Raw genomic sequence first — 57,671 nt, 5'->3', positions numbered from 1 at the left:
GCTGTTGAAACGCCCGCTGGCGCTCGCGGATGTGAAACACATGCTGCTGGGGCATTGGGGCACAACGCCGGGGCAAAATTTCATTTACGTGCATCTGAACCGGATCATCAAGCAATACGATCTCAACATGATCTACGTCTCCGGCCCCGGACACGGCGGTCCAGCGCTGGTTGGTAACACCTACCTGGAAGGCACTTACAGTGAGATTTACCCCAACATCAGTCAGGATGAGGCCGGTCTACAGAAACTCTTCAAGCAGTTTTCGTTTCCCGGCGGCATTCCCAGCCATGTCTCGCCCGAATGCCCCGGTTCAATTCACGAAGGCGGTGAGTTGGGCTATTCGCTGAGCCATTCCTTCGGTGCGGTATTCGACAATCCCGATCTTGTCGTGGCCTGTGTTATCGGTGATGGCGAGGCGGAAACCGGGTCATTGGCAACCTCGTGGCATTCCAACAAGTTTCTCAATCCCGCCAGCGATGGCGCGGTATTGCCCATCCTGCATTTGAACGGTTACAAGATTGCTAATCCGACAGTGTTCGCCCGCATTGAGCCGGAGGAACTGGATCAGTTTTTCAAAGGCTGTGGCTGGACACCTTATTACGTCGAGGGTGACGATCCCGCGCTGATGCACGAAGCGATGGCCACAACCCTCGATACGGCGATGGCGCAGATCAAGGACATTCAGCACGAGGCTCGCGTCAACGGCAATACCGTGCGTCCGCGCTGGCCGATGATTGTGCTCAAATCCCCCAAAGGCTGGACGGGTCCCGAATGGGTTGATGGTCTGCAAATCGAAGGCACCTTCCGTGCGCATCAGGTGCCGATTGCCGTTGATGCCGAGCATCCCAAGCATCTCAAGTTGCTGGAAGACTGGCTGAAAAGCTACCGTCCCGAAGAACTGTTCGACGAATCGGGTCGTCTCAAACCGGAACTGGCGGAACTCGCCCCCAAGGGCGAGCGTCGCATGGGTGCGAATCCCCACGCCAATGGCGGTTTGCTGCTGCGTAACCTGATCATGCCGGACTTCCGCGAATACGGGGTGAATGTGCCGTCGCCGGGTGCAGTGATGGCATCAGACGCGCATGAACTGGGCGTGTTTCTACGCGATGTCGCCAAACGCAATCAGGCGCAGCGCAATTTCCGCATTTTCGGTGCCGATGTCACACTCTCCGACCGCTTAGGTGCTGTATTCGAGGTCACGAACCGGCAATGGGATGCCCGCATCCAAGACAACGATGAGTTCCTTGCTAAGGACGGTCGTGTCATGGAAATGTTGAGCGAACACCAGTGCGAAGGCTGGCTGGAAGGCTATTTGCTCACCGGGCGGCACGGGCTGTTCACCAGCTACGAAGCATTTATTCACATCGTGGATTCGATGTTCAACCAGCACGCCAAATGGTTGAAGGTCTCGGCGGAATTGCCGTGGCGGCGCAAGATCGCCTCGCTTAACTACCTGCTGGCCTCCCATGTCTGGCAACAGATGCACAACGGTTTGACGCATCAAGACCCCGGTTTTATTGATCTGGTTGTGAACAAGAAAGCCTCCGTGGTGCGCGTCTACCTGCCGCCCGATGCCAACTGCCAGCTCTCGGTCTGGGATCACTGTTTGCGCAGTCGTCACTACGTCAACGTGGTAATCGCGGGCAAATATCAGGCTCCGCAATGGCTGACGATGGATGCTGCTGTGAAGCACTGTGCCGAAGGTGTCGGTATCTGGCAGTGGGCGAGTAACGATCAAACGGATGAAACCGATGTGGTGATGGCCTGCTGTGGCGATGTGCCGACGTTGGAAACCCTCGCGGCTGTTTCCATCCTGCGTGAGCACCTGCCCGACCTGAAAATCCGCGTGGTTAACGTGGTCGACCTGATGAAACTGGAAACGCCCAGCGAACATCCGCATGGCTTGAGTGACGCGGATTTCGACACGATTTTCACCACAGATAAACCGGTGATTTTCGCCTTCCACGGCTACCCGTGGCTGATACACCGCCTGACCTACCGCCGCACCAACCACGAGAACTTCCATGTGCGTGGTTACAAGGAGGAGGGCACGATTACCACGCCCTTCGACATGCGGGTCATGAATGATCTGGACCGTTTTCATCTGGTGATGGACGCCATTGACCGCTTGCCTCAGACCGGAGAGCAGGGTGATTACCTGAAGCAACAGCTCAAAGACAAACTTGTCGAGCACAAGCAGTACATCGACAAGCACGGTCAAGACATGCCCGAAATTCGCAACTGGAAATGGAGTAATCCCGCATGAATACACAAGCACTCATCAATACCGCGCAGGCGCTGGTTGCCGACAACAAAGGCATCTTGGCGATGGATGAAAGCAATCCAACCTGCAACAAACGTTTCGCCAAGCTGGACATTCCGCAGACTGAGGAAGCCCACCGCGCTTACCGCGAAATGATCGTGACGACAGCGGGTCTGGGCGAATGCATCAGCGGCGCAATCCTTTACGACGAAACCATCCGCCAGACCACGAGTGCGGGCATTCCCTTCGTACAAGCTGTCATGGATGCGGGCATTATTCCCGGCATCAAAACCGCAAAGGTGGTAGCCGACGCTACGGTAAGGTGTTTCCTGCGAGCCGTGCCTGCTGCCGTTCCGGGGATCATGTTTCTGTCGGGCGGCCAATCTGCTGAACTGGCTTCGTCCCGTTTGAATGCCATGAATGTGGGCTTCAAGTCTCGTGCACCTTGGGCGTTGTCATTTTCGTATGGCCGTGCCCTTCAGCAACCTGCTATGGAAGCATGGGCGGGTCAGGATGCCAACGTGAAAGCGGCACAACAGGCATTGCTGCAACGTGCCCGCTGCAATCTGGCGGCGCGGCGCGGCGAATACAGCGCGGCGATGGAAGTGTAATGGTCGGCTGTTGCTGCCGTTCAATCCAAGTACCTTAATGGCGTGTCTGAGCTATAATCCTGTGTCAGTTTCAACAGGACAGCCACGCCATGTTACCGAAAGACCTTGTGGGCGAACTCATGCACTTCCGTGCCGAACGCAGTTGGGCGCAGTTCCACACCCCGCGCAATCTCGCTATTTCGCTTTCCTTGAGGGCGAAAGGGGCTGTGAAGAAATACACTGAATTGCAAGCGGAGGGCGATGCATGATCACCGAATTGCGTTTGGAAAACTGGAAGAGCTTCGGCGAAGCGACGCTGTACATTGACCCGCTCTCCATCCTGATCGGCACGAACGCCAGCGGCAAATCCAACGTACTCGATGCACTCCAGTTTTTGCATGGTATTGTACGTGGAAATATTAAAGATTCACTTGATGCTGTACGCGGTAGTAATGATTGGCTCATAAATAAATCTAGCGACTATGCGAAGTTAAGTATTGCCATTGGTACGACTTATAATATGATTTATGAATATACCATTGTTCTTGGCATGTTAGGTGGTGATTTTTTAATAAAAGATCAAACGATAAAAATTAATGGTAATATAAAATATAAATCGAGGCTTAATCAACAGTCTGCAATACTAGAGGCATATAATGATGATCATGATTTGGAACTTTTTGGTGCTTTAGAATTTATGTATTCGACATTGACGAATATATGTCTATTAAATCCAATGCCCCAGCTTATGCGTGGGTTTTCTCCGGTTTATACTCGTTTAAAAGAAGATGCTGGCAATGTTGCTGGAGTATTAGCATCACTTTCTGCCGAACGTCAAAAAGAAATTGAAGATACGCTCACTCAATACGCTAGTCGTTTGCCGGAGCGTGATATTCATCGTGTTTATGCCGAAAAAGTCGGGAAACTGGGTAAAGATGCGATGCTTTATTGCGATGAGAAATGGGGAGAGTCGGGGGAGGTATTTACTGTCGATGCTCGCGCTATGTCTGATGGCACATTACGTTTTCTCGCCATTCTTACCGCTTTACTGACTTTGCCGGAAGGCAGTTTGTTAGCAATCGACGAAGTGGATAATGGTTTTCACCCTTCCCGCGCACACTTATTACTGGAAGCCCTGCAAACCATCGGTAAACAACGTAATATTGATGTATTAGTCACAACGCATAATCCCGCATTATTGGACGCATTGGGAACGGAGTTTGTGCCATTCGTTACCGTTGCCCACCGCGATAGCCTCACAGGCGAGAGCAAGTTGACGTTATTGGAAGACATCGAACAACTCCCGAAACTGTTGGCACAAGGCACTGTTGGCAAACTTTCCACCCAAGGTTTGATTGAAAAGTCGTTGGAGTCGGTACATGGGTAGGCGTGTACTGATTCTGGATACCTCCGTATTGTGTTGCTGGTTGCAAGTGCCGGGTAAAAAAGAGGCGGGAACACACGAAGACCGTTGGACTCATGCCCGTATCGACACCTTGTTGCAGGCAGAGCAGTTGAAACACAGCACTTTTGTGTTGCCCGTTGCCACACTGATTGAAACAGGCAACCATATCGCGCAAGTCGCGGGTGATCGTTTCAGCCTTGCTACCAAACTGGCAGATTACTTGCGTTTGGCTGCGGATGCCTGTTCACCGTGGGCTGCATTCACCGAACAAGCCGACTTGTGGCAGGCTGACAACTTGCGTACTTTATCCGAAAATTGGCCTGCGCAAGCCGCCCAAAAGCTGTCGATAGGCGATGCCACCATCAAAGACGTTGCCGAGTATTACCATAAGGCAGGCTATACTGTGGAAATCCTGACTGGCGATCACGGCTTGAAAGCCTATGAGCCTGCTCGACCTGCGATGATTCCGCGCCGCCGCCACCCTAAACCGTGAAGGCTGAATTGTATGTACATTGAAAAAATCAAAATCGACAAATTCCGCGTGTTGGAAGACATCGATATTCACTTTCAACCACCGGGTGGCGCAACTGCTGATCCAGAAACGGGGAATGTGGTTAATGTTATCGCGGGTATAAATGGCACGGGTAAAACCAGCTTGCTCGAAGCTGTTTTTCAGGCTATATCGAACCCTTCAGTTTTTATACATACTGGTAAGCATGGCACTGTATCAATTTCTGATTTTCCCTCTGTTACAGCAGATAATTGGCTGCCGCTATACAGGGAAGTTGAAAGATTAAACAAAGAAAATCATGATGGCATATTGTTTCATGATGTGCCGAGATTGATATTTTTACCTTCGCAGCAAAGCTTTCAATATGCGGCTATTTCACAACTAGAAAACAAATATTCTTATGCGCAAAAGATAGATATTAATAGTATATTGGGAAAGGCTGAGTTTTATATAAAAGAATACATTCTTAATAAAATTATTGAAAGCAATGTTGCAAGTTCTGAACAGCGGATGAAGGAATCAGTTGACTCCTTCAATGATAATTTCTTGGATGCAAATTTGTTGACAAAACTTACAGGGCTTTCCAAAAGATTATTTAATCGCCCCGTTTTTAGCAATGCATCTAATCAAGAAGTAACGATTGATTTATTAAGTGATGGCGAAAAGCAACTTTATGGTCGCGTCATTTCATTAATGATATTGAATCCAAATAATTCAATTATATTGATTGATGAGCCTGAAATCGCTCTCCATCCTGCATGGCAACAAAAAATCATGCAAATCTACAGCAGGATTGGGGGAAATAACCAGTTCATTGTGGCAACACATTCGCCGCAGATCATCGCCACCGTTCCCTACAAAAACCGTATTTTGTTACGTAAGGAAAATGGAAAAATACAACCTGTTCATATGAATCAACCACCCTCTGGTGTAGATGTAAACTCTATTCTTTCTGAAATCATGGGAGCTGATCCACGTCCGCCAGAATTATTGAAGCTATATGCACAATACCGCAAGTTTGTTGAAGACAGGAAGGAAAGCACGCAAGAAGCATTAGCAGTGAAAGCTCAGTTATCCGAAGAGAGTGATCATTCCCGTTTCATGCAAGAAATGGCTTTTCTTATTGAGCTACGGGATGCCGTCTAATGCGTCATGTAAAAAAAGGTAACAGCCCTGATTTTTTTGAAGCCTGTAAGACCAATCTGCCAGAGAATGCGGAGTGGCATGAATTTTATGAAAACCAAGAGCTTAGTGAATGTAAAAAAGCCTTGCATCATCATCTGATTGCTGAGCAGTCAGAGTTATGTATTTATTGTGAGCGAAAGATATGCAAAGATATTTCTCACGTTGAGCATATTCACCCAAAAGATGTGAGCGGTGAGTTTGCCCATCTTACTTTTGCTTATAAAAACTTGGTTGCTTCGTGTAACGGAGAACTATGTGACACCGACACTAAAAAGGTCTATAAGCCAGAAGATGTACATTCCTGTGGTCATAAAAAATCCAATGATTTCAATGTGAAACAGTTCCTAAATCCTGTTCTGGATGAAAGTATTGGCGAGTTCTTTAAGTACAATAAAGATACTGGGGGGATGTCTGCTGCTAATGAAGATGCGAGAGCTGAGTACACCATAAACTTGCTAAATCTCAATTGCATCCGTTTACAGAATGATCGTATTAACGCTGTACAAGCTGTTTTTGATGTGATGCTTAAAACTAATAATCCTATGTTCCGGCAATTGAGTAAACAAGAAATGGTTCGCATCTTATTGAAGCGTAATCCTCCTTTTCCGTTTATCTCATTTCTACGTTTTTACTTTGCTGCCCCTCAAGCGAGTACACCATGACCCCATTCGTCCACCTCCGTCTCCATACCGAATATTCCTTGGTCGACAGCACCATCCGCATCAAGCCGCTGATGAAAGCGGTCGAAAAGATTGGAATGCCCGCGATTGCCATCACTGACCTCAATAATTTCTTTGGGCTGGTCAAATTTTACAAAGCCGCGATGGGCACGGGTATCAAGCCCATCTTCGGCGTTGACGTATTGCTGACGGATGAGCAAGGCACTGACACCTTGTTCCATACCATCCTGCTATGCCAGAACAATACTGGCTACAGCAATATTACCAAGTTGATTTCCCGTGCTTATCAGCAAGGGCAAGTGCTGGGTGTGCCCCGCGTCTCCCGTGAGTGGATCAAGGAATTCAGTGAAGGCGTGATCATGCTTTCCGGCGGGCGCGAAGGCGACGTAGGCCAAGCGCTGCTATCTGGCAACCAGGATTTGGCTGAAAAACGCCTGCAAGAATGGCTGGCAATGTTCCCTGATCGCTATTATCTGGAGCTGCAACGTACCGGGCGCGATGGCGAGGAAGATTACATCCACGCGGCGATTGATCTGGCGCTGCTTCACGACATTCCGGTGGTCGCCACCAACGATGTGCGCTTTACCGCCGAATCCGACTTTCCGTCCCACGAAGCCCGCGTCTGTATCCGCGACGGCTATGTGCTGGCTGACCCCAAACGCCCCAAACGTTACAGCCCGCAGCAATACTTGCGTACCCCGGGTGAAATGGTGGAACTGTTCGCCGACATTCCCAGCGCCATCAGCAATACCGTTGAAATCGCCAAACGCTGCAATGTTTCACTGACACTGGGTAAAAACTACCTGCCACAATTCCCGATCCCGCCGGGTCTTACCGAAGCCGAATATTTCTGCCAAGTCAGCGAAAAGGGTTTGGAAGAGCGCCTCGATTTTCTCTACGGTGAAAAATTTCCGCGCGGCACGCCGGGATTTGCAGAAAAGCGCAAGCCTTACGATGAACGCCTGAAAATCGAACTCGATGTTATCAACGAAATGGGGTTTCCCGGTTACTTCCTGATCGTTGCCGACTTCATCCAGTGGGCGAAAGACAACGGTATTCCGGTAGGCCCAGGGCGGGGTTCCGGTGCGGGTTCACTGGTGGCGTATGCGTTGAAAATCACCGACCTTGACCCGTTGGCTTACGATTTACTGTTTGAACGTTTCCTCAACCCTGAACGGGTGTCCATGCCTGACTTCGATATCGACTTCTGCATGGATGGGCGTGACAAAGTGATTGATTACGTGGCCAGAACTTACGGGCGTAATCAGGTTTCACAGATCATCACCTACGGTTCGATGGCGGCGAAAGCGGTGGTGCGTGACGTGGGGCGGGTGCTGGGGCATCCGTATGGTTTTGTTGACCGCATTGCCAAGCTGATCCCATTCACCATTGGCATTACCTTGTCAGACGCGCTGGGGCGTACCCCCAAGTCCGAAAAGGATTCCGAACTGGTGTCCCCCGACCTGATCGAGTTGTACAACAGCGATGAAGAGGTGAAATCCCTGCTGGACTTGGCAATCTCGCTGGAAGGTTTGTCGCGCAATACCGGCAAACACGCGGGCGGGGTGTTGATTTCACCCACCGATCTGACCGATTTCACCGCGATTTGCTGCGAAGAAAACGGCGAAGGCGTGGTGTCGCAGTTTGACAAGAACGATGTGGAAGACATCGGGCTGGTTAAATTCGACTTTTTGGGCTTGCGTAACCTCACCATCATTGATTGGGCATTGCAAACCATCAACCGCAAGCAGGCCGCCAAGGGTTTGCCGCCAGTCGACATCAACCGCATTCCGTTGGATGATAAGGCTTCGTTTGACCTGCTCAAGGCGCAAAAAACCACGGCGGTTTTCCAGCTTGAATCACGCGGCATGAAAGACCTGATTCGCCGCCTGCAACCGGACGTGTTCGAGGACGTGGTGGCACTGGTCGCGCTGTTCCGCCCAGGCCCATTGCAGTCGGGGATGGTGGATGATTTCATCAACCGTAAAAAAGGCATTGCCAAGGTCGAATACCCGCATCCTAGTCTGGAGCAAATCCTCAAGCCGACCTACGGGGTAATTGTTTACCAAGAACAGGTCATGCAGATTGCGCAAGTCCTCGCCCAGTACACCTTGGGCGGTGCGGACATGTTGCGCCGGGCAATGGGTAAAAAGAAACCGGAGGAAATGGCCAAGCAGCGTTCCATTTTCATGGAAGGCTCGCGTAACAATAATGTCGACGAGAGCCAGGCGGGTTATATTTTCGATCTGATGGAAAAGTTCGCAGAATATGGATTTAATAAAACAGTGGACAAGGATACAGAAATCCATACACTAACAGGCATTAAAAAAATAAAAGATTGCAAGGTGGGTGATCAGGTCGTCAGCGTGACTGTGGATGGAAGCCATGTCTGTACGGACGTGATTGCTTTGCACGATCATGGGGAAGTACCGCTTTGGGAGATTCAATTCGATGACGGAACTATTGAACGCTGTACCCTCGACCACAAATGGCTCACAGAAAACGGGCAGCAGCCGCTCTGGAAAATTATACGAATGGGTGGCCAAGTGTGGGGCAGTCCAGCGTATCAAGCGCGACATTCATGCACATCAGAAACAATGCCCTATTTGCATGAGCATGATTCATACGGGGCCATCGTCAGGCAAGGAAAGAGTCATGCACTGCGGCATGGTCATCAAAACGCGCAAGGAGGCCAGCGCCCATTTTCAGCGTTGCGAGGCTTGCCAAACCATACGCAAGGAAGTCCAGGTGCGTACTTGCAAAGAACTCCAACATACGCCAGAAATGCGGCGCAAATATTCAGAAACGGCGAAGAAAACATCAGCACGAGCCGATATTCAGCAGGAAAGGGCGCAGCGTTTAAAGGTTTGGAGGGACGAGCATCCAATAGAATTTCAGAATATCCAAGCCAAAGCACATGCCTCTCCCAAATTGTCCAAAATGGAAATATGGTTGGAACCCCATTTAACGGCGTTGGGGTTTGTGCGCAACACACAATTTCGTTGCCAGAAGGGACACAAGCAAATCGACTTTGTACACCGTCAGAAAAAAATGGTGATCGAAGTCGATGGCCCGTGGCATTTTTTTCCGATTCGATCAGAACAACATTTGCAAACGGTGCAGGCACGGGATCGGATGCTGAACCAAGAAATCATGAGGCGATCTTGGCGCTTAATCCGGCTTTCGATGGAATGCTTCAAAAGCAACTCTGGCGAACTTATCTCTCCCGGTCTGAGCCAGTTAATAGCGACCATCGACAATGGCGATTGGGATGGAATACGGTGTTACGGAAGCCTATACGAGCAACGTTCATGGGATGGAGTCAAGGTTATGATCTTGAAGTAGCCCATCCTGAACATAATTTTTTGTTAGCGTCAGGTTTATGCTGCTCAAACTCGCATTCAGCCGCTTACGCCCTCGTTGCCTTCCAGACCGCATGGCTAAAAGCGCACCATCCGGCGGCGTTCATGGCAGCCGTTATGTCGGCGGATATGGATAACACCGAAAAAGTCGTGACCCTGCTGGATGATTGCCGCCAATTAAATTTGCAGGTGTTGCCGCCCGATATTAACCGTTCCGAATACCAGTTCACGGTGGATGACAAGAACCGCATTATCTACGGCCTTGGTGCCGTTAAAGGCGCAGGGGAGGCAGCACTCAGTGTGCTGGTGGAAGAGCGTAACAAGAATGGTGCCTTCCAGTCGCTGGCTGATCTGTGCAAGCGTTCCGGTACGCAAAAGGTGAACCGGCGTGTGCTGGAAACGTTGATCAAGTCCGGCGCTTTCGACAGCTTGGGCGGAACTCGCCGCGCCATGCTCGAATTCCTGCCCGAAGCGATGCGCATGGCGGAACAGTACAACCGCAATCAAGGCACGGGGCAAACCGATCTGTTTGGTGGGCTGTTCGGTAACGGTGTGGCGGAATCGACGCCGGAAACCGCGATGCCCGTCCGCGAGGAATTCCCAGAAAAGGAACGTTTACGTTTAGAAAAGGAAACGTTGGGGTTGTATCTGACCGGGCATCCATTGGATGAGTATAAGGAAGAAATTGCTGGCTTAGGTAGTCGCAAAAAGTTGGCGGATATTGCGGAAGATGAGGGCACGAAATACCGCCGCGAAGCCGTCACGCTTGCGGGATTGGTGAGCAGTGTGCGTACTCAGCACACGGATAAGGGCAAACGCGCCTTCGTGCAGCTTGATGACAACACGGCTTATTACGAAGTCATGATTTTTACCGACACTTTTACCCAGTTCGGTCATTTGTTGGAAAAAGAAGCCTGTGTGGTGTTGGAAGGTACGCTCGATACCGATCAGCGTACCGGTAAGACCCGTTTGAAGGTAGAAAAAGTCCACAATATGCAGTCGGTACGGGAAAATTTCTTGCGTAAGTTGCTACTGAAAGTGGATGTCTCGCAAGTACCGCAAGGGGTGCTGGAGAAGTTGCGTCAATGCCTACAACCTGCAACTGCTGCGGGCGCGTTCCCGATTGCCGTGGAATACCGCAATGCCGAGGCACAATCGGAATTGCGCCTCGCAGGCAGTTGGACATTGTCGCTGGATGATGCCGGTTTGCGTGATTTACGGCAGATGCTGGGCAAGGAAAATGTCAGTCTGGTATTTTAGCCTATCCGCTTAACGCACCTTGGTCATCACCACCCCGATGATATTGGTACGCGATTGTTTCAAGCGTTCAAACGCGGCGTGGAGCGGGCGACGCCGGGTTTCATTGCACGCCACCACCAGCAAGGTCGCATGGACGCGGTTGCCGATCAGCAAGGCATCCGCCATGCCCATGACCGGGGGCGAGTCAATGATGATCAGGTCAAAGTCGCTATGACCTTGTTCTGCATTGCTAATCAATTGAGTTAATGGTTCGCTAGAGAGCAATTCGACCGCGTGGGGCGTAATCGGCCCGGAGGTCATCACGTGTAAGCCAGAAATGAAGGTTGGACGGATCAGGTTGTCGAGCGGATCCATACCCGCCAGATAATTTCCCAGCCCTTTGGTATTATCCATCTCGAAATGTTTGTGCAGGGTAGGGCGGCGCAAGTCAGCGTCGATCAGCAACACCTTACTGCCTGCTTGTGCATACTGTGTGGCTAGGTTGATGCTAGTGCTGCTTTTGCCTTCACTGGCATCGGTGCTGGTAATATTGATGACCTTGGGCTGGCTTTGCTGGGTCACGATCAACAGATTGCTATGCAAGGCGCGAAAGGCTGCGGCGACCGTTGAGTCCGGGTTTTTGGCGCTTTGGAAGGCATAGCTACCGGCTTTTTTGCTGATGACCGGTGCAACTCCCAGCAAGGGCAACGGCAACACCCGTGCTAGCATTTCCCGGTTTTTGATGGCGGCATCAGTACCTTCGCGGACGAAGGCCGCAAGGATGCCCGCGCATAAGCCCAGAATGAAGCTCAGCACAAAGTTACGAGGCAGATTGGGTTGTAGCCCTTCCATCGTAAACAGCACAAACAGAAAAACGCCCAGATAAACGCCCAGCAGGGTTTTCTCCCGCCGTTTGGTGATCATGCGGAATTTTTGCAGTTCTTCACGGAAAGAGGTGCCATCTGTTTCAAAGGTTGGCACGTGGATAAAGCCTTTTTCGGATGACAGCGTTGTCTGCTGTTCGGACAGCAGTTTGTGCGTACTCATGATCGACCGATTCCCCCATTTAGCCCTGAGTCAGTGAATTATACATAAAAAAATATAATTTGCATGGTCATAAAAGGATTCGGATAAACATAATCCCTCCCTTTCTATACAATAGATCAGTCGGTCAGCATTAAGTTTCAATGAAACCGTGCATGGACACTCTGTCAGGCAGGGAGTAAAATGCACCCCTACTGATTTCACGGGATGAGCCATGCCTCATCCCGTTTCGTATGTAGACTTCGGAGGTTCTTTTGAACAAGCAAGCACTGCTGGTGCTGGAAGACGGGAGTGTTTTCCACGGGCGTTCTATCGGCTGTGATGGCCAAACCACGGGTGAAGTGGTGTTTAATACCGCGCTGACAGGCTATCAGGAAATCCTGACCGACCCGTCTTATTCACGTCAAATGGTAACGTTAACCTACCCCCATATTGGTAACGTGGGTGTCAATCAGGAAGATTGCGAATCCACACAAGTCCACGCGGCGGGTCTGATCGTGCGCGATGTACCTGCTGTGTACAGTAGCTGGCGGGCGGAAGAATCGCTGCCAGCCTACCTTGAACGCAACAAGGTGGTGGCGATTGCCGACATTGATACACGTCGTTTAACCCGTATTCTGCGCGAAAAGGGTGCACAACGCGGTTGCATTGTGGCGGGTACAAACCTCAGCGTCGAGCAAGCGTTGGATGCAGCACGTTCTTTCCCCGGCCTCAAAGGCATGGATTTGGCGAAAGAAGTGACGGCTAAAGCCAGCTACCTGTGGACAGAAGGCAGTTGGCAGTTGAACCCAGCAACACCGCGCCCTTCCACCGCCGAAACGGCGGAATTCAACATTGTGGCTTACGATTACGGTATCAAAACCAATATCCTGCGGATGCTGGTGGATCGCGGGTGCCGCGTGACGGTTGTGCCTGCACAAACCCCGGCAGCGGATGTGTTGGCGCTGAACCCGGATGGTGTATTCCTCTCCAACGGCCCCGGCGACCCAGAGCCGTGCGATTACGCGATTAGCGCCATCCGTACCGTATTGGAGAACAAAGTCCCCACTTTCGGCATCTGCCTTGGGCATCAACTGCTCGGCCTTGCCAGCGGTGCGAAAACCATCAAGATGAAATTCGGGCATCATGGCGCGAACCATCCGGTGCAAGATGTAGACAGCAAACGCGTGATGATCAGCAGCCAGAACCACGGTTTTGCGGTGGATGAAGCCAGTTTGCCTGCGAATGTGCGTGCGACTCACCGCTCGCTGTTTGATGGATCCCTACAAGGCATTGAACGTACTGACTGCCCGGCACTGAGTTTTCAGGGACACCCCGAAGCCAGCCCCGGCCCACACGACGTAGCCCCTGTATTCGACCGTTTCATTGAGATGATGAGAGCCGCACATGCCTAAACGCACAGACATTAAAAGTATCCTAATTATTGGTGCAGGCCCGATCATTATCGGTCAGGCGTGCGAATTCGACTATTCCGGTGCGCAAGCGTGTAAGGCGCTACGTGAGGAAGGCTACCGCGTCATTTTGGTCAATTCTAACCCCGCGACCATTATGACCGATCCTGAAATGGCGGATGCGATTTACATCGAACCGATCCGCTGGGAAACGGTTGCCAGAATCATTGAAAAAGAACGCCCTGATGCGCTATTGCCAACCATGGGTGGGCAAACCGCGCTTAACTGCGCCCTCGATCTTTCCCGCCACGGCGTGCTGGAAAAGTTCGGTGTAGACATGATCGGTGCCAACGAAGTGTCCATCGACATGGCCGAAGACCGCCAGAAATTCAAAGTGGCGATGGATGAAATCGGCCTTGAATCTGCGCGTTCCGGCGTAGCGCATTCGATGGACGAAGCCCGCGCAGTGCAAGCCGAACTGGGTTTCCCGGTGGTTATCCGTCCGTCCTTCACGATGGGGGGCAGTGGCGGCGGTATCGCTTATAACAAGCAGGAATTTGAAACCATCGTGGCTCGCGGGCTGGATTTATCCCCGACCACTGAAGTGTTGCTGGAAGAATCCCTGCTCGGTTGGAAAGAGTATGAAATGGAAGTCGTGCGTGACCGCAATGACAACTGCATCATTATCTGTTCCATCGAAAACCTTGACCCGATGGGTATCCATACCGGCGACTCGATTACCGTCGCACCTGCGCAAACCTTGACCGACAAGGAATACCAGTTGCTGCGGAATGCATCACTGGCGGTGCTGCGCAAAATCGGCGTGGACACGGGCGGTTCCAACGTACAGTTCTCGGTCAACCCGGACAACGGGCGCATTATCGTTATCGAAATGAACCCGCGTGTGTCGCGCTCTTCCGCGCTGGCTTCCAAAGCGACTGGCTTCCCGATTGCCAAAGTTGCAGCGAAACTGGCGGTCGGCTACACGCTGGATGAATTGCGTAACGAAATTACCGGCGGCGCAACCCCAGCATCGTTCGAGCCATCCATCGACTACGTCGTCACCAAAATTCCACGCTTTACTTTCGAGAAATTCCCGCAGGCGGATGCGCGTTTGACCACGCAAATGAAGTCGGTCGGCGAAGTCATGGCGATGGGGCGCACCTTCCAAGAATCGTTCCAGAAAGCTTTGCGCGGTCTGGAAACCGGCATTGACGGCCTGAGTGAGCGTGTTGACCCGCAAGACCCTGATGCAAAAGACATCCTGCGTCGCCAAATGACCGAAGCCAGCGCCGAACGTATTTTGTACGTGGCAGATGCTTTCCGTTTTGGCATGACACTCGAAGAAGTGTTTAATCTGACCAGCATCGACATGTGGTTCCTGGTGCAACTCAAGGAACTGGTCGATCTCGAAAACGATTTGAAAGAACGTATTCTCAACGATCTCAGCGCCGATGAAATGCGGGCATTGAAGCGCAAAGGCTTCTCTGACCGTCGTTTGGCGACCCTGACACACGAAACCGAAAAGTCGGTGCGTGCGGCGCGTCATAAGTTGAATGTACGCCCGGTCTACAAACGCGTGGACACTTGTGCGGCGGAATTTTCCACCAATACCGCGTACATGTATTCCACTTACGAGGAAGAGTGCGAATCCAACCCGACCAACAATAAAAAGATCATGGTCTTGGGTGGTGGTCCGAACCGGATCGGTCAGGGTATTGAATTCGACTACTGCTGCGTCCATGCGGCGTTGGCCTTGCGTGACGATGGCTTTGAAACCATCATGGTTAACTGTAACCCGGAAACGGTTTCCACCGACTATGATACCTCCGACCGTCTGTATTTCGAGCCGCTGACGCTTGAAGATGTGATGGAAATCGTTGATCTGGAAAAGCCTTACGGCGTGATCGTGCAATACGGTGGGCAAACCCCGCTGAAACTGGCGCGTGACCTTGAAGCCTTGGGTGCGCCGATCATTGGTACATCGCCCGATTCGATCGACTTGGCGGAAGACCGTGAACGCTTCCAGCAATTGATCAATAAACTCGGCCTCAAGCAGCCGCCTAACCGTACCGCGAGAAGTATTGACGAAGCAGTACGTTTGGCAGACGAAATTGGCTACCCGTTGGTGGTGCGCCCGTCTTACGTATTGGGTGGTCGTGCGATGGAAATCGTTTACCACGAAAACGAATTGCGCCGCTACATGACCACGGCTGTATCCGTTTCCAACGATTCCCCGGTATTGCTCGACCGTTATCTGGATGACGCGATTGAAGTCGACGTGGACGCGATTTGCGACGGCGAAAACGTGCTGATCGGCGGCATTATGCAGCATATCGAACAAGCGGGTATCCACTCCGGTGACTCAGCGTGTTCCTTGCCGCCGTATTCCTTGCGTGCCGACATTCAGGATCAATTGCGTGAGCAAATGGTGCTGATGGGCAAAGCTCTCAACGTTATCGGCCTGATGAACGCGCAATTTGCGATCAAAGGCGATGATGTGTATGTGTTGGAAGTGAACCCGCGTGCTTCACGTACCGTGCCGTTCGTGTCCAAAGCCATTGGTCGTCCGCTGGCGAAAGTCGCGGCACGTTGCATGGCAGGCCAGAGTTTGGCTAGCCAGAATGCCTTGAACGAAATCATTCCGTCCTACTACGCGGTGAAAGAAGCGGTATTCCCGTTCATCAAATTCCCCGGTGTTGACCCGATTCTTAGCCCGGAAATGAAATCCACCGGCGAAGTCATGGGCGTGGGCAGAACCTTTGCCGAAGCTTTCGGTAAGGCACAATACGCGGCTGGCGAACATTACCCAACTTCTGGCGTGGCCTTCATCAGCGTGCGCGAAGCTGACCGTCGCCATTTGCAGGAAGTGGGCAGCATGTTGGCCGGGCAGGGCTTCAAGATTGTGGCTACCCGTGGCACGGCACGCGAATTGCAAAACGTCGGTGTGGCGTGTGAAATCGTCAACAAGATGCGTGAAGGCCGCCCCAATATCGTGGATATGATCAAAAACGAAGAAATCGACCTGATTGTGAACACCACCGAAGGTGAACAATCGACGCGTGACTCGTTCGAGATCCGCCGCGAAGCCTTGCAGCACAAGATTACCTACACCACTACGATTGAAGGTGCGCGGGCATTGTGCAAGGCGATGGCCTACACTGACAGTGAGCAAGTCTACTGCTTACAGGATTTACATCAGGAAATAACACAACAAGGGGTTTGAAGCGATGACTAGACCACCGCTGACATTGAAAGGTTCGGAACGTTTGAAAGCTGAATTACAGCGCCTGAAAACTGAAGACCGTCCGCAAATTATTCAGGCAATTGCCACGGCTCGTGAGCACGGCGACCTGAAAGAAAATGCTGAATACCATGCGGCTCGTGAGCAGCAAAGTTTCTGCGAAGGCCGTATCAAGGAACTGGAGAGCACCCTGTCGATGGCGCAAGTTATTGACGTGGTGGCGGTTGGTGCTGCTAACCCCGGCAAGGTAGTGTTCGGTGCAACGGTCGAGCTGGAAGCTATCGAGTCTGGTGAAACCATCACTTACCAGATCGTCGGTGACATCGAGGCTGACATCAAGCACAACCGCGTGGCGGTATCGTCACCGATTGCGCGGGCAATGATTGGCAAGGAAGAAGGCGATGTTGCCGTGGTGCAAGCCCCCAGCGGTGTGCGTGAATACGAAATTGTCGCGGTCAGTTATCAGTAGTGGCGAATAACTTTACCCACATCGGCCTGTTGCAGCACGGTGCGGTGGAAGCGGGTGACGTATTCTGTGGCGAGTTGGAAACCCCGCTGAGTAAGGCGGGGTGGAAACATCTCAAGCAGGTTTTCGGGCGTGCCGGTGCTGACTGGGATGCAGTCATTACCTCGCCCCGGATGCAATGCGCCGCTTTCGCCGAATGGTTTGCCCAGAAACACGATTTGCCACTGGTGCGTGATGAGCGCTTGCGGGAAATCCATTTCGGTGACTGGGAAGGGCATACCCCGCAAGAAGTCATGGCGTCTGACCCTGAGCAATTGGCGGCGTGGTGGGTCAACCCCGCGCAGGTTATTCCGACGGGTGGCGAAGGCTTTGGCGACTTCCGGGCGCGAGTGCTGGATGCTTGGGCTGAACTGGCGCGGGCTTATCGGGGTGAACGGGTACTGGTGGTGACACACTCAGGTGTCATCCGGGTGATTCTGGCGCATGTATTGCAAATGTCTGATGAGCGTTTACTGGCCTTGAATGTCGAGTATGGCGGCTTGACCCGCTTGCGGGTGCTGCGCGACCGAGGCGGTGAATGGACGAGCCTGCTGGCTCACGGTTGTTGACTATGTTGAAGGCGTTGCACCGTTCGTTACAGGTAGCGTTAACGGTGTTGACGCTGTTGCCGATGAAGCCGGTGACAAGCTTTTCCGCAGAAGAAAAAGGCCGTGGCCTGATTTGGTTTCCGGTGGTCGGGGCGCTGATGGGTTTCCTATTGGCGCTTGCGGCTTGGAAACTGGAAAGCATCGAGCCTATGTTGGCATCGGTGATTTTGCTGACAGTTTGGATGTTTATCAGTGAGTTGCATCATTTGGATGCACTCGCTCGTAGCATTAATGCTTGGCTGTTTGGTGAGACAGATTTGCCTAGTCCGCATTTCGGCGTAATGGGGGTGATGGCATTGATCATGATGATCAAGTTTGCGGCGCTTTCTGTGCTGATTGAATACAAACTTTGGTCGTATATTCTGATAGTACCGGTGGCTGCTCGCTTGCTGGTGGTGGCTTTGATCGGGTTTACCCCGATTGCACCGCGTGAAACCCTCGCGCACGAATTCCGCATTGAATTTCCCTATGTTGCCCTGTTCTTGTGGTTACTGATCGCCTTGCCGGTTGCACTGGTGGCGGGGATCCCCTTATTTGCCTTGTTTGTCATGCTGTTACTGATCCGTTTGCGCTTGCAACAAAGCTGTGGCGGGATGACGTGGGATGCGATTGGCGCAACCATCGTGCTGCTGGAAGCGGTGGGTTTGTTCGTGGCGGCATTAACGGCCTGAGGGCTTGGCTTGACGCTGAATCCCCACCTTAGTGGTATGGTATTGGCTTAAATGTTAGGATAATCTCGTTATTTTTCAGGTTTAAAGGCGCTACTTACCATGTCAGAAGAACAGTTCTCCACAGAAAGACGCATCCTCATGGCGATGCGTAAAACCCTTGGTGGCATCATTCGCGACCTAACGCCTTCCGATTCGGCTGTCACTTATCCCTTGTCCGATGCGACAGTGGAAGACGTTAAAAAATGTTTCGACCTGATCGCTGCGCGTGAGCGTGAATTGGCAAGTGCCGCTGGTGTACGCGAAGAACGTCCACATTTTATTGATGAAGTCAGCGCCCCCAAAGTCGTGTCGATTCAGGGTCTGAAAAAGAGGGATTAAGTATGCAAACCTTTTCAGCAGAAGAGATGACCGCGTTAACCAAAGCCGTGATCCATCACATGGATGAGTGGAAAATCAGCGGGGAAGACATGCTGGTTATTCTGGGCTTGGGTGAGGAAGTACGTCCACGCCATTTGCAGCAATATCGCCAAGGCGACAAGTCATTTCCGCAAACGCCAGAGATGATGGATCGTATTGATCACATTGTGGGTATTGCTGACGCCTTGCGCACGACCTTCCCATTCAGTAGCCAAATGCGGGTAATGTGGTTAAGCAAACCGCACCGTCGTTTCCAACGCCGTGACCCGTTGGCGGTGATGTTGGCGGAAGGTGTTGATGGCTTGATGCGGGTCAGAATAGAGGTCGACTGTGCGTATGGTTACGCTATCAACGATGCTTTACATGCAGCGGCAGAGAAAAAGAAGGCAGCCGCTGCCTGAATGATGCGCAAGGGGCTTGAGGAATCAAGCCCTTTGCTTATTTGGGCATTGCTTACGCGGCATTGCCTGCTTCAGGTGCAGCGTTGCCTTTCATGGCTTCTTTCACCATCTTTTGCAATTCACCGTTCTGGTACATTTCCAGCGTAATGTCGCAACCGCCGATCAATTCACCGTTGATGTAAACCTGTGGGAAGGTCGGCCAGTTGGCGTATTGTGGCAAGTCTTGGAAAATTTCCGGGTCGCCCAATACGTTGACGTAGGCAAACTCTTCACCACACGCCATCAGCGCTTGAGAAGCACGGCTGGAAAATCCACATTGCGGCATCTGCGGTGTACCTTTCATGAAAATGACGACTGGGTTGCTTTTTACAGCCTGATCGATACGGTCTAATGCACTCATTCGGATAATCCTCGTTGTTGACTAATGACCATTACATTCTACCTGTTGCATGAAATAAATAAACGTCAGATTCCATGAGGAATAGGCCAGCTTTATTTTTTGCGGCGTTGTTTCATGGCGGCGAACTCAGTCGTGTCGATAATAGTTTATTCAAACAATACTGTGACAACTGCTGGAAAACTTAAAAACTAAACAACGACCAAGCCTGATACTTCGCATTATCTTCGCTACAAGCTTGCAGTGACAAAGGTCGCATCACATGAACGGGTGTCGCGCCACGCCCTTCGCGTTTTTCAGTCGCATTCACCGTGACACATAGCTCCGGCTTAGCTTTCATCACCAGATGGCCATTTTCTTCCAATGAAAACTGCTGAGTATCGGCACTACTATCGCAAGATGCCAATGCAATTGAAGCATCGTTCTCAACGGCGGATGCCGTCATACAGATATCAAAGTAAACGATCTTAAACTGACCTTCTTTAAGCAGTGCCGTAACTGTTCACGGAGCAGCCCCCTTAAGCGGCAATAAGTCCAGTCACCGGATTCAATACTCGCGGAGGGGGAATAGGCAAACGCACCGTCACCGGCTTTTTAGCCAATGCCTGCTGACACGCTTGGCGGATAATTCGGTAAGCGCTGATACCTAGGCGTTTGCAGGTTTCCACGATAGTCAGTATTAACGGGCGGAATTGATCACCTCGGAAAGATTGGCTAAAAAAGCTGGTCTTACGCCAGATGACATAGGGGCGGATAGCCCGTTCGGCAGCATTGTTGGTCAGAGGAACACCGGAATGACGCAAAAATGTCCATAACATCAGGTCATCATCCCGTAAGCGTTGGCACTGGTTGGCGGTTTTAGTCGGCTTATCAGGATGTTGTGCTTGACGTAAGCCGCTACCTGCTACCAATGTCTGGCGGAAGGCTTCGCGGAGTTTATCCATGCGTTGCCGGTACAACCTGTCCGAGTAAGCACCTGCGAGCTTGCGGTTATGCAAGTGGACAATCAGGCGTGCCAGACGCAGCAAACGCTTCCCTAAGATGCCTGCACGCCCGTAACGTTGTGCTATTTTTTTGAACTTACGGATAATGTGCGCCCAGCACAGTTGCCGTCGTTCATTGGGGTGGTGATTATAGCCGCCGTGCTGGTCGGTCACGAGTACGCCATTGAATTTTCCCAGCAATTCGTCCGCTGCACCTTTGCCGCGTGAGTAATGCGTCATGAAGTACACCACCTGTGGCGAACACATCACCCATAACCATTCACGTTCGCGCCCACGGTAGTGACTGGTTTCATCCGCGTTTACCACCGGGCTGCTACGCACTGCATCACCCGCCTGAGCATATAAGGGTGCTAACCAACGGCTGACGGGGGCAGTAGCCTCACTGATCGCACCGCTACTGAAGGATAACTGCCATTGTTCTTCCAGCAGTAACTGGATTTGCCGCGTGGACAGGCGGCACGCCCCGTTCATCAGGGTGATCCAACTGATCAAGCCAGCACCCATCTGCCCGCTGGGGATGTCTTCGGGTAACTCGGCTACCTGACGTTTCCCGCAGCAACTACACGTACCCGCATACAGGCGGTGTTCCGTTACTTGATAAGCAACTTCCGGTAGGTCAAATACCTGATGACGCTGGCTCGGCGTGGTTTCCAGCACCAGATGACCACCACAACGGCAACAGCCTTCGGGATAGTAATGCTGGATAGCATCCAGGCGTGATTCCTCCACCAAGGTGCGTTCATGTTTGCTGTGTCCTGGCTGACCGCCGCGTTTTAACGGGCTTTTCGGTTTGCGCTCGCGTTGGGCGCGTTGTTCGGGCGTGTCACGTGACGGGGGGTTAGAGGAGGTGGCGGAGGAGTCATTCAGGCGTTCTTTCAGTTCTGTCAGTTCCGCTTCCAGTTGTTTTACCCGTGCCTGCAACGCAACCACCAACGTCAGCAGATCACGGTTAAGCTGCTGGGAGGTGGCCAAATCGGTTGGCAACGCAATATCAGTAAAATCGGTGGTGATCGTTAGCTCGTTCATCTTTCAAGCATAGCTCAGACTCTGGCAGTTGCAAGCCCGTGAACAGTTACCCATTGGTGGTTGCGGTGGTGCCTTCGGCTGGTTTGAAACGCAGGGCGGTGTTGGGGACGCGCAGCACGTTTTCTTTCAGCCCTGTCACCATGTCAACATTGGCGGTCATGCCGGGAAGCAGGGCTTTGTCGGCGTTGTCGGCGCGGATCACGACTTTGTAGGTCACGACGTTGTTGTTGACGGTGGAGGCTTTGCGGACTTGTGCCACTTCACCGTTGAATTTGCGGCTGGGGAAGGCGTCGACGGTAAAGCGTACCGGCTGCTTTTCGGCGATTTTGCCAATATCGGCTTCATCCACATCGGCCTCGATTTGCATTTGCGACAAATCCTGCGCGATTTTGAACAGGATCGGGGCGGAAAGGCTGGCAGCGACGGTTTGCCCGATGCTGACCTGACGGTCAATCACTATGCCATCTAGCGGTGAGCGGATGGTGGTGCGGTCAAGGTCGAGTTGGGTTTGGGCGAGAACGGCCTGTTTTTGCGCAATCTGGGCATTGGCGGACACGAGTTGCGACTCGGCTTGTTGCAGTTGTGCTTGGGAAACTTCGTAGGCTGCTTGGGCTTTGTCGAGAAATGAGGAAGTGTTTTAAGCGCTTGCTGTTTGCACCAGCCATTGTTGTAACTTTTGACGCAGGCTCGCCATTGAAATGGGTTTGGTCATGTAATCGTCCATCCCCGCTTGCAGGCAGGTTTCACGGTCGCCCTGCATGGCGTTGGCGGTCAGGGCAATCACCGGGGTACGTGCTGTTTTGCGTTCTAGCTCTTGCTGGCGGAAACGGCGGGTGGCTTCGTAACCGTCCATGCCGGGGAGTTGGCAATCCATCAGCACCAGATCGTAGTGGTTGTGGTCGAGTTTTTCGACTGCTTCCAGCCCATCCATCGCGATGTCGAAGCTGAAACCAAGTTTGGTTAGCATGACGTGGGCAACCTTGATGTTGACCAGATTGTCTTCGACCAGCAGCAAATGCCCGCTGAGTTCGGCGTTGTTGGGTAAGGTGGCGGTGGTGCTGGATTTTTCTGGCGCGGTACTGGCTGGCAGATGGTGCTTTTCAAGGGTTAGGTCGAAATAGAAGGTGCTGCCTTGGCCGAGGGTGGATTTTACCTTGATGCGCCCGCCCATGAGTTGCACCAGTTCCTGAGCAATGGTGAGTCCCAAGCCTGTGCCGCCGTATAAGCGGGTGGTGGAGTCATCTGCTTGGCTAAAGGCGTTGAACAGCACTTCCATCTGAGAGCTGGGGATGCCAGCGCCGGTGTCAGCTACCAGCAAGCGTAGACTGGTTTTAGTGCTCTCCTCTTGTTGAATGTCAATGTGTAGGGCTACTGTGCCGCTTTTGGTGAATTTGATGGCATTGCCTAGCAGATTGCCGAGTATTTGTTTCAGGCGGATGGGGTCGCCGTAAAACCAGTCGTGATTAGTCTCAGGAATATTGCTGGTCAGCACCAGATGCTTTTTGGTGGCCGAGCCGCTGAAGAGCAATACCATGTCATCAGCGAGTTTGCGCAGGTTGAAGGGGATGCGTTCCAGTGCGAGTTTGCCCGATTCGATTTTGGACAAATCCAGCACCGAATTGATGACTTCCAGCAGGATTTCGGAGGAGCTGTAAGCGGTGTGCAAGTATTCGTGCTGTTGGGGGTCGAGCGGGGTTTTGGCGAGAATATCGAGCATCCCTAACACGCCATTCATAGGGGTGCGGATTTCATGGCTCATGTTGGCGAGGAAGCGCGATTTTTCCTTGGATTGTTGCAGGGCGCGGATTTTTTCCTGCGATTCTTGCTTGAGCGATTCGTTGAGCGCCAGCATTTCCTGTGAGGAAACCTCCAGCGAGCGTTCCAGCAAATAATAGTCGTGCTTGTGGTCGCTGTAAGTTTGATTCACTTTGCTGAGAAATGCACGCCAACTGGCAGCATCGGGGGCTGCGTCCGGGTTTAGCCCCAGACTGCGTAGCTGCCGATTGAGCGTGCGGTCGAACTCACTCATAGATGGTGGTCAGGGTCATGGTCTGGTTGTGCAGGTCGCAGGTGCCTTTGGAAAACGGTGAGATTTCCCCGTAGGAATAAAAGCCAATCTGGGTGGTGTTTTCTGGCAGGTTATCCAGCACGGCTTCGACTTCTTCTTCGGCATCTGCGCCCATGACCATGCGTCGACCTACGCAACTGATGGCAATGCACAGCACGGGTTCGTCGGTGTCGGTGGCACTCATCAGGGCGGCATCTTCCGCACCTTCGACCAGTTGTTCCAGATTGGCTCGCATCAATTGTGCGTAAGCACCGACCGGGATGTCGCCTGCAAAGGTGAGTGACTGGGTGGCTTCGTCAATGGCGAGGATGGTGCGTACCAATTCTTTGTCTTCACCGGGTTGGCTGAGTGCCAGCGGAAAACGCAGCCCGGCGGCGGGCAGACTTTCTGCCATATCACCAAGGTAGGTTTTATAGAGGGCAAGGGCGGGTTTGCCTGCCAATTCGTAGAGGATATTGTTTTCGGCACGGGTGACTTCGCGAGCCGGGCCAAAGGGTTTCCAGCCGCCTTTAGAGCCGTGACCGAGGTGGACATTGCCATACAGGCCGAGTGCGGCGATGACGCCACTGACGGGTTTGCCGTCTTGCAATACCCAGGTCTTGGCAAAGCGTTCACCATCACCCGCCAGCCCGCCGGTGACGGTTGCGCCTTGCTTGATGACATCGTTAAAGCCTTGCGTCAGTTCGCTGCCGTTGACCTTCAGGCCGTCGGAGAGCACGAAAATGCCTTTCAACCCTTCACCACTCAGACGATCTGCCAACAGACGGCCAATATTGCGGGATTCCTGCGGGTCGTGGATATTGACGTGGCTCATCCGCAAGGTGGTGGATTCAAACTGTACCAGTGAAATGACCAGGCTGTGATCACGGATGTGACTGCCAAGAATTTCACCGGCACTGGAACAGCCCATAAACGTAGCTTTTGGGTATTGTGTGCGAAGGGTATCAAAGGGCTGCGGGTTTTCCAGAAAATCCGTGTGACCAAACACCAAAACCAGCAGTTGTTTGGCTGAAATAACGGGCAGTTGCGAGGAAAATCCCTGCTCAACGGTATAAGTAAGCGTATCAATTTTCATGGCGGTGACATTTCCTCAACTGTGGTTATTTTTAACTATTTTATTAATGCAAATAATGACACAGCCTATCAGGGTACGCCAGCCTTACGGATGAGCGGAATTTACTTTGGGTAAAAGCTGGCTATTGGTGTCGATAAACTCGCGCACGAAGGGTTTGGCGCGGGCGCTGCTGAAACGGGCAACTTCCTGACCCTTTTCGATTAACAGCACGGTGGGGAAGCCGCGTACCTGATGGCGGCCTGCCAACTTCATGTTTTCATCTTCTTCGGTATCCAGTTTGGCGAGCAACACTTTGCCGTGATATTCGGGGATCACGGCTTTCAATACCGGGTCGAGGAACAGGCAGGGGCCACACCAGTCCGCCCAGAAATCTACCAGTACGGGGTTGCGGAAGGAGGCTTTGAGGACACGTTCCTCAAAATCCGCGATACCGTTAATGTCGAAAATGAATGTGTAAGTGGTCATGCGAGCCTCCGCTGAAGTAATGGGGCGCAATTATAGCGGCATGATCACAGATGTGTATAATCCTGAAGCTCATTCACTGGAATTGGCACGAATGCGAACCATAGTCACGGCAAAAACAGTTTTTTCTAGCCCTGTTCATTTTCTGGCATTCGGGTTTGGCAGTGGTCTGTCACCGTTTGCACCGGGAACAGCAGGAACGCTGGCAGCCATTCCGCTGTACCTGTTACTGGTGCAGTTGCCTTTATGGGCTTACCTGGCGGTTGTGCTGGTGATGTCTTCGGTCGGTATCTGGATTTGCGGGGAATCGTCGCGGCGTTTGGGTGTGCATGATCACGGCGGCATCGTCTGGGATGAATTTGCCGGTTATCTGTTGACCATGATTGCAGCACCGGCGGGTTGGTTGTGGGTCGTGATCGGTTTTTGCTTGTTCCGTCTGTTTGATATCTGGAAGCCGTGGCCGGTGAAGGTGGTTGATCGTGATGTGCCGGGTGGTTTGGGTATCATGCTGGATGACATACTGGCAGGTATCTACGCTTGGCTTTGCTTGCAACTGTTGGCGTATTGGCTGGCTTAGTCCGTAACAGGCAGATAGCAAAAAGCCTCCCCGAAGGAAGGCTTTTAAAGAAATAAAAGGTGAGGTTGAAGCCCCGTTATTATTGTCTTCACCTCATGCAGCCCTTAGCCCCTGTTTGGTTCCGTTAGCCCTGGAACGCTTGCAGTATGCGAGGAGGGCACTGAACTATAGCTGAATAATTTGATTATTTTTCATTCAGTTACGCTTAAGGTTTATTTATAAATTTACAACTGGAATGTCATGAACGTCAGAACCCGCTTTGCCCCCAGCCCGACTGGTTATTTGCACATTGGTGGTGCACGCACCGCGCTGTTTTCTTGGTTGTATGCCCGGAAAATGGGCGGTGCATTTATTTTGCGTATTGAAGATACTGATCGTGAACGCTCGACGCAAGCATCTGTTGATGCAATTTTAGAAGGCATGGCGTGGCTGGATCTGGGGCATGATGAAGGCCCGTTCTATCAAACCCACCGCTTCGATCGTTATGCCGAGGTTATTCAACAACTAGTGGATAGCGGTCATGCTTACCGTTGTTATTGCAGCAAGGAAGAGCTGGAGCAATTGCGTGAAGGCCAGATGGCACGTAAGGAAAAGCCACGTTACGATGGGCGCTGGCGTGACCGTCAGGATGAAACGCCACCAGAGGGCGTTGATCCCGTTATCCGTTTCCGCAACCCACAAACGGGTGTGGTGGATATTGACGATTTGGTGCGCGGCAAAATTACCATTAGCAATGAAGAGCTGGATGACCTGATCATTGCACGTTCCGATGGCACACCTACTTACAACCTGACGGTGGTGGTGGATGATATTGATATGCAAGTGACCCACGTTATACGAGGCGATGACCATATCAATAATACCCCACGCCAGATCAATATCATGCGGGCGCTGGGGTATGAGCCACCAAAGTTTGCGCATTTGCCGATGATTTTGGGTTCTGATGGGCAGCGCCTTTCTAAACGGCACGGGGCGGTTAGCGTGATGCAATACCGCGATGATGGTTTTACCCCGCAAGCGTTGCTGAACTATCTGGTGCGACTGGGCTGGTCAAACGGCGATCAGGAGATTTTCTCTCGTGAGGAAATGATCGAGTTGTTTTCGCTGGAAGCCGTCAACCGTGCGCCCTCAGCGTTTAATACTGATAAACTGTTGTGGCTGAACCAGCACTACATCAAGACCCTGCCGGTGGAAGAGCTGGCAGCGCAATTGCAATGGCATTTGCAGGAACAAAAGCTGGATGTATCCAATGGCCCCGCTTTAGCCGATGTGATTAATGCCCAACGTGAACGTGCCAAGACCCTGGTGGAAATGGTCGCGATCAGCCGCTATTTCTACGAAGACTTTGCCGATTTCGACCCAACCGCGGTGCAAAAACAGTTCAAGGCGGATACGGCGGATAATTTGCAAACTGTGCATGATGAATTCGCCGCACTGTCGGAGTGGAAGGCCGAGCCTATTCATGCCGCGCTTCAGGCTGCTTGCGAAAAGCTGGGGCTGAAACTGGGCAAAGTTGGCCCGCCACTGCGGGTAGCGGTGACAGGGGCGGCATCTTCGCCCTCTATTGACATTACACTGGAATTGATTGGACGTGAACGCTCTTTGGCGCGTATCCAGCGTGCAGTCAGCTTTATCCGTACTATCCCATGTTGAGACAGGCGAGTATATCCCCCCAAGCTAATACGATTTGTGGGGGTTTTTATGTTATGTTTGGGGGGCGCAAGTGTGTTGGTAATAGTCGCCACACACCTTGCACCAACACAATTCAGGCATTGAGTGAGGAGGATGAATGAAAGTCAAAGACATCATGAATACAAGCGTAAAAACCGCGAAGCCAAATACCCCGGTGCGTGATCTTGTCGAAGTCATGTGTTTCAACAAAATCAGTGGTATGCCTGTCGTGGATGACAACAACAATGTTGTTGGCGTGGTTTCCGAGAAAGATGTGTTGCGGAAAATGTTCCCCGACATCTCCGAGGTTGCCCGTGAAGAAGGCGTGCCCGATTTCGAGAAAATGGAAAAAGGCTACAGTGATGCACTGGGCTTGAAAGCTAGCGACCTGATGAGCAAACTGGTGGCTTCTGCCAGCCCTGAAATGCCGTTGATGAAAGCGGTTTCCATTATGTGTGTACAAAAAATCCGCCGCATTCCGGTGGTGGAGGCAGGCAAGTTGGTTGGTATTATTAGCCTTGGCGATGTGCACAAAGCAATTTTTGCAAATTCCTTAAAAGGCGCTTGACAGAAACGGCGGATTCCCTCAGAATTCGCCTCTCTTTAGCCGTGGGGCTATAGCTCAGCTGGGAGAGCGCTACAATGGCATTGTAGAGGTCATCGGTTCGATCCCGTTTAGCTCCACCAAATTTTGACCGATGCGTGAGGTTTTTTATGGATCGCTTCGGTAATTATATGTTGATTGTCGGTCTGATTATCACTATTGTCGGTCTGATCTTCGGATTCGGCTTTATGTTTGCAGACAAAGATGATTTAGCAGAAGTGTTTTTAATGGCAGTGCCACTCGGTTTTTTGGTAACATTCACCGGGTTGTCTACCACGGTTCTGTTCTCATCAAGAGACAGTGACCAATAAGTTTGGAAGTTTTTCAGCGACCCTATCGTCTAGAGGCCTAGGACACGACCCTTTCACGGTTGTAACTGGGGTTCGAATCCCCATAGGGTCGCCACTTTTCCAAGCTCATGCCAATCATTGGCATATACAGGTTCACATCAGCGACCCTATCGTCTAGAGGCCTAGGACACGACCCTTTCACGGTTGTAACTGGGGTTCGAATCCCCATAGGGTCGCCACTTTTTCTCCCTCCTCGCTTTATCTCCCCCTTCTGAGACTATCCTTCGTTTTGGCATACCCTTCCGGTGTCAAAAAAGTCTATACTGACAGCTAGCTATACATCTTATCTTACAGGGATGGAGAATAATAATGGGTTATCAAATTCGTCGTGTTTTACCGTGGTTATGGGTCTGCCTATTGCTGCTATTATCTGGACAGATCCGGGCAGCAGAAGTGACGCCGCCACCCGTTGTTAGCCCCCAATACACCAATGAAGAATTACTCACGCAAATGCTGGTGGTAGATGTGTCGGAACGCACGCTGGATAATAGCCCGGCATTGGCGGTGACCTTTTCGCAGGATCTTGACCCGGCACAGAACTACAACAGCTTCATTACCCTGACGGCGGCTGGCAAAATGGTGGACGGCAGTTGGGTGATGGCGAATGAGCCGCGCCGCCTGTTTTTCAGCAATATCAAGCCGCAGACCGAGTATCGGGTACAGATCAGGCCGGGTGTCACCAGCAAAAATGCGCTGAAACTGCAAAAGCCGTCTGATACCAGCCTGAAGACCCGTGACATTACCCCCGCGTTTGATTTCGCCACCACGGGTAGCATTTTGCCTGCCAAATTGACGGGTGGTCTGCCTATCCGGGTGGTGAATGTACCGGAACTCGACATTGAATTCCTGCGAGTACAGCCTGACAAATTGCCTGAGATGTTGAAGAGTGTCTCGCTGGGTTCACGGCTTTCCCAGTGGCAACTCGAAGACATCCATTCCATCACGGAAAGCGTTTATTCCCGCCGCTATGTGACTGATGCCAAACCTAATGCGCGTACCTCCCTGCTGATTCCGGTAGAAGATATTCAGGAACTGAAAACGCCGGGTTTGTATTTTGCGGTAATGCGCGAACCTGGGCGTTTCAATGATGATGCTTATCGTATTAGCCAGTTTATCGTGACGAATATTGGCCTGCATGTGCGTCTGTATTCGCGTGGGCTGGAAGTATTTGCCAATACGTTGGATAGCGGCAAACCCATACCGGGGATACAACTGAAATTACAGGGCGAGAAAGAAGCCCTGACGCTGGAAACCGATGAGGAAGGTCATGTCAGCTTCGAGCACCGCCCGCAGGGTGACTTGTTGCTGACGGCGCAGCAGGGTGAGCAATTTGCCTTTCTGGACTTGCGTGAAGCAGCGCTGGATTTGTCGGAATACCCGGTGACGGGTTTGCCTGACAAGCCGCTAGCACCGTTTATTTACAGTACTCGTGACCTGTTCCGCCCCGGAGAACCGATGGATTTATCCATCCTGCTGCGTGACCGGGATGGCAAGGCCGTGTCCGCCAAAAACTTGCACCTGCGGATTGTGCGCCCCGATACCAAGCCTTTACTGGAAGAAAACCTGCTGGCTGCCAATGAGGATTTGGGCTTTTTCACCTATCGCCTGCCGATTCCCGCAGATGCACCAACAGGAAGCTGGAAAGCCGAAGTCCGTATCAATGCCAAGGATGACGCCCCGATTAGCAGCTTTACCTTCCATGTTGAGGAGTTCATGCCGGAACGTATGAGGCTGGCATTGAGTGTGGAAGACAAGTTGTTGACGACAGGTGAAAAACTCATCGTGGCAGCGCAAGGGGATTATTTGTACGGTGCGCCCGCCAGTGGTAATAAATTGACAGCAGTGCGCACCGTGGCAGTGAATCGGCATCCGCTGGACGCTTTCAAGGATTATTATTTTGGTGATCCCGCTGATGAAAAGTTGGTGGGGCGCGAGGATTTGCCCGAAGTGCTGCTGAATGAAACCGGCGGTGGTTTTGTGGAAAGCCCGCCGTTGGAAGGCAAAATCAACTCACCGTTGACCTTGAGTGTGATCGGCAGTTTGCATGAAACCGGTGGGCGCAGCGTGACTCGCAAGCTGGATGTACCGTTCTGGCCTAGTCAGAATCTGGTGGGCATTCGTCCGCTATTCGATAAAGACACCGTTGCAGGCAATGGTGAGGCGACTTTCCAATTGGCGCGTATCAATGCCGATGGCAAGCCTGCTCCCGCTACCCAAACGCTGGCGGTGACGCTGGTGCGCGAAGAGAAGGAGTATTTCTGGGAATACAATAATGCCGAAGGCTGGCAGCGCAAGGAAATTTCCAGTGAATACCCGACGGTGCAGCAAAAAGTGACGCTGGATGCCGCTGCCAGTGCCAAAGTCGTGTTTTCGGTGCAATACGGTTACTACCGTCTGGAAGTGGAAGATGCTGAAACGGGCTTGAAAGCCGTTTACCCTTTCCATGCCGGTTGGGATTGGGAGCAAAGTGAAAATACCACCGCCCGCCCGGATCAGATTGAGCTGGCGCTCGACAAGGCCAGCTACCATAGAGGGGATGTGGTCAAGCTGAAGATTACCCCGCCAGCGGCAGGCGAAGCGCTGGTCGCGGTGGAAGGTGATTCGATGCTGTGGTCAAAGCATGTGACCTTGCCTGCAGAAGGGCTTACCGTGGATATTCCGGTAGACAATGACTGGGCGCGGCATGATTTATATATCAGTGTGACTGCGTTCCGCCCAGCCAGCCGTCAGCAGAAAATCACCCCGAACCGAGCGCTGGGTATCATTTTCCTGCCGCTAGACCGGGAAGCGCGGCGTTTGAATCTGACGATTGATGCCCCCGAGAAAGTCTTGCCAGAAAAGACCACCACCATTACCGTGAGTGCTGATAACCTCAAGGGGGATACGGCTATCGTGACCGTGGCAGCGGTAGATGCGGGTGTGTTGAGCATTACCGATTTCAAGACGCCTGACCCGTTTGCCTTCTATTTTTCACAGCATCAATATGCTGCCAGTTTGTACGATGACTATGGCAAGATTATTGAAGGTGCTGAGGGCGCAACTTTGCACCAGCGTTTTGGCGGTGATGCGGCGGTGCGGCGTGGTGGTTCGCTGGCAAAGGCAGATCAGAAGATCGTGTCCTTGTTCAGTGGGGCTGTGGCGTTTGATGCCGAGGGTAAGGCCAAGATTGATTTGCCGTTGCCGGGGTTTGATGGAACCTTGCGGCTGATGGCTGTTGCGGCTTCTGAGGAACGCTTTGGCAGTGCCGAACGTGAGATGAAGGTGGCTTCCCCAGTCGTCGCGACGCTGGCGGCGCCGCGTTTCCTTGCAGCGAGTGATAACAGTTTCCTCACGGTAGATTTGAACAATACCACCACGGAAGCGCAGTCCGTGAAAGTGAAACTCAGCGGTAATGCCTTGCTGTCGGGCATTGCGGATGAGCGTGAACTGACGTTGGCAGTGGGTAAGCGTGAAACCTTGCGCTTGCCACTCTCTGCGCATCAGGCGTTTGGGCGTGGTCAGGTCGATCTGGAACTGACCGGCAAGGACTTTACCGCCCGGCGTCAGTTGCAACTGTCCGTGCGCCCTGCCTATCCGGCGCAATACGTGTCTCAAACCCGTGAATTGCAGGCGAATGAAACCATGGAACTGGATGCGGCAACCCTGAAAGGCTTCTTGCCCGCAGGCTTGAAGGCTAACCTGAGCCTTTCTGCTACGCCGCCCTTACCGTTACGCACGGTTCTGCAAGACTTGTTGCAGTACCCCTATGGCTGTCTGGAGCAAACCACCAGCAGTGCATGGCCTTACCTGTTTCTGGATGCGAATGTGTCCGAGCAATTGGGGCTGCCACCAATGGAGATGAAAGAGCGTAATGAGCGGGTCACGGCGGCTTTGCTGCGCTTGTCGGGGATGCAGTTATCCGATGGTGGTTTCACCTTGTGGGGTGGTGACAGTGGTTATCAGGAGGAATACTGGTTAACGCCGTATGTGGTGGATTTCCTGCTGGATGCGAAAGATCAGGGCTTTATTGTGCCGGATTGGTTATTGCAACGTTCGCTCCAGAATCTGGAAGAACGTTTGGCGGAAGGTGAGCGTGATGAGGCCAGCCGTTACGAATTTTCCGATGTGCCAGAACATCTGGATTTTGCGGCGCGTGCTTATGCGGGTTACGTCTTGTCGCGGGTGAAACGTGCTTCGCCGGGTACGCTGAAAGTGATGTACGACAAGGATGCGGGCAAAGCCGTGTCGGGCTTGCCGCTGGTGCATCTGGGGTTAGCGCTGAAAGCAGTGCCGGGTGGTGATCCAAAACGTGGTGACGCGGCAATTCAGCGTGGGCTGGCGATGGTACGTGATGAACAGAAATACCTCGGCGACTACGGCAGCAACTTGCGTGACCGGGCGGCGATGCTTTATCTGCTGATGCGCTCCAAGGTTGAAATTCCCCAGATGGCGGCTGAAATTAACAAGCTGGCTGATCTGATCCACAACCGTAATTATTTCAGCACACAAGAGCAGTTATTCGTGTTCCTTGCGGGCTTGAAAGTGCAGGAAAAAGCCAAAGCTGGCTGGAAGGCCAGTTTGAAAGTGGGCAGTGATAGCGTGGATTTGTCAGGTAGCAAGACGTTGTTCCGTGCTTTAAGCCCGGATGAATTCCAGCAAGGGGTGAGTATTACTGCCAACGCATCACTTTACGCTTCACTAACCTTGGATGGCTACCCGGATAGTACGCCAGCACCCGACAGTGACCCGGTTGAAGTGCAGCGTAATTGGTATCGGATGAATGGCAAGCTGGTGCAACCTTCAGACGTCAAGGCCGGTGATTTGCTGTTGACCCATGTGATGGTGAGCAGCAGTATCGACATCAACGATGCCTTGGTGGTGGATTTGTTGCCTGCTGGTTTTGAGCTGGAAAATACCAATTTGCAGACTAATGAGTCGCTGGAAGGTTTGCAACTGGAAGGGATGGATAAGCCGGTGCTGGAGTTGATGGGCAGTAGCGTATTGCGTACCCAGGAATTCCGCGATGACCGTTACGTGGCAGCCTTGCCGCTGGATGCGAAAGCCCGCCACCATTTGTTCTACATGGTGCGGGTAGTGTCACCAGGCAAGTTTGTGGTGCCACCGACTTATGTGGAAGATATGTACCGGCCTGAGTTGAATGGGATGGGAGCGGCTCCTTCCGATCTGGTGATCCAGTAAGGGGCGAGCCATGACGCGCCGTTACCCGTTGTGGCTGGTTGGCACGGTTTTTCTGGGTCTATTGCTGTTTTTGTTGGCAGACCGTATCTGGGCTTTGCCTGACCCTGGGCGGGTACACAGTGTGTTGATTTTGGCGCAAGACCGTACTCCGTTGCGTGCCTTTGCCGATAACGAGGGGGTGTGGCGTTACCCGGTGACGCTGGATGAGGTGTCGCCGTTGTACGTACAAGCCCTGCTGGAATACGAAGACCGCTGGTTTTACTGGCATCCCGGCATTAATCCGTTTGCCTTGGTGCGGGCGGGGTGGCAATGGTTACGCGGTGGACGGATTATTTCGGGTGGGTCTACTCTGACTATGCAGGTGGCGCGTATTCTTGACCCGCACGACCGTAGCATCAGTGGGAAATTACGGCAAATGTTCCGCGCCTTGCAGCTTGAATGGCATTATAGCAAGGCTGAAATCCTTAACTTTTACCTTAATCTCGCCCCGTTTGGTGGGCCGATTGAAGGTGTGCAAACGGCGAGTTTTGCTTGGTTGCATAAACCGGCACTGGGCTTGAGTCATGCCGAAGCCGCATTATTGGCGGTGTTGCCGCAAGCACCTTCGCGGTTGCGCCCTGACCGTCACCCGGAGCTGGCGCAACGTTACCGTGACAAGGTATTACGCCGCATGGCAACGCAGGGTATCTGGTCGCAAGAGGTGGTGGATGATGCCATGAATGAGCCGGTGATGCGCTCGCGTTTCCAGCAACCGATGGTCGCGCCGCTGTTCGCTGAGCGGATGAAGTCGCAGGCATTTGCGGCTAACGTTGCCCGCTTGCAAACCAGGCTGGATACCAATACCCAATGGGTAGTGGATAATGTGTTGCGTACCCGTGTGGGTGGTTTGCCAGCAAAAGCTTCCATCGGTGTCTTGGTGGTGGAAAATGCTACGGGGTATGTGCGGGCGTATGCGGGTTCTGCCGATTTTTACAATGCCGAGCGCTTTGGGCATGTGGACATGGTGCAGGCGGTACGTTCCCCCGGTTCGACCTTGAAGCCTTTTTTGTACGGCATGGCGCTGGAAGATGGCTTGGTGCATTCGGCGAGTTTGTTGAGTGATGTGCCGGTGCAACTGCATGATTATGCCCCGCAGAATTTTGTGCGGCGTTTTTCCGGGGCTGTCAGCGTGACGCAAGCCTTGCAGCAATCGTTGAATGTTCCGGCGGTGGATATGTTGCAGCGCCTGACACCCGCTAACTTTGTGGCACGGCTGCGCAATGGGGGGGTTGTGATCAGTTTTCCCGAAAATGCTGAGCCGAATCTGAGTGTGATTCTGGGCGGGGCAGGGACGACATTGGAAGATCTGGTGCGTGGTTTTACCGCCTTTGCACGTCAAGGGATCAGCATTAAACCCCGTTTTCTTGAGGATGAGCCGGTGGTGGAGCGGCGGATGCTGTCGGCCGGGGCTGCGTGGGTGATTCAGGATATTTTGCGGGGTATTCCAGCACCAGAAGGCAGCGTCAATGCGACGGGTGTGGCTTGGAAAACCGGTACCAGCTATGGGTTTCGGGATGCTTGGGCGGTGGGGGTCAATGACGCTTATACCGTGGGGGTGTGGACAGGCCGCCCGGATGGGACGCCGTTACCGGGAAGTTTTGGGGCGGCGGCGGCGGGGCCTATTCTGTTTGATGTGTTTCGTGCTTTGCCTAAGCGTGGGGGTGTTAATACGCGGCGACGTCCGCCGGAGGTGACGCAGACGGATATTTGCTGGCCTTTGGGGGAAAGTGCTGCCCGCACTGCGCCGGAACAGTGTCATGTGCGCCAACAGGCGTGGATTCTGGATGAGCGTATTCCGCCTACCTTGCCGAATTTGCAACAGTATTCGTGGTCGGCTGGTTTGCAGACTTATTGGGTTAACCCGCTGACGGGCTTGCGGGTGACGGCTGAGTGTAACGCACCGCAGCGGGTTTCCCGGCAGGTGGCTCAGTGGCCGCTGGCGTTGCGCCCGTGGTTGTCGAATACCTTGCTGGAAAAAATACGTCTGCCCGGATTTGATGCCAGTTGCCCACCGGGTAGTCAGTATCAAGACGGGGCGCAACTGGCTATCCGTCATTTGGATGACAGTACCCGTTTGTATTTACCCAAGGTTGCTGAGGTGCAAAAAATCAAAGGTGTAACCGTGGATTTGTTGGCAGAAGGTGGGGTAGGGCAGTATTTCTGGTTGGTGAACGGTGAACCGGCAGGGGTAGGTGCTAGTCAGCAAGGTTTGCGCTATACCTTTGCGCGGGCGGGGGATTACGACTTGACGGTGTTTGACACGGCTGGTGCTGTCGACAAAGTTGCCATCCGGGTGATTAGCCAGCCGTAAGCATTAGACTGGCAAGTGTAAGCGAACCCTTGCACCCACATACGGTGAGACTTGCAATTCGATTTTGCCGCCAATGGCAGAGACGATTTCAGTGCTGACTGCCATGCCGATGCCTTGACCATCACTTTTGCTGTCTTCGCGTACACCGCGTTGCAAGAGTTTGGCGGGGTTATCCACCGGGAAGCCCAAGCCATCGTCGTCAATGTCAATAACCAGCATATTATTGTCCTGATGGGCGGAAACTTCCACAATATTCTGGCAGAACCGGCAGGCATTGTTCAGCAGGTTGCCGAACAGCTCCATCATGTCTTCAGCATCCATGCGGCACTTGGCGTATTCGTCGGCATTGATGCGGATTTCAAAAGGCTTGTCCCGGTGGACTTTGAGTAAGGTTTCTCGCAAACGGAACAGTACCGGGCGTATTGGCTGCGACAGGATCATAGCACCCTGATTCGTTACCATCGCCCGGCGTAATTGGTGGCCTACAATTTCACGCATTCGCTCAATTTGTGTTTCGAATACTTTAGCAACAGCCTCAATTTGAGGGGGGTGTTTCGTTTGGTGTAACTGGTCAAGCTGGTGCTGCATCGCGGTCAATGGCGTTTTGATGCTGTGGGCAAGATCGTCCAGAGTATCTTTGTAACGTTGTTTCTGGCCTTTTTCATAGCTCAATAAGCCATTCAGGGCGTTTTTGATCGGCAGTAGTTCTTCAGGATAATGGTTGTCGATGAGTTCCCGTTCGCCTGCCTCGATGGATTTAACCTCATTCTCAAATTCCTTGATGGGGGCGACTACCCAGAAACTCAGGGCGAGTTGGGCAATCAACACCAGTACTGCCGACAGGAATAGCAGAATGGCAAATTTCCCCCGCATGTCCTGCATTTCTTTTTCGATATCAGCGATAGATGCACCGACGATAAACTGAAAGTTACCGTAATCCGCTTGGAAAAAACTCTGAATCGACAGCAAATATTCCTGAGTGTAGGTTTGCTTCAGTAAGGGGTCGCTTTCCAGTTTTTGGAGATCTTTAGGAGGCAGTGGCTTGAGTTGAGCGAAGGATGGCTCAAAGCTGATTTTCAGGTTTTTATCGAGATTGAAGCGTAGGTAGTAGTCATCTTCTACCTCGTTGCTGGGTTTGCTCAGTGTGGAAGCACTCCAGACGATTTTTTTATCTTTTATATCAATGACATAGGCAAAATGGTTTTGTGTGACATCATCCAATTTGTGGTCAGTAACCATTTTACGGGCATCCGCTTTGACATCCTCGTCCGGTAAGATACTGAACTGACCATCCTGAAAGTTCAGATAGCCAAGAATATCGTAGGATATTTCTTTCAGCTCAGCCTGTTTCTGGTCGATTTTGTAACTGTAAGAGAACCAGTGCAACATGCTGCCGAGCATCAAAATGCCGACCATGATGACACCAAACCCGCTGATAAGTTGGCGACTGCGCAAAGAGCTGATCATGAGAGTAACTACCGGGTACGATTAAGTACGTGTCAGTGTGAAACGGTAGCCACGTCCACGTAGGGTCTCGATAGGCTTGAGCGTATCATCCGGGTCAAGTTTGATGCGCAGGCGGCGGATAAACACCTCGATAACATTGCTATCGCGGTCGGTATCTTCTTCGTACAGACTGTCGGTCAGGCGTGTTTTGGAGATGACTTCGCCCGCGTGCAATATCAGGTGTTCCAGCACCCGGTATTCATAGGCCGTCAGGGTAACTTCCTGCCCATTGACATACACGCGTTGTTCCGAGGTATTCAGGCGGATAGGGCCGCAATTAAGCTCAGCCTGAGTCCAGCGTCCGGTGCGGCGCAATTGTACGCGTAAACGGGCAATGAGCTCTTCCGTGTGGAAGGGTTTGGTTACATAGTCGTCAGCACCTGCTTCCAGACCTTCAACCTTGCTCTGCCAGCGGTCACGTGCGGTGAGGATGATGATCGGATAATCCAGTCCCTTGGCGCGGATAGCACGGATAATATCCAGCCCCAAGTCGTTATTGACCTGACCACCCTTGGAATTGGGTAAACCCAGGTCGATGACGGCAACATCAATCGGGTATTCGAGTGCAACATACAAGCCCTGTGAACCGTCGGCAGCCAAATCTACGGTAAAGCCACTTTTTTTGAGGTCTTCAGCGACCTGTTCGCGGATGATGTTTTCGTCTTCTATTATAAGTACGCGCATGACTCAGCTCTTTCCTGTTCGTCAACTGATGATGATTTAATTGTGTATATGGGGGCTTTTTTACTCAGCAAGCCCCTAAAAATGCAATCATACACCAGCTTGCTAGGAATAAAAAACAATCAATGGCAGTTATTAATAAAAATTATCAAAAAAATGCCCGGAGATTCTGTGGGAATTCCGGGCATTCAATGAAAACTTTGAATAATTTCAATGATTTTTGATAGATTCTTTAGTCGCTACACGCAATTTTGATCGTCAGATATTCGCCCTCTAATGAAAGCATCCGCACGACATGACAATCCGGGTAGCCGGGCAATGGCTTTTCCTGGACTGATAGTACCCGCCCCTTAAAGGTACTTTTGACTTTTGATAAGACGGCATCGCGTCCAATCGGTTCATTGGGATTGCTGCGTTTCAGTGAAATTTTCCTTTCACTGTCAGCGGCTTTCGCAATACCCGGTAGCATGGTGGTAGCAACACCAGCAACCATTACGCTGCATAAAGCAGCAAGCATGGACTTTTTGAAATCCATCGTTTTTCCCCTGTTACATAAAAAATAAGCAAAAATACAAAAAATATCTCTATGGAGATAAGCGAATTATTGTTTAGTATATTAATCGCTCAAAACTGAATGTGCGGTGAATACTCATTAGCTGAGTTTATTCATCATGATGATAAATATAAGAAATGCTTAAATCATGAGCGGCGCAAATTCATTATTTTCTTGCTGTAAAAACCCCGATTTCCAGTAGGGTCTGTAAAGTGTCAAAACACGTTTCTTCCGTCAAAAAACGCGCATAATCTTTGTGGAGTAGTAGGGGGAATTTGCACAGGTATTCAATAAATTGAATATGTTGGCTATCAATGACGTAATGATTACCGTTCGTAAATAGATGCAGGTCATTGACTGATAGAAAGTACAGAAGACGCGCATCCAGTGCTTTTTCAAAGCGTTTTTTGTTCCTGATGAGCTTGCTAAGCTCTGCCCGGCTGATGGGTTCCGCTTCCAGCAACGGTGTATTGGCTTTGGGTGCTGTGAGATATTTTCCCAGCCATAGCTGTAAAGATTGTTCATCTTGCGGCAGTGCATCCACCAAAAAGTCCACCAGACTATCCATGTCGGTGGTCGTCAGTTCGCCAGAATGTTGTTGTGGCAGGCGTCCGCTGTCGCTGAAACGTTGCTTTAGGCGTGGATCTTCCAGTGAATCCTCAAGTAGCCGTTCCAACATATCGGCTTGTGATGGGGCGCGGAAACCGACGGAATAGGTCAAGCATTCGTTCAGGGCAACCCCATAATGCGGCACATTGGGGGGCAGGTAGAGCAGGTCACCCGGTTCTACCACCCATTCCTGTTCTGCCACAAAGTCGCTCATGATGCGCAATTCCAGATCGGGCAGGAAATTGTCAGGGTGCGCCGCTTGCGTGGTGATCTGCCAGCGGCGTTGCCCTTGCGCTTGCAGCAGGAATACGTCGTATTCATCCACATGCGGGCCAACCGAGCCGCCTTCGACGGCAAAACTGATCATGAGGTCGTCGATGCGCCAGTCGGGGATAAAGCGGAACGGTTCCATCACCGCTTTCAGTTCCGGCAAGTGCTGGTCAGTGTCGTTGACCAGCAAGGTCCAATGGGTTTCTGGCAAGTGGCTGAAATCGTCTTCGTCGAAGGCACCGTGGCGAACTTCCCAGGGGTGTTCGCCGCCTTTTTCGATGACAATACGCGCGGTATCGGTTTCACAGGCCAAGCCCGCCAGTTCATCCTGCGTAATCGGTGACTGGAAGTTGGGGAAGGCTTGGCGGATCAACAGCGGCTTTTTCTGCCAGTAATCTCGCAAGAATTCTTCAACGCTAATATCACCAAACATTTATACCGCCTTGGCTTGCGCAATCGCATTGCCGATGTAAGTAGCAGGTGTCATGGCAATCAGCGCGTCTTTGGCTTCCTGCGGCATGTCCAGTGTATTGACGAATTCGCGCAAGCCTTCTGGGGTAATGCGTTGTCCACGGGTCAGGGCTTTGAGCTTTTCATACGGCTGTTCGATGCCGTAGCGACGCATCACGGTTTGGATGGGTTCGGCGAGTACTTCCCAGTTGGCGTCGAGGTCGGCAGCGATGGCGGTAGTGTTGACTTCCAGCTTGCTGATGCCTTTGAGGGCGGATTGGTAAGCAATCAGGGTATGCCCCAAACCAACGCCGAGGGTACGCAAGACGGTGGAGTCGGTCAGGTCACGCTGCCAGCGCGAAATGGGTAGCTTTTGCGCCAGATGAGTCATTAGGGCATTGGCAATGCCGAAGTTGCCTTCTGCATTCTCGAAATCAATCGGGTTGACCTTGTGCGGCATGGTGGAGGAACCGACTTCGCCCGCAATCACTTTCTGTTTGAAATAGCCTAGTGAGATGTAGCTCCACACGTCACGGCAGAAGTCGATCAGGATGGTATTGGCGCGTGCCACGGCATCGAAGGTTTCCGCGATGTAATCATGCGGTTCGATTTGCGTGGTGTACGGATTCCAAGTCAGGCCGAGTGAGGTGATGAACTGTTCAGCGGTAGTTTCCCAATCAATGTCGGGGTAGGCGCTGATGTGGGCGTTGTAGTTACCGACTGCACCGTTGATTTTGCCGAGGTATTGCGCGGCGAGTATGTGGCGTTGCTGACGTTCCAAACGTGCTACGACGTTCGCCATTTCCTTGCCAAGGGTGGAAGGCGAGGCGGGTTGCCCGTGGGTGCGTGACAGTAGCGGAATGTCGGCGTAAGCGTGCGCAAGCTGGCGAATAGCGGCAATGGTCGTGGCCAATTCGGGGTGAATGACGTTTTCCATGCCGCCTTTGAGCATCAGGGCATAAGACAGGTTGTTGATGTCTTCGGAGGTGCAGGCGAAGTGGATGAATTCGCTGACGGCTTCCAGCTCTGCCTGCCCGGCGATTTTTTCCTTGAGGTAATACTCGACCGCTTTCACGTCATGGTTGGTGGTGCGCTCAATTGCTTTGACACGCAACGCATCCGTTTCGCTAAAGTTGCTGAGGATGCTTTCCAGAAACGTGTTGGTTGCCGCTGAAAACGCAGGCACTTCGCTGATTTGTGGGTGTGCCGCCAGCATTTGCAGCCAGCGGATTTCGACCAGTACGCGGTGGTAAATCAGGCCGTATTCGCTGAACCACGGGCGTAAGGCCGCTGTTTTACTGGCGTAGCGCCCATCAGTAGGGGAAAGTGCGGTGAGTGCAGAAAGTTCCATGCCGTATCCTGAAGCAAAATAATGACCTGCGATTGTACCGTAAATTCAACTGCTGTTAATCCTGTTAATGCGTATGGTAGGTGGTAATGGGGTCTAAAATCGTGGGAATGCCATCGAGTTTGGGGTTGGTTTTAGGAAAGTTGAGGGTGTAATGCAGGCCACGACTTTCCGGGCGATCCATCGCTGAGCGGATAATTAGCCAAGCGATCAAGGCAAGGTTACGCAATTCGATCAGGTCACTGGTGACACGGAAGTTGGCGTAGTACTCGTCGATTTCGTGCAATAGTAATTCCATGCGGTTGCGGGCGCGTTGCAGGCGTTTGGTGGTGCGCACGATGCCGACGTAATCCCACATGAAACGCCGAATTTCATCCCAGTTATGGGTAATCACCACGCGCTCATCCGAATCGGTGACGCGGCTTTCATCCCAGTTGGGAATGGGCAGGTCGAGCGCGGGTTCTTGCAACCTACTGATAATGTCCTGTGCGGCGGATTTGCCGTAGACAATGCATTCCAGTAAGGAGTTGCTGGCCATGCGGTTGGCACCGTGCAGCCCGGTGTAGGAGGCTTCGCCGATGCAATACAGCGCGTCTACATCCGTGTGTCCGTCTTGATCGACCATCACGCCGCCGCAGGTGTAGTGGGCAGCGGGTACGACGGGCACGGGTTCTTTGCTCATGTCGTAGCCAAACTTTTCGCAAGTGGCGTAGACATTGGGGAAGTGACTGATGATGAAATCACGCGGTTTGTGGCTGATGTCGAGGTAGACGCAATCCAGCCCCAAACGCTTCATTTCATGGTCAATGGCGCGTGCCACGATGTCGCGCGGCGCGAGTTCGGCACGGGGGTCGAAACGTGGCATGAAACGGCTGCCATCTTTTAATAATAAGAGTCCGCCTTCGCCGCGCACCGCTTCGGTGATCAAGCTGGATTTGGCGTGAGGGTGGTACAGACAGGTGGGGTGAAATTGCATGAATTCCATGTTGGCCACCCGGCAACCGGCACGCCATGCCATCGCGATGCCATCACCGCTCGCGCCATCGGGGTTGCTGGTGTAGAGGTAGACTTTGCTTGCCCCACCGGTTGCCAGTACGGTGAAGCGTGCATGTAGGGTCTGAACGCGTTTAGCCTTACGGTTCAGCGCATACGCACCAATGCAGCGGTTGCTGCGATGCCCTAGCTTGCGGGCGGTGATTAAATCCACCGCTATGTGGTGTTCCAGTAAGGTGATATTGCTGCGTTGGCGTACTTGCCCGACCAAGGTGTGTTCGATGGCAGCACCACTAGCATCAGCAGCATGGGCAATGCGCCGGTGGCTGTGCCCACCTTCACGGGTTAGGTGGAGGCGGTTGGTGTCGTGCTCTTCGCGGGTGAAGGGGACGCCTGCATCTAATAACCATTTGATGGAGCTTGCACCATTTTCCACGGTAAAACGCACGGCGGCTTCATCACACAGCCCCGCACCCGCATTGAGGGTATCAGCAATATGCGAATCCACGCTGTCGGTGGCATCCAGCACGGCAGAAATGCCACCTTGCGCATAGACGGTGCTGCCTTCGGTGATGACGTCCTTGCTCAATACGGCAATCTTGCAGTCTTCAGGCAAACTCAGTGCCAAGGTTAAGCCTGCTGCGCCGCTACCGATGATTAATACATCGTACATATGCGTCCCTCTTAGTTTCTGGGTGGAATTCATTAAGTTTAACTATTCTAATCTTGCTTTGCGGCATGTAGCATATAGTCTTAGTGAAATAATAACCAAGGAGTAAGGCCCTGATGGGCACGAGCTATACCGATCTCGAACTGGTGCAACGCATCCAGTCTGGGGATAAGAAATCATTCGATATTCTGGTTCTGAAGTACCAACACAAGGTGATTAGCTTGGTGTTGCGCTATGTTCATGGCCACGATACTGCACAAGATGTCGCGCAGGAAGCCTTTATCAAAGCGTATAAGGGGTTAAAAAACTTTCGGGGCGAGAGTGCTTTTTATACTTGGCTTTACCGTATTGCGATTAATACCGCGAAAAACTATCTGGTGTCGCAGAATCGCCGCTTACCTGATACGGATATTGATGCAACAGAAGCGGAACAATTTGGGGGTGAGTCCGCTCTAAAGGAATATGCCACGCCTGAACATGAATTGTTGACCGCTGAAATTCAGACCACAGTCTCGCAAGCGATTGAGGATCTACCTGAAGATTTGCGGACTGCCATCATGTTACGGGAACTGGAGGGTATGAGTTATGAAGAAATTGCAGTGACAATGGATTGTCCAATAGGTACTGTACGTTCGCGGATTTTCCGGGCGCGTGAGTCGATTGACAAAGTATTGAGGCCGCTACTTGGCTAAACCTCCGAGGGTAGTGTCTCAAGGTGCAGGTGAAATAAATGAATACGATAAAAGAAGAACTCTTGTCGGCTTTCCTTGACGACGAGAGTAGCGAGTTTGAGCGGAGACGCTTGCTCGATGAGTTGAAAAAAGATGATGAAATGGGTGCAACCCTGTCACGTTACGCCTTTATGGGTGAAGCGATGCGGGCGAGTAAAGGTCAGGCCATGGGGCAGGGCGTTTCACTGTTGTCACGCATTCAGGATGAGTTGGAAGCTGAGCCAGCGTACACGGCGGAGAAGGTCGTGCCAATGCCAGTTCGTGCCAATACTGCCACCAAGGTACATTCTTACCGTTGGTTGGGGATGGGCATGGCCGCTACGGTAGCGGCAGTGGCAGTCGGTGGCGTGTTGTTTATGGGGCAGCCGAAAGCGCCCGATGCGCAATTGGCAGCCGCGCTTCCAGCGACCAAGCCAAGCACGGCGACTGTCGTTACAGCGGTGGCTAGTACGGATGTGCGTATCCAGCAAGTGGGGCGTATTGACCCGCAGGCTCGCGATATCCTCAAACAGTATGTGGCACAGCATGTTAAATATGCTTCTACCACCGTGATCGCACCTTCAATTCGGGCGGTTTCCTATGCCAACGATTAAGCACACGGTTTCCCTCGCAGTATTGGCAGCGGTACTGGCATGGTCAACACCAAGCATGGCGGATGAGGCGAGCGATTTGCTTGCCAAAATGCGCAATGCTGTGCACACGTTGAATTATTCGGGTACGCTGGTGTATTCACAGGGCAATGAGCTTTCTAATTACCAGATTAGCCATACGCTGGAAAATGGGGCGGAAAAGGAAAGTGTGGTGCGCTTGGCGCAAGGTGCTGGGGAAGACGGTGAGAACGTAGAAAGTTTCTCATTAGCCAAACTTCAGCAAGTGCAGCCGCAAATGGAACAGGTCTATGCGCTGGATCTGGGTGGTGAAGAATTTGTGGCTAACCGCAGTTGCCAAGTGGTGGTGGCGCGTCCGCGTGACGGAATGCGTTACCTGCAACGTTACTGTATTGAGCCTGACAGCGGTATGTTGTTGAAATATTCACTGGTTGACCGTTCGCACCGTTCGGTTGAGCAGTTGATGTTTACGGCATTGGATATTTCAGCAGTAACCGCTGATGCCACGCCGATACAGCAAGCGCCTGTGGTGGCTCCCGTGGCAGCAATGCCGAGCATGGATTGGGTGTTTACGTCATTGCCTGCCGGTTTTCAGCAAGTTCAGGATTTACAGCAGGATGGCATTAACGGGCAAGCGTCTGTACGACAAATTATCCTGTCAGACGGGATGACTTCCGTATCAGTGTTTATTGCACCACCCGGTGCGCCCGGCATCCTTGATAGCATGGGTTTATCGACGGGTGCAATGAATATTTATGCTGCCGCAGTGGATCAGCACCAAATTACCTTGGTGGGCGAGGTACCTGTCGCTACCCTGAAAAGTATCAGTAAAGCTTTGCAACATGTCCATTGAAAAGTCCATTGAAAACAAAGCCAATTTGATTAAGTTTGCAGCAAGCCCCCTTCGTTATAATGCCAGTATAATGGTCAACAATGAGGGCAAAGAGATGATTGAGCAGACAGCAACCGTGGTCAGTGTTGAATCGGGCTATGCGTGGATTATTCCACAACAGAAAGCGGGTGGATGTGGTGGTTGTGCATCGAAAACGTCGTGCGCATCCACAGCATCGCCATTTGATCTTATGCGTAAGGAACCCCAGAAAATGCGGGTGTTGAACCCGTTGTATGCGCGTCCGGGTGATACGGTAGTGGTCGGTATGCAAGGTGAGGCGCTGGTGATTTATTCCTTGCTGGCTTATATGCTGCCCTTGCTGGGGATGTTGGTCGTCGCGGTGTTGGGGCGTGAAGTGTTGGCTATGTTTGGCGTGGTTAATGAGCTGGGTACGGTCTTGAGTGGGCTGCTGGGTTTGGTGGGTGGTTTGCGTTTGGCTAACCTGATTAGCTCACGCTCCCTCCAGTCTGCTGACTTTCAGCCTGTGATTTTACGTGTCGTTGGGCAGCCAGTGTTTAATGGTATGGCGCACATTGCCTAAGAGGGCAACTTTCATGTTAATGCAATGGTTGCGGGGCGTGGTGCTCGTGTGTATCGCCTTGTCAGCAGGCGCGGCGTTTGCCCGTGATTTGCCGCAATTCACTGAGTTGGTGAAGCAGAATGGCCCAGCAGTCGTTAACATCAGTACCAAACAAAGTATTTCCCCGCGTGAAATGCTGCCTGATTCCCTCCAATCCCCCGAAACGGATGAGCTGTTTGATCAACTGATGAAGCGCTTTTTCGAGCGTGATGGCGGTGGTGGTGGCAAACCTTTTGATTTCGATAGCAGTTCACGTGGTTCTGGTTTTATTTATTCGCAGGATGGCTATATCGTCACCAACCATCATGTGGTGTACGGTGCGGATGAAATCAGGGTCAAGTTGAATGATGGGCGTGAGTTACCTGCGACATTGATTGGCAGTGATAAACGTACTGATGTTGCCGTACTAAAGGTGGATGCGACTGACTTACCTGTCTTGAAAATGGGAACATCTGCTCCTCTGGAAGTGGGGGAATGGGTGTTAGCGATTGGCTCGCCTTTCGGCTTTGACCACAGTGCGACCGCCGGAATTGTGAGTGCCAAAGGCCGCAGTTTGCCGGATGAGAATTACGTGCCGTTCATTCAGACCGACGTGGCGATTAATCCCGGTAATTCCGGTGGTCCCTTGTTCAATCTGGCGGGCGAAGTTGTCGGCATTAATTCGCAAATTTACAGCCGTTCGGGTGGTTTCATGGGAGTTTCCTTTGCCATTCCGATTGATGTTGCCCAAGGTGTGATTGAGCAACTGAAGAGCAAGGGTGCCGTATCGCGTGGCTGGATAGGGGTGTATGTTCAGGAAATTGATGCCAATCTGGCGCAATCTTTCAAGATGAGCAAACCCGAGGGCGCACTGGTTGCCCAGGTCATGATGGATGGCCCAGCAGCACGGGCGTTAAATCAGGGCGATGTTATTCTGCGTTTTGATGGCAATCCGGTAGCCAATGCAGCGGCCTTGCCCCCTATCGTAGGCAATACCCCCATCGGCAAGAAAGTGGCTATTGAAGTCCTGCGCGAAGGTAAACGTGAAACCGTCACCATGACCGTCACCGAATTACCCAAAGACCCCAAGGATGCGAAAGCGTCAGATGCCAAACCATTCTTAACAACACCTGTGGTGGGCACACTTGGCATGAAACTGAGTGATACCGAGGCCGGGGTACTGGTTGATGAAGTGATCGGTGAACCCGCCCGCAGTGCTGGTATCGCCATAGGGGATGCGATCACTCAACTTGATGGTCAAGCAGTGACTGCCGTGGCGGAGTTACAAAGCATTGCTGCTGAGTTAAGCGTTGGAAAAACCGTCGCAGTCTTGGTGAATCGTGGTGGTTCCGCCCGTTTTCTGGCCATGAAGATTGAGGCAAATGCAAGAGAGTGAAGCAAAAACCCATCTGACCGTGTATTATCGCGTGGGCTGTCATCTTTGTGACGAGATGACAGCCCTTTTGTGTGAATTTCAGGATGAACTGATGTTTACGTTCGAGCTGGTCGACATTGACGCGGATGCAGAGTTAAGAGTGCGTTTTAATGCGGATGTCCCAGTAGTAGCATGGGGAAAGCAGATTTTATTCTGGCATTTCTTCGATGAAGCGATTTTGAGGCAAGCATTACAGCATGGGTGAGGCGAATAAGAATATCCGCAACTTTTCAATTATTGCGCATATTGACCACGGTAAATCGACACTATCTGACCGCTTTATCCAGTATTGCGGGGGGTTGGCTGATCGTGAAATGGAAGCACAAGTTCTGGATTCGATGGATCTGGAGCGTGAACGCGGTATTACGATTAAAGCACAGTGCGTGGCTTTGGACTATAAAGCCCGCAACGGTGAAACCTACCATCTGAACTTCATCGACACGCCCGGGCATGTGGATTTTTCCTATGAAGTATCGCGCTCGCTGGCGGCTTGTGATGGTGCTTTGTTGGTGGTGGATGCCTCGCAAGGGGTGGAAGCGCAAAGTGTTGCCAACTGCTACACAGCGCTTGATCTGAATCTGGAAGTCGTGCCAGTACTCAATAAAATCGACCTGCCAGCGGCTGACCCTGACCGTGTGTGTCAAGAAATTGAAGATATTATCGGCATTGAGGCGACCGATGCGGTGCGCGTCAGTGCTAAAAGCGGCATTGGTATCGAAGACCTGCTGGAACAATTGGTGGAACGCATTCCACCCCCCAAAGGCGACCCGGATGCGCCACTCAAAGCCCTGATCATTGACTCGTGGTTCGACAACTACCTTGGCGTGGTGGTGTTGGTGCGGATGATTGATGGCGAAATGCGCAAGAAAATGAAAATCCGCTTCATGTCGACTGGGCGTGATTTTCAGGTGGAGCGCGTGGGTATTTACACGCCTAAAATGAAAGATCTGGATGTGTTGCGTGCGGGCGAAGTAGGTTTCATGATTTCCGGCATCAAGGAAATCGCCGCTGCAAAAGTCGGTGATACCATTACCGACGCACAAAAGCCAGCCACGACAGCCTTGCAGGGCTTCAAGGAAATCCAGCCGCGCGTTTTCGCGGGTTTGTTCCCGATTGAGTCCGACCAGTACGAAAACCTGCGTGATGCGCTTTCCAAGCTCAAACTCAACGATTCCGCCTTGTTTTATGAGCCAGAAACCTCGCAAGCACTGGGCTTTGGTTTCCGTTGTGGCTTCCTCGGCATGTTGCACATGGAAATTGTGCAGGAACGTCTGGAGCGCGAATACAACCTCGACCTGATTTCCACCGCACCCACGGTTATCTACGAGGTGGTGCTGACCAATGGTGAGAAACAGTTCATCCACAGCCCGTCTGAATTGCCAGTCGTGAACAAGCTCGCGGAAATCCGTGAGCCGATTATTATCGGTACTATTCTCGTGCCACAGGAATATGTCGGCAACGTCATTACCTTGTGCATGGAAAAGCGTGGTATGCAAAAGAACATGCAGTACATGGGTAATCAGGTGTCGTTGACGTTTGAATTGCCGCTGGCTGAAGTGGTGATGGATTTCTTTGACCGCCTGAAATCGTGCAGCCGGGGTTATGCTTCTTTCGATTACGCGATGGATCGTTTCGAGCCAGCCCCGATGGTGCGCGTGGATGTCTTGGTGAATGGTGAAAAAGTCGATGCGTTGGCACTGATGATCCACCGTGATTTCGCCCAATCACGCGGGCGGATGTTGGTGGAAAAGATGAAAGACCTGATTCCGCGTCAGATGTATGAGGTGGCTATTCAAGCAGCCATCGGCAGCAATATCATTGCCCGCAGTACGGTCAAGGCGATGCGTAAAGACGTAACCGCGAAGTGTTACGGCGGGGACGTAAGCCGTAAGCGTAAGCTGCTGGAAAAACAGAAAGAAGGCAAAAAACGCATGAAGCAGGTCGGTAGCGTGGAAATACCGCAAGAAGCCTTCCTCGCTGTATTGAAAGTTAGCGATAAGTAATAAGGACAAGACATGGATTTTGATCTGGAATTTTGGCTAGTCAGCGCCACAGCGGTAACGGGTGTCATCTGGTTATTGTATGCGTTATTGGCTGGAAAAAAAGCGGAAGGCACCGAGCCCGTTCTGGTGGAATATGCGCGTTCATTTTTTCCGGTATTGTTGGCGGTGTTGTTGTTGCGCTCGTTTGTTGCAGAGCCGTTTCGCATTCCGTCCGGCTCGATGTTGCCCACGCTGGAAATTGGTGATTTCATTCTGGTAAACAAGTTTGCCTATGGTTTGCGCTTGCCAGTGTTACACACCAAGGTTCTGGACGTTGGTGACCCGCAACGCGGTGATGTGGTGGTGTTCCGCTTTCCCGGTAATCCGAAAATTGATTACATCAAGCGTTTGATTGGCCTGCCCGGTGATGTGGTGAGCTGGAACGATAAAACGTTGACTGTGAATGGTATTGCCTTGAACCGTGATGCGATAGGTGAGTACTTGCGCCCTGACCAGCAAACCCCGCCATCACTTCATCTGAAAGAAGATTTACTGGGTGTGCCGCATGATATATTGGTGACGCCCGGACGCGTTGGCCCAACAGGTTCTGTGACGGTTCCTCCAGGGCATTACTTCATGATGGGTGATAACCGCGACAACAGTAATGATGGGCGTATGTGGGGTCTGGTTCCCGATGGCAATGTGGTGGGAAAAGCAACTATCGTCTGGATGCACATGAATTTGGGTGGTGATGGTTTCAACCTCTCAAGGATTGGCAACGCGATGCATTAGGCTTTGGCTACGCTCAGCCAATGTTCGTCAAACAATGAATAACAATAAAGGTGATGATCTATGCGCAAGCAACAAGGTGCGACTTTTTTAACATGGGTCGCGGGTTTGGGGGTGGTGATTTTTGCATTCATCACGGTAGTCAAAATTGCGCCGGTATATCTGGAGTTTCAGACGGTACGTTCTATCGTTGACAGGGTGGTGCAAGAGGCATCGGCTAAAGCGTCTACTCAGGAAATCCGCCGCAAAGTGGATGATTTTATTATTGTAAACAGTCTGAATACCTTGTCGGTGAATGATTTTAACGTGGTACAAGTCGAAGGTAAGAACAATGTACGGGCACTTGAGATACACTATGAGGTGCGTAAACATTGGGTTGCGAACATTGATTTTTTGATGACTTTCCAATATTCCAAAGAGCTGGGAGCGGCTAGCGATACTTGAACAAATTAACCAAGCTACTGGGTAGCGAATTGATGGCGACGGACACCTTTGTCCGTGCCATCACCCACCGCAGTGCGGAGGGTAAACATAACGAGCGCATGGAGTTTCTTGGTGATAGCGTGCTTGGGCTAATTATCACCACGGAGCTTTATCAACGGATTCCACGGGCTAGCGAAGGCTACCTGAGCCGTTTACGTGCTTCATTGGTCAATGAAAATGCTTTGGCGGGGATTGCCGCCGAACTGGCTATCGGTGATTTTTTACGTCTGGGGCCGGGCGAGCTGAAAAGCGGTGGTTTTCGGCGCAAGTCCATCATTGCAGATGCGTTTGAAGCACTGGTCGGTTGCATTTATCTGGAACAGGGCATGGCGACGGCGACAGCGTTCGTACTCACCGCTTATGGCGACCGACTGGATAACTTACCCGCCGAAGACAGTCTAAAAGACCCCAAAAGCCGCTTGCAGGAATTCCTCCAATCACGCGGGCACGAGCTGCCTGAATACAATCTGATTGATACCCAAGGGGAAGCCCATCGCCAAACGTTTACGGCGGAATGCATTGTCCCCAAACTCAATATCCGTACCATCGGCACTTCAGGAAGCCGCCGTAAGGCCGAGCAGGAAGCTGCTGGTCTTGCATTCCAACAGGTAACAGCAAAATGACTGAGATAACTTCTACGCCATCAACACAACGTTGTGGCTATGTCGCCATTGTTGGACGACCCAATGTGGGCAAATCCACCCTGATGAACCTGCTGATTGGTTTCAAGGTTTCTGCCACGGCCAACAAGCCGCAAACCACGCGCCACAGTATCCGGGGTATTTTGACTGAAGACGATTATCAGATGATTTTCGTCGACACACCGGGGATTCACCGTACTTCCAAAAGCTTGCTCAACAAAACCATCAACCTTGAAGCGGTGGCTGCATTGGAAGGTGTCGATGCAGTGGTCATGATCGTGGAGGTGCTGAAGTGGCAGGATGAAGATGATTTGGTGTTGCAACGCCTTGGTCATGTCACCTGTCCGGTGTTTCTGGTCGCCAACAAAGTCGATCGGCTGGAAAAGAAAGAGCGTCTGTTGAGCTGGTTGCCGGAAGTGTTGGCAAAGTACCCGTTTAAGGAAATTTTCCCACTCTCCGCGACCAAAGGCACAAATACGCAGCAGCTCAAGGCTTCATTGGCGAAAGTCATGCCGCAACAAGATTGGGTATACGCCGAAGATGACGTGACCGACCAATCCACCCGCTTCATTTGCGGCGAGTTGATCCGTGAGCAATTGATGACGTATTTGCATCAGGAAATGCCGTATTCCACCGCGATTGAGATCGAAACCTTTGAGGAAAAGCCTAAACTGACCGAAATCAATGCGGTGATCTGGGTCAGTCGCGAAAACCAGAAAGGTATTGTGATCGGGAATAAAGGCGACACGCTAAAACGCATCGGCAGCTCGGCGCGATTTGCGCTGGAAGCGTTTCTGGAACGCAAAGTCATGCTGAAATTATGGGTGCGTGTCGAAGAAAACTGGGAAAATAGCCCACGTCACCTGCAAAGTTTGGGGATTTCAACCTAAGGGGCGAGCGATGTTGCTGTTAGCACAAGAAGCGGAAGTCATTTCCAACGTCGCGCATGTGATTCAATTGGCGGTTGCTCCGGTGTTCTTGCTGACGGGTATCGGTAGTATTTTGTCGGTGTTGGTGAACCGTTTAGTGCGGGTGGTGGATCGCTTTCGTGTGCTGGATAGTAACTTTCAGCAAGCGAGTGCGGCGGCACTGGTGGTGATTCGTCATGAAATGCAGGCGCTTTCGCGACGCGCCCGCATGATTCACTGGGCAATCGGCCTGTGCACGGTGTGTGCCTTATTGATTTGTGTGGTGATTGCCATGCTATTTTTCAGTGCCATGTTGGGGATGGATCTATCCACGGCGGTATCCATACTGTTCATTATTGCGATGTTGATGTTGGTCAGCGGATTGCTGTGCTTTTTGCAGGAAATCCGTATTGCCACCAGCAGCATTGATGTCACTCCCCGTTAGCGCGTCCGATGGCGGCTGAACTTTCCCCCGCGTTTATTTTGCGGCGTAACCCCTACCGCGACACCAGTTTATTGCTGGATATGTTTACCCGCGACGCTGGCAAAATCACCTGCGTTGCCAAGTTTGGCCAAGGCAAGGGCACGCGCTCCAAAGGTATGCTTGAACCTTTCCGGCAACTCGAAGCCAGTTGGGTGGGCAAGGGTGAAGTGTTCACCCTATTCAATGCCGAAGAAAAACGCCGTTTCCCCTTGAAAGCTGCCGGACTGGTACGCGCCGTGTATGCAAACGAATTGCTGTTGCGGGCGCTGTGGCAACACCAGCCGCAGCCGGAATTATTTGCCCAGTACCAACAACTGCTGTTCCGCTTGGAAAACCCTGCTGAGGTACTCGCACTGCCGTTGTTTGAACTGGACGTGCTGGCAATGGCAGGCTATGTTCTGAACCTGTGGCACGACGACGCGGATGGGGAAGACATCCAGCCCCACAACCGTTACCGTTTCCGCCCCGACCACGGTATATACCCGGACGCAGGTGAGGGCAAAGGCGTGCCGCTTTCCGGTAGGTTATTAATCGCCTTGCGCGAGCCAGAAAGCATGGCGACCGAACAGCGTTTGGAACTGCGCCATACCCTGGATTACCTGATACAGATGTTGCTGAAAGGCAAAACCCTGAATGCGAGAAGATTACTCAATGAATAAGATCGAACTTGGTGTCAATATCGACCACATCGCCACGTTGCGCCAGGCACGCGGCACGGCTTACCCCGATCTGCTGGAAGCGGTGCGGCTGGTGGAAGACGCTGGTGCACACGCCATCACCATCCATTTGCGCGAAGACCGTCGCCATATTCAAGATGCGGATGTGTACGCTATCCGCCAGATGTGTACCCGTCGCCTGAATCTGGAGCTGGCTGCCACCGATGAAATGGTGGGCATTGCTTGCGACGTATTGCCGAATGATGCGTGTGTGGTTCCCGAAAAGCGCGAAGAGCTTACCACTGAAGGTGGGCTGGACATTATCGGGCAATTCGAGCGGGTACGCAGCGTGACCCAGCGTTTGAATGCCGCGAATATTCGCGTATCACTGTTCATCGAGCCGGATATTGAACAAATCCGCCGCGTTCCTGACATCGGTGCGCCCGTGATCGAGCTGCATACCGGCACGTATGCCAATGCTACGGGCGCAGCCAAAGCGCAGGAACTCCAACGCATTCGCGAAGCTACCGAGTTTGCCCACAGCCTCGACATTCAGGTGAACGCAGGCCACGGGCTGGATTATCACAATACGCAAGCCATCGCGGTCATTCCCAATATCCGCGAACTGAACATCGGGCATTCGATGGTGGCGCGGGCGGTATTCGTCGGCATCCGCCAAGCGACCGTGGAAATGCTGGCATTGATGCAAGCGGCACGTGCTGGCGCATGAAAATTATCGGCATCGGCACGGACATCGTGGAAATCGCCCGTCTTGAAGAAACCTTGCAACGTCACCCAGAGCGGTTTCCCGAACGCATTCTACATCCCGCCGAACTCAAACGTTTTGCCACCGAAACCAAGCAAGCAGCATGGCTGGCAAAACGTTTCGCCACCAAAGAGGCCGTTGCCAAAGCCCTCGGCACCGGCATCGGTAAGGAAACCCGCTTGCAGGAAATCGAAACCACCCACGATGCACGCGGTAAACCACGCCTGCAATTGCACGGGGTGACACTGGCAACGGCTACTGCGCTGGGCGTGACCGCAATCGAACTATCCGTCGCAGACGAGCGCACTCACGCGGTCGCCTTTGTGATTCTGGTGGGCGGAGCTGACGGGCTGTTGTAACCACTTTTTCAGTTCAGTTTCCAGCGTTTGGGTATCCAGCGGTTTACCCAGATGGCTGTTCATTCCGGCTTGCAGGCAGGCGGCAATATCCGCAGACAGGGTATTTGCGGTCAGGGCAATTACCGGAATGACCGGGTTTCGCACCGCCGCCATGCCTGCGTGAGTCTGTATTCCCCGGATATGGCGGCAGGCTTCCAGACCGTCGCATTCAGGCATTTGCACATCCATTAGCACCAGATCGTAATCGGCTTCAATCAGGCATTGGATAGCTTGTTTGCCATTTTCTACCGTGTCGATGTGGGTCAGCCCCAGTTGTTCAAGCATGGACTGGGCAATGATCTGATTGATGGCATTGTCTTCCGCCAGCAGAATCCGGCTGGAGGTTTTCAAGGGTGCGTCAGTGACGAGTGTAGTGGTCGTTTCCGGGCTGGCAGTTTGTGGCTCTGCGGCCTGATAGGGAAGCTCGAACCAGAAGCAGGCACCTTGTCCCGCTTCACTGTGTACGCCAATATCGCCTTCCATCAGGTTGACCAACTGTTTGGAAATCGCCAAACCCAGACCCGTGCCGCCGTATTTGCGGGCAGTAGACGATTCCATTTGCTGAAAACTGTTGAACAGCAGTGGCTGTTTTTCTGCCGGAATGCCAATACCGGTATCGCTGATTTCAAAGCGTAGCCGTTCCCCGTTGGCGCTCAGGCTGATGGCGAGTGTTACCGTGCCCGTTTCAGTAAATTTGATGGCATTGCCCAGTAAATTGAGCAGTATTTGTTGGATGCGGGTTTCATCGCCCATGAGAAAGGGGGCAATGTCCTCGCTGATACGGGTGGTAAACACCAGCCCCTTTTCCTTGGCACGGATATTCAGCAAATGCTGTAAATGGGCAACCATCTCACTCAGGTGGCAGGTTGACAGTTCCAGCTCCATCTTGCCTGCTTCGATTTTGGAAAAGTCGAGCAGGTCATTCAACAGCGCCAGTAAGGTTTTGCCGCTGCGGTTGATCAGCGAAACGTATTGGCGTTGCTCTGCCGTATTGACCAGCGGGGTCAGTAAATCGCTTGCCCCCAGAATCCCATTCATTGGGGTACGCAACTCATGGCTCATATTGGCCAGAAAGCGGCTCTTGGCCTGATTGGCAATGTCGGCGGCTTCTTTGGCACTCTCCAGCTTGGCGGCTTGCTGTTTCAGCAAATCGTTTTTGTAGAGAAGCTGGTAATAGTCACGGTGCAGCGTTTTGCCAAAGAATTGAGTGACAATGCTGAACAGGAGTAAGGAGAGGGCAACGCTGTAGGCAGTGCTTGTCCCCATATGCAACAGCGCCACGACTTGGGGCAAAATCATGATATTAACGTAGGCGAGAAACAGGGGGTTGTGGGGGGCAAGGCTGGTCGTCGTGCCAACGCAGAGCATTAACAGTGGCAGCAACATTAGGGTTCCCTGTTCTGCCAGCCCGACATGCATTAGCCCCCAAGCGGTAAACAACGCCCAAACAATAGCAGAGGCTATCAGGCCAAATCCGAGCAGGAACCGCGCCCTGTCCGGCTGTGTCTTGTAAAGCGTAGGAAACTGTTTCATCAACAATAAGCGCATGACACCAAGCGCCAACATCAACAGGCCAATACCGTAAACGAGGATGCCGTGGTGTTGAATAATATCAGTCCCCAGCGCCAGCACGACCCAAGCAATCATATAAGGAAACACACCATTGATCGAGCGGCGGCTCAAATCATGGTCGCTTTGGACGTGCATGGCGGCAGATACGGGGATGTTCCCTACGGATACATAATTCACACTATTTCCGGTGCTTTTTTGTTATTGGCTAACGTACAACTTACCGTATTATGGGGTAAGGTCAAGCCAAATCCGCCGACAGGTAGCGAATACGCAGGATGGCTGTTAAGCTCCTCTTCTCAACACAAAATCAAGAGTGCAGGACATGCCTTACCCCACTATCGAAGACTTTATCGGCAAAACGCCGCTGGTGCGTTTGCAACGTTTGCCGGGTGATACGAGCAATACTATTTTGGTCAAACTGGAAGGCAATAATCCCGCCGGTTCAGTGAAAGACCGCCCGGCACTGTCCATGATCCAGCGTGCCGAAGCGCGTGGTGACATCAAGCCCGGCGACACCCTGATCGAAGCCACCAGTGGCAATACTGGCATTGCCTTGGCGATGGCTGCCGCGATCAAGGGCTACAAAATGGTGCTGATCATGCCGGAAACCATGAGCGCCGAACGTCGCGCTTCCATGAAAGCCTACGGTGCGGAACTGGTGCTGGTGAGCAAGGAGGCGAGCATGGAAGGTGCGCGTGACCTCGCCATGCAAATGGAACGCGAGGGTAAGGGCAAGCTGCTGAATCAGTTCGCCAACGAAGACAATCCGCTGGCGCATTTTCATTCCACTGGCCCGGAAATCTGGCGTGATACCCACGGTATGGTGACGCACTTCGTCAGCAGCATGGGTACGACAGGGACGATCATGGGGACGGGGCGTTTCCTGAAATCGAAAAACCCGGATGTTCAGATTGTCGGGGTGCAGCCTGCCACGCAAGCCGACCAGATTCCCGGGATTCGGCGTTGGACACCGGAATACCTGCCGGAAATTTTCCACCGCAATGAAGTTGACCGCGAAATCGACATGAGTCAGCCGGAAGCGGAAGACACCATGCGCCGCCTTGCCTCGGAAGAAGGCATTTTCTGCGGGGTATCCTCCGGCGGGGCGGTCGCGGCAGCGCTACGTCTGTCCAAAGAAGTTGAGAACGCGACTATTGTTGCTATCATTTGTGACCGTGGCGACCGTTATATTTCCACGGGCGTGTTTCCGGCATAGGCACAGATGGATTATTCAACCCTCGCGCATTTGCGTAAGCATGACACCACTTGGCGCTTGCTGACCTCCCCGCACGCGCCCTTGATTATCAGCTTCCTGTTTGCGGTGTTCATCAAGCCCAACGAACGTTCCTTGCCGTTTGATCAGGCCAGCACGCAACTCGACGACTATTTGTTCCACCTCAACGACCAGT

Annotated in this window: 52 protein-coding genes, 3 tRNA genes and 2 pseudogenes (2 of these 57 cut by a window edge); 42 read left to right on the top strand and 15 right to left on the bottom strand. The window is 52.2% G+C overall.

Features of this window, described 5'->3' with window-relative positions; genetic code table 11:
- The 9 genes and pseudogenes from J9253_RS10275 to J9253_RS21235 all read left to right on the top strand — a co-directional run.
- A protein-coding gene (locus J9253_RS10275; protein WP_210224471.1) for a phosphoketolase family protein crosses the window boundary here: on the top strand, positions 1-2,266 show its 3' portion. The gene continues 104 nt to the left of window position 1, outside the view; the window shows 2,266 of its 2,370 coding nt (coding positions 105-2,370); its start codon lies off the left edge, out of view; the stop codon is at positions 2,264-2,266.
- Entirely contained in the window at positions 2,263-2,874 is a 612-nt protein-coding gene (locus J9253_RS10270; protein WP_210224470.1) for a class I fructose-bisphosphate aldolase, read from the top strand. The genes J9253_RS10275 and J9253_RS10270 overlap by 4 nt, the downstream gene beginning before the upstream one ends.
- 89 nt (positions 2,875-2,963) lie before the next feature.
- Complete coding sequence (locus J9253_RS10265) at positions 2,964-3,122, top strand: nucleoside triphosphate pyrophosphohydrolase family protein (RefSeq protein WP_210224469.1); 159 nt, start codon at positions 2,964-2,966, stop codon at positions 3,120-3,122.
- Positions 3,119-4,240: an AAA family ATPase gene (locus J9253_RS10260; protein WP_210224468.1), complete on the top strand. Its 1,122-nt coding sequence runs from the start codon at positions 3,119-3,121 to the stop codon at positions 4,238-4,240. The genes J9253_RS10265 and J9253_RS10260 overlap by 4 nt, the downstream gene beginning before the upstream one ends.
- Positions 4,233-4,751, top strand: coding sequence for a hypothetical protein (locus J9253_RS10255; protein WP_210224467.1), 519 nt, complete (start codon positions 4,233-4,235; stop codon positions 4,749-4,751). The genes J9253_RS10260 and J9253_RS10255 overlap by 8 nt, the downstream gene beginning before the upstream one ends.
- Positions 4,752-4,763: 12 nt before the next feature.
- Positions 4,764-5,915, top strand: coding sequence for an AAA family ATPase (locus tag J9253_RS10250; protein ID WP_210224466.1), 1,152 nt, complete (start codon positions 4,764-4,766; stop codon positions 5,913-5,915).
- The gene (locus tag J9253_RS10245) at positions 5,915-6,616 is read left to right on the top strand and encodes a retron system putative HNH endonuclease (protein WP_210224465.1); all 702 of its coding nucleotides are present in this window, start codon (positions 5,915-5,917) and stop codon (positions 6,614-6,616) included. Before J9253_RS10250 ends, J9253_RS10245 begins: the two co-directional genes overlap by 1 nt.
- Positions 6,613-8,919 (top strand): annotated as a pseudogene (gene dnaE / locus J9253_RS10240) (DNA polymerase III subunit alpha); the annotation flags it as partial. The gene J9253_RS10245 and the pseudogene dnaE, both read left to right, overlap by 4 nt.
- 249 nt (positions 8,920-9,168) lie before the next feature.
- Complete coding sequence (locus J9253_RS21235) at positions 9,169-11,256, top strand: helix-hairpin-helix domain-containing protein (protein ID WP_210224590.1); 2,088 nt, start codon at positions 9,169-9,171, stop codon at positions 11,254-11,256.
- 9 nt (positions 11,257-11,265) lie between these two features.
- On the opposite strand, the gene J9253_RS10230 is transcribed toward J9253_RS21235, so the two are convergent.
- Positions 11,266-12,282: a polysaccharide biosynthesis tyrosine autokinase gene (locus tag J9253_RS10230; protein WP_210224464.1), complete on the bottom strand. Its 1,017-nt coding sequence runs from the start codon at positions 12,280-12,282 to the stop codon at positions 11,266-11,268.
- A 251-nt stretch (positions 12,283-12,533) separates the two neighbouring features.
- On the opposite strand from J9253_RS10230, the gene carA reads away from it, so the two are divergent.
- The 7 genes from carA to J9253_RS10195 all read left to right on the top strand — a co-directional run bounded on the left by carA (position 12,534) and on the right by J9253_RS10195 (position 19,516).
- Positions 12,534-13,673: a glutamine-hydrolyzing carbamoyl-phosphate synthase small subunit gene (gene carA / locus J9253_RS10225; RefSeq protein WP_210224463.1), complete on the top strand. Its 1,140-nt coding sequence runs from the start codon at positions 12,534-12,536 to the stop codon at positions 13,671-13,673.
- A complete protein-coding gene (carB, locus tag J9253_RS10220; protein ID WP_028488155.1) occupies positions 13,666-16,896 on the top strand; it encodes a carbamoyl-phosphate synthase large subunit in 3,231 nt (1,076 codons plus the stop codon). Before carA ends, carB begins: the two co-directional genes overlap by 8 nt.
- 4 nt (positions 16,897-16,900) lie before the next feature.
- Positions 16,901-17,383 carry a transcription elongation factor GreA gene (gene greA, locus J9253_RS10215; RefSeq protein ID WP_028488156.1) on the top strand — a complete coding sequence of 161 codons (483 nt, stop codon included), beginning with the start codon at positions 16,901-16,903 and terminating at the stop codon, positions 17,381-17,383.
- The gene (gene cobC / locus J9253_RS10210) at positions 17,383-17,988 is read left to right on the top strand and encodes an alpha-ribazole phosphatase family protein (protein ID WP_210224462.1); all 606 of its coding nucleotides are present in this window, start codon (positions 17,383-17,385) and stop codon (positions 17,986-17,988) included. The genes greA and cobC overlap by 1 nt, the downstream gene beginning before the upstream one ends.
- The gene (locus J9253_RS10205; RefSeq protein ID WP_028488158.1) at positions 17,958-18,698 is read left to right on the top strand and encodes an adenosylcobinamide-GDP ribazoletransferase; all 741 of its coding nucleotides are present in this window, start codon (positions 17,958-17,960) and stop codon (positions 18,696-18,698) included. The genes cobC and J9253_RS10205 overlap by 31 nt, the downstream gene beginning before the upstream one ends.
- A gap of 99 nt (positions 18,699-18,797) precedes the next feature.
- Positions 18,798-19,076, top strand: a complete 279-nt coding sequence (locus J9253_RS10200; protein ID WP_028488159.1) for a hypothetical protein — start codon at positions 18,798-18,800, stop codon at positions 19,074-19,076.
- 2 nt (positions 19,077-19,078) lie between these two features.
- Positions 19,079-19,516: a DUF2384 domain-containing protein gene (locus J9253_RS10195; protein WP_210224461.1), complete on the top strand. Its 438-nt coding sequence runs from the start codon at positions 19,079-19,081 to the stop codon at positions 19,514-19,516.
- A gap of 52 nt (positions 19,517-19,568) precedes the next feature.
- On the opposite strand, the gene grxD is transcribed toward J9253_RS10195, so the two are convergent.
- The 7 genes and pseudogenes from grxD to J9253_RS10160 all read right to left on the bottom strand — a co-directional run bounded on the left by grxD (position 19,569) and on the right by J9253_RS10160 (position 25,551).
- Positions 19,569-19,916 carry a Grx4 family monothiol glutaredoxin gene (gene grxD, locus J9253_RS10190; RefSeq protein WP_028488171.1) on the bottom strand — a complete coding sequence of 116 codons (348 nt, stop codon included), beginning with the start codon at positions 19,914-19,916 and terminating at the stop codon, positions 19,569-19,571.
- 181 nt (positions 19,917-20,097) lie between these two features.
- Positions 20,098-20,403 carry a ricin-type beta-trefoil lectin domain protein gene (locus tag J9253_RS10185; protein WP_407701796.1) on the bottom strand — a complete coding sequence of 102 codons (306 nt, stop codon included), beginning with the start codon at positions 20,401-20,403 and terminating at the stop codon, positions 20,098-20,100.
- A 28-nt stretch (positions 20,404-20,431) separates the two neighbouring features.
- The gene (gene tnpC / locus J9253_RS10180; protein ID WP_210224459.1) at positions 20,432-21,943 is read right to left on the bottom strand and encodes an IS66 family transposase; all 1,512 of its coding nucleotides are present in this window, start codon (positions 21,941-21,943) and stop codon (positions 20,432-20,434) included.
- Between the two features lie 46 nt (positions 21,944-21,989).
- A pseudogene (locus J9253_RS10175) lies at positions 21,990-22,553 on the bottom strand (efflux RND transporter periplasmic adaptor subunit); the annotation flags it as partial.
- A 27-nt stretch (positions 22,554-22,580) separates the two neighbouring features.
- The gene (locus tag J9253_RS10170) at positions 22,581-23,972 is read right to left on the bottom strand and encodes an ATP-binding protein (protein WP_210224457.1); all 1,392 of its coding nucleotides are present in this window, start codon (positions 23,970-23,972) and stop codon (positions 22,581-22,583) included.
- Positions 23,965-25,086 (bottom strand): FIST signal transduction protein, encoded by a 1,122-nt coding sequence (locus J9253_RS10165; RefSeq protein WP_210224456.1) that lies wholly within the window; start codon positions 25,084-25,086, stop codon positions 23,965-23,967. The genes J9253_RS10170 and J9253_RS10165 overlap by 8 nt, the downstream gene beginning before the upstream one ends.
- A gap of 84 nt (positions 25,087-25,170) precedes the next feature.
- On the bottom strand, positions 25,171-25,551 hold the full coding sequence (locus tag J9253_RS10160; RefSeq protein ID WP_210224455.1) for a thioredoxin family protein: 381 nt from the start codon (positions 25,549-25,551) through the stop codon (positions 25,171-25,173).
- A 91-nt stretch (positions 25,552-25,642) separates the two neighbouring features.
- Between J9253_RS10160 and J9253_RS10155 the strand changes: the two genes are divergently transcribed.
- The 9 genes from J9253_RS10155 (at position 25,643) to pbpC (ending at position 36,278) form a co-directional block, all read left to right on the top strand.
- Positions 25,643-26,125 (top strand): phosphatidylglycerophosphatase A family protein, encoded by a 483-nt coding sequence (locus tag J9253_RS10155; RefSeq protein ID WP_210224454.1) that lies wholly within the window; start codon positions 25,643-25,645, stop codon positions 26,123-26,125.
- A 240-nt stretch (positions 26,126-26,365) separates the two neighbouring features.
- Entirely contained in the window at positions 26,366-27,778 is a 1,413-nt protein-coding gene (gltX, locus tag J9253_RS10150; RefSeq protein WP_210224453.1) for a glutamate--tRNA ligase, read from the top strand.
- A gap of 136 nt (positions 27,779-27,914) precedes the next feature.
- Positions 27,915-28,364: a CBS domain-containing protein gene (locus J9253_RS10145; protein ID WP_210224452.1), complete on the top strand. Its 450-nt coding sequence runs from the start codon at positions 27,915-27,917 to the stop codon at positions 28,362-28,364.
- 43 nt (positions 28,365-28,407) lie between these two features.
- Positions 28,408-28,483: transfer RNA gene (locus J9253_RS10140), tRNA-Ala, on the top strand.
- Positions 28,484-28,510: 27 nt separating this feature from the next.
- Positions 28,511-28,711, top strand: a complete 201-nt coding sequence (locus J9253_RS10135; protein WP_210224451.1) for a hypothetical protein — start codon at positions 28,511-28,513, stop codon at positions 28,709-28,711.
- Between the two features lie 18 nt (positions 28,712-28,729).
- Positions 28,730-28,805 (top strand) — tRNA-Glu (locus tag J9253_RS10130).
- 48 nt (positions 28,806-28,853) lie between these two features.
- Positions 28,854-28,929 (top strand) — tRNA-Glu (locus J9253_RS10125).
- A gap of 130 nt (positions 28,930-29,059) precedes the next feature.
- Positions 29,060-33,928: an alpha-2-macroglobulin family protein gene (locus tag J9253_RS10120; RefSeq protein WP_210224450.1), complete on the top strand. Its 4,869-nt coding sequence runs from the start codon at positions 29,060-29,062 to the stop codon at positions 33,926-33,928.
- A 10-nt stretch (positions 33,929-33,938) separates the two neighbouring features.
- Positions 33,939-36,278, top strand: coding sequence for a penicillin-binding protein 1C (gene pbpC, locus J9253_RS10115; protein ID WP_210224449.1), 2,340 nt, complete (start codon positions 33,939-33,941; stop codon positions 36,276-36,278).
- Positions 36,279-36,281: 3 nt separating this feature from the next.
- Here pbpC and J9253_RS10110 read toward each other — a convergent pair whose 3' ends face one another.
- The 6 genes from J9253_RS10110 to nadB all read right to left on the bottom strand — a co-directional run bounded on the left by J9253_RS10110 (position 36,282) and on the right by nadB (position 43,361).
- Positions 36,282-37,745, bottom strand: coding sequence for an ATP-binding protein (locus J9253_RS10110; RefSeq protein ID WP_210224448.1), 1,464 nt, complete (start codon positions 37,743-37,745; stop codon positions 36,282-36,284).
- A 21-nt stretch (positions 37,746-37,766) separates the two neighbouring features.
- Positions 37,767-38,468: a response regulator transcription factor gene (locus tag J9253_RS10105; protein WP_210224447.1), complete on the bottom strand. Its 702-nt coding sequence runs from the start codon at positions 38,466-38,468 to the stop codon at positions 37,767-37,769.
- Positions 38,469-38,697: 229 nt separating this feature from the next.
- Positions 38,698-39,000: a hypothetical protein gene (locus J9253_RS10100; RefSeq protein WP_210224446.1), complete on the bottom strand. Its 303-nt coding sequence runs from the start codon at positions 38,998-39,000 to the stop codon at positions 38,698-38,700.
- Positions 39,001-39,184: 184 nt separating this feature from the next.
- On the bottom strand, positions 39,185-40,330 hold the full coding sequence (locus J9253_RS10095) for a cupin domain-containing protein (protein WP_210224445.1): 1,146 nt from the start codon (positions 40,328-40,330) through the stop codon (positions 39,185-39,187).
- Complete coding sequence (gene purB, locus J9253_RS10090) at positions 40,331-41,698, bottom strand: adenylosuccinate lyase (RefSeq protein ID WP_028488189.1); 1,368 nt, start codon at positions 41,696-41,698, stop codon at positions 40,331-40,333.
- Between the two features lie 64 nt (positions 41,699-41,762).
- Entirely contained in the window at positions 41,763-43,361 is a 1,599-nt protein-coding gene (gene nadB / locus J9253_RS10085; RefSeq protein WP_210224444.1) for an L-aspartate oxidase, read from the bottom strand.
- A gap of 113 nt (positions 43,362-43,474) precedes the next feature.
- On the opposite strand from nadB, the gene rpoE reads away from it, so the two are divergent.
- The 15 genes from rpoE to acpS all read left to right on the top strand — a co-directional run bounded on the left by rpoE (position 43,475) and on the right by acpS (position 54,651).
- Complete coding sequence (gene rpoE, locus J9253_RS10080; protein WP_210224443.1) at positions 43,475-44,050, top strand: RNA polymerase sigma factor RpoE; 576 nt, start codon at positions 43,475-43,477, stop codon at positions 44,048-44,050.
- Positions 44,051-44,088: 38 nt separating this feature from the next.
- Positions 44,089-44,682: a sigma-E factor negative regulatory protein gene (locus tag J9253_RS10075; protein WP_210224442.1), complete on the top strand. Its 594-nt coding sequence runs from the start codon at positions 44,089-44,091 to the stop codon at positions 44,680-44,682.
- On the top strand, positions 44,669-45,550 hold the full coding sequence (locus J9253_RS10070; protein WP_210224441.1) for a MucB/RseB C-terminal domain-containing protein: 882 nt from the start codon (positions 44,669-44,671) through the stop codon (positions 45,548-45,550). The genes J9253_RS10075 and J9253_RS10070 overlap by 14 nt, the downstream gene beginning before the upstream one ends.
- Before the next feature lie 94 nt (positions 45,551-45,644).
- A complete protein-coding gene (locus tag J9253_RS10065; RefSeq protein WP_210224440.1) occupies positions 45,645-46,130 on the top strand; it encodes a SoxR reducing system RseC family protein in 486 nt (161 codons plus the stop codon).
- A gap of 13 nt (positions 46,131-46,143) precedes the next feature.
- Entirely contained in the window at positions 46,144-47,544 is a 1,401-nt protein-coding gene (locus J9253_RS10060; protein ID WP_210224439.1) for a Do family serine endopeptidase, read from the top strand.
- Positions 47,531-47,788 (top strand): glutaredoxin family protein, encoded by a 258-nt coding sequence (locus J9253_RS10055; RefSeq protein WP_210224438.1) that lies wholly within the window; start codon positions 47,531-47,533, stop codon positions 47,786-47,788. The genes J9253_RS10060 and J9253_RS10055 overlap by 14 nt, the downstream gene beginning before the upstream one ends.
- The gene (gene lepA, locus J9253_RS10050) at positions 47,781-49,586 is read left to right on the top strand and encodes a translation elongation factor 4 (RefSeq protein ID WP_210224437.1); all 1,806 of its coding nucleotides are present in this window, start codon (positions 47,781-47,783) and stop codon (positions 49,584-49,586) included. Before J9253_RS10055 ends, lepA begins: the two co-directional genes overlap by 8 nt.
- Before the next feature lie 12 nt (positions 49,587-49,598).
- Positions 49,599-50,357 carry a signal peptidase I gene (gene lepB, locus J9253_RS10045; protein WP_210224436.1) on the top strand — a complete coding sequence of 253 codons (759 nt, stop codon included), beginning with the start codon at positions 49,599-49,601 and terminating at the stop codon, positions 50,355-50,357.
- Between the two features lie 60 nt (positions 50,358-50,417).
- Complete coding sequence (locus tag J9253_RS10040; RefSeq protein ID WP_210224435.1) at positions 50,418-50,798, top strand: DUF4845 domain-containing protein; 381 nt, start codon at positions 50,418-50,420, stop codon at positions 50,796-50,798.
- Entirely contained in the window at positions 50,795-51,460 is a 666-nt protein-coding gene (rnc, locus tag J9253_RS10035; RefSeq protein ID WP_028488200.1) for a ribonuclease III, read from the top strand. Before J9253_RS10040 ends, rnc begins: the two co-directional genes overlap by 4 nt.
- Positions 51,457-52,368 (top strand): GTPase Era, encoded by a 912-nt coding sequence (gene era / locus J9253_RS10030; protein WP_028488201.1) that lies wholly within the window; start codon positions 51,457-51,459, stop codon positions 52,366-52,368. Before rnc ends, era begins: the two co-directional genes overlap by 4 nt.
- Before the next feature lie 10 nt (positions 52,369-52,378).
- The gene (locus J9253_RS10025; protein ID WP_210224434.1) at positions 52,379-52,831 is read left to right on the top strand and encodes a DUF2721 domain-containing protein; all 453 of its coding nucleotides are present in this window, start codon (positions 52,379-52,381) and stop codon (positions 52,829-52,831) included.
- 8 nt (positions 52,832-52,839) lie between these two features.
- A complete protein-coding gene (gene recO / locus J9253_RS10020; RefSeq protein WP_210224433.1) occupies positions 52,840-53,529 on the top strand; it encodes a DNA repair protein RecO in 690 nt (229 codons plus the stop codon).
- Positions 53,522-54,256 (top strand): pyridoxine 5'-phosphate synthase, encoded by a 735-nt coding sequence (gene pdxJ, locus J9253_RS10015; protein ID WP_210224432.1) that lies wholly within the window; start codon positions 53,522-53,524, stop codon positions 54,254-54,256. Before recO ends, pdxJ begins: the two co-directional genes overlap by 8 nt.
- Positions 54,253-54,651, top strand: coding sequence for a holo-ACP synthase (gene acpS, locus J9253_RS10010; RefSeq protein ID WP_210224431.1), 399 nt, complete (start codon positions 54,253-54,255; stop codon positions 54,649-54,651). Before pdxJ ends, acpS begins: the two co-directional genes overlap by 4 nt.
- On the opposite strand, the gene J9253_RS10005 is transcribed toward acpS, so the two are convergent.
- Entirely contained in the window at positions 54,577-56,439 is a 1,863-nt protein-coding gene (locus J9253_RS10005) for an ATP-binding protein (RefSeq protein WP_210224430.1), read from the bottom strand. The two genes, acpS and J9253_RS10005, sit on opposite strands and share 75 nt — an antisense overlap.
- A gap of 145 nt (positions 56,440-56,584) precedes the next feature.
- Here J9253_RS10005 and cysM point away from each other — a divergent pair, with 145 nt between their 5' ends.
- Both cysM and J9253_RS09995 read left to right on the top strand, forming a co-directional pair.
- Positions 56,585-57,478: a cysteine synthase CysM gene (cysM, locus tag J9253_RS10000; protein ID WP_210224429.1), complete on the top strand. Its 894-nt coding sequence runs from the start codon at positions 56,585-56,587 to the stop codon at positions 57,476-57,478.
- A 6-nt stretch (positions 57,479-57,484) separates the two neighbouring features.
- Positions 57,485-57,671: the beginning of a DUF3375 domain-containing protein gene (locus tag J9253_RS09995; protein WP_210224428.1), read on the top strand. It continues 1,244 nt past the right edge of the window; the window shows 187 of its 1,431 coding nt (coding positions 1-187); the start codon lies at positions 57,485-57,487; the stop codon falls past the right edge of the window.

This window comes from Thiothrix litoralis (genome assembly GCF_017901135.1).
GTDB classification, from domain to species: domain Bacteria; phylum Pseudomonadota; class Gammaproteobacteria; order Thiotrichales; family Thiotrichaceae; genus Thiothrix; species Thiothrix litoralis.
The sequence above is the reverse complement of the archived record's forward strand: the minus strand, read 5'-3'. Positions and strand labels throughout refer to the sequence as shown.

What these genes read in the sequence shown, in the direction of transcription:
- J9253_RS10270 (WP_210224470.1), top strand. Translation starts at nt 2,263, where the DNA reads ATGAATACACAAGCACTCATCAATACCGCGCAGGCGCTGGTTGCCGAC.
- J9253_RS10265 (WP_210224469.1), top strand. Translation starts at nt 2,964, where the DNA reads ATGTTACCGAAAGACCTTGTGGGCGAACTCATGCACTTCCGTGCCGAA.
- J9253_RS10260 (WP_210224468.1), top strand. Translation starts at nt 3,119, where the DNA reads ATGATCACCGAATTGCGTTTGGAAAACTGGAAGAGCTTCGGCGAAGCG.
- J9253_RS10255 (WP_210224467.1), top strand. Translation starts at nt 4,233, where the DNA reads ATGGGTAGGCGTGTACTGATTCTGGATACCTCCGTATTGTGTTGCTGG.
- J9253_RS10250 (WP_210224466.1), top strand. Translation starts at nt 4,764, where the DNA reads ATGTACATTGAAAAAATCAAAATCGACAAATTCCGCGTGTTGGAAGAC.
- J9253_RS10245 (WP_210224465.1), top strand. Translation starts at nt 5,915, where the DNA reads ATGCGTCATGTAAAAAAAGGTAACAGCCCTGATTTTTTTGAAGCCTGT.
- J9253_RS21235 (WP_210224590.1), top strand. Translation starts at nt 9,169, where the DNA reads ATGGGTGGCCAAGTGTGGGGCAGTCCAGCGTATCAAGCGCGACATTCA.
- J9253_RS10230 (WP_210224464.1), bottom strand. Translation starts at nt 12,282, where the DNA reads ATGAGTACGCACAAACTGCTGTCCGAACAGCAGACAACGCTGTCATCC.
- carB (WP_028488155.1), top strand. Translation starts at nt 13,666, where the DNA reads ATGCCTAAACGCACAGACATTAAAAGTATCCTAATTATTGGTGCAGGC.
- greA (WP_028488156.1), top strand. Translation starts at nt 16,901, where the DNA reads ATGACTAGACCACCGCTGACATTGAAAGGTTCGGAACGTTTGAAAGCT.
- J9253_RS10205 (WP_028488158.1), top strand. Translation starts at nt 17,958, where the DNA reads ATGGACGAGCCTGCTGGCTCACGGTTGTTGACTATGTTGAAGGCGTTG.
- J9253_RS10200 (WP_028488159.1), top strand. Translation starts at nt 18,798, where the DNA reads ATGTCAGAAGAACAGTTCTCCACAGAAAGACGCATCCTCATGGCGATG.
- J9253_RS10195 (WP_210224461.1), top strand. Translation starts at nt 19,079, where the DNA reads ATGCAAACCTTTTCAGCAGAAGAGATGACCGCGTTAACCAAAGCCGTG.
- grxD (WP_028488171.1), bottom strand. Translation starts at nt 19,916, where the DNA reads ATGAGTGCATTAGACCGTATCGATCAGGCTGTAAAAAGCAACCCAGTC.
- tnpC (WP_210224459.1), bottom strand. Translation starts at nt 21,943, where the DNA reads ATGAACGAGCTAACGATCACCACCGATTTTACTGATATTGCGTTGCCA.
- J9253_RS10170 (WP_210224457.1), bottom strand. Translation starts at nt 23,972, where the DNA reads ATGAGTGAGTTCGACCGCACGCTCAATCGGCAGCTACGCAGTCTGGGG.
- J9253_RS10165 (WP_210224456.1), bottom strand. Translation starts at nt 25,086, where the DNA reads ATGAAAATTGATACGCTTACTTATACCGTTGAGCAGGGATTTTCCTCG.
- J9253_RS10160 (WP_210224455.1), bottom strand. Translation starts at nt 25,551, where the DNA reads ATGACCACTTACACATTCATTTTCGACATTAACGGTATCGCGGATTTT.
- J9253_RS10155 (WP_210224454.1), top strand. Translation starts at nt 25,643, where the DNA reads ATGCGAACCATAGTCACGGCAAAAACAGTTTTTTCTAGCCCTGTTCAT.
- gltX (WP_210224453.1), top strand. Translation starts at nt 26,366, where the DNA reads ATGAACGTCAGAACCCGCTTTGCCCCCAGCCCGACTGGTTATTTGCAC.
- J9253_RS10145 (WP_210224452.1), top strand. Translation starts at nt 27,915, where the DNA reads ATGAAAGTCAAAGACATCATGAATACAAGCGTAAAAACCGCGAAGCCA.
- J9253_RS10135 (WP_210224451.1), top strand. Translation starts at nt 28,511, where the DNA reads ATGGATCGCTTCGGTAATTATATGTTGATTGTCGGTCTGATTATCACT.
- J9253_RS10120 (WP_210224450.1), top strand. Translation starts at nt 29,060, where the DNA reads ATGGGTTATCAAATTCGTCGTGTTTTACCGTGGTTATGGGTCTGCCTA.
- pbpC (WP_210224449.1), top strand. Translation starts at nt 33,939, where the DNA reads ATGACGCGCCGTTACCCGTTGTGGCTGGTTGGCACGGTTTTTCTGGGT.
- J9253_RS10110 (WP_210224448.1), bottom strand. Translation starts at nt 37,745, where the DNA reads ATGATCAGCTCTTTGCGCAGTCGCCAACTTATCAGCGGGTTTGGTGTC.
- J9253_RS10105 (WP_210224447.1), bottom strand. Translation starts at nt 38,468, where the DNA reads ATGCGCGTACTTATAATAGAAGACGAAAACATCATCCGCGAACAGGTC.
- J9253_RS10100 (WP_210224446.1), bottom strand. Translation starts at nt 39,000, where the DNA reads ATGGATTTCAAAAAGTCCATGCTTGCTGCTTTATGCAGCGTAATGGTT.
- J9253_RS10095 (WP_210224445.1), bottom strand. Translation starts at nt 40,330, where the DNA reads ATGTTTGGTGATATTAGCGTTGAAGAATTCTTGCGAGATTACTGGCAG.
- purB (WP_028488189.1), bottom strand. Translation starts at nt 41,698, where the DNA reads ATGGAACTTTCTGCACTCACCGCACTTTCCCCTACTGATGGGCGCTAC.
- nadB (WP_210224444.1), bottom strand. Translation starts at nt 43,361, where the DNA reads ATGTACGATGTATTAATCATCGGTAGCGGCGCAGCAGGCTTAACCTTG.
- rpoE (WP_210224443.1), top strand. Translation starts at nt 43,475, where the DNA reads ATGGGCACGAGCTATACCGATCTCGAACTGGTGCAACGCATCCAGTCT.
- J9253_RS10075 (WP_210224442.1), top strand. Translation starts at nt 44,089, where the DNA reads ATGAATACGATAAAAGAAGAACTCTTGTCGGCTTTCCTTGACGACGAG.
- J9253_RS10070 (WP_210224441.1), top strand. Translation starts at nt 44,669, where the DNA reads ATGCCAACGATTAAGCACACGGTTTCCCTCGCAGTATTGGCAGCGGTA.
- J9253_RS10065 (WP_210224440.1), top strand. Translation starts at nt 45,645, where the DNA reads ATGATTGAGCAGACAGCAACCGTGGTCAGTGTTGAATCGGGCTATGCG.
- J9253_RS10060 (WP_210224439.1), top strand. Translation starts at nt 46,144, where the DNA reads ATGTTAATGCAATGGTTGCGGGGCGTGGTGCTCGTGTGTATCGCCTTG.
- J9253_RS10055 (WP_210224438.1), top strand. Translation starts at nt 47,531, where the DNA reads ATGCAAGAGAGTGAAGCAAAAACCCATCTGACCGTGTATTATCGCGTG.
- lepA (WP_210224437.1), top strand. Translation starts at nt 47,781, where the DNA reads ATGGGTGAGGCGAATAAGAATATCCGCAACTTTTCAATTATTGCGCAT.
- lepB (WP_210224436.1), top strand. Translation starts at nt 49,599, where the DNA reads ATGGATTTTGATCTGGAATTTTGGCTAGTCAGCGCCACAGCGGTAACG.
- J9253_RS10040 (WP_210224435.1), top strand. Translation starts at nt 50,418, where the DNA reads ATGCGCAAGCAACAAGGTGCGACTTTTTTAACATGGGTCGCGGGTTTG.
- era (WP_028488201.1), top strand. Translation starts at nt 51,457, where the DNA reads ATGACTGAGATAACTTCTACGCCATCAACACAACGTTGTGGCTATGTC.
- J9253_RS10025 (WP_210224434.1), top strand. Translation starts at nt 52,379, where the DNA reads ATGTTGCTGTTAGCACAAGAAGCGGAAGTCATTTCCAACGTCGCGCAT.
- recO (WP_210224433.1), top strand. Translation starts at nt 52,840, where the DNA reads ATGGCGGCTGAACTTTCCCCCGCGTTTATTTTGCGGCGTAACCCCTAC.
- pdxJ (WP_210224432.1), top strand. Translation starts at nt 53,522, where the DNA reads ATGAATAAGATCGAACTTGGTGTCAATATCGACCACATCGCCACGTTG.
- acpS (WP_210224431.1), top strand. Translation starts at nt 54,253, where the DNA reads ATGAAAATTATCGGCATCGGCACGGACATCGTGGAAATCGCCCGTCTT.
- cysM (WP_210224429.1), top strand. Translation starts at nt 56,585, where the DNA reads ATGCCTTACCCCACTATCGAAGACTTTATCGGCAAAACGCCGCTGGTG.